Annotated in this window: 57 protein-coding genes and 3 tRNA genes (1 of these 60 running past the window's edge); 27 read left to right on the top strand and 33 right to left on the bottom strand. The window is 55.4% G+C overall.

Annotation, left to right across the window (positions count from 1 at the left end; translation table 11 throughout):
- The 3 genes from sufS to ACVLVH_RS14405 form a co-directional block, all read left to right on the top strand.
- A protein-coding gene (gene sufS, locus ACVLVH_RS14415) for a cysteine desulfurase SufS (protein ID WP_498949594.1) crosses the window boundary here: on the top strand, positions 1-405 show its 3' end. Its footprint begins 819 nt before the window's first position; only the last 405 of its 1,224 coding nucleotides appear in the window; its start codon lies off the left edge, out of view; it ends in the stop codon at positions 403-405.
- A gap of 20 nt (positions 406-425) precedes the next feature.
- Positions 426-842: a cysteine desulfuration protein SufE gene (gene sufE / locus ACVLVH_RS14410; RefSeq protein WP_101764556.1), complete on the top strand. Its 417-nt coding sequence runs from the start codon at positions 426-428 to the stop codon at positions 840-842.
- Positions 843-903: 61 nt separating this feature from the next.
- Positions 904-1,890, top strand: coding sequence for a L,D-transpeptidase family protein (locus ACVLVH_RS14405; protein ID WP_101764555.1), 987 nt, complete (start codon positions 904-906; stop codon positions 1,888-1,890).
- Between the two features lie 75 nt (positions 1,891-1,965).
- Here the strand turns inward: ACVLVH_RS14405 and ACVLVH_RS14400 are convergent, their stop codons facing one another.
- From ACVLVH_RS14400 to ACVLVH_RS14375, 6 genes are all read right to left on the bottom strand, one after another.
- Positions 1,966-2,202, bottom strand: coding sequence for a major outer membrane lipoprotein (locus ACVLVH_RS14400; RefSeq protein ID WP_007892735.1), 237 nt, complete (start codon positions 2,200-2,202; stop codon positions 1,966-1,968).
- Between the two features lie 304 nt (positions 2,203-2,506).
- Complete coding sequence (gene pykF, locus ACVLVH_RS14395) at positions 2,507-3,919, bottom strand: pyruvate kinase PykF (protein WP_110866028.1); 1,413 nt, start codon at positions 3,917-3,919, stop codon at positions 2,507-2,509.
- A 342-nt stretch (positions 3,920-4,261) separates the two neighbouring features.
- Positions 4,262-4,338 (bottom strand) — tRNA-Val (locus ACVLVH_RS14390).
- 19 nt (positions 4,339-4,357) lie between these two features.
- Positions 4,358-4,434, bottom strand: a tRNA-Val gene (locus tag ACVLVH_RS14385).
- Between the two features lie 3 nt (positions 4,435-4,437).
- Positions 4,438-4,514: transfer RNA gene (locus ACVLVH_RS14380), tRNA-Val, on the bottom strand.
- A 134-nt stretch (positions 4,515-4,648) separates the two neighbouring features.
- Positions 4,649-6,022 carry an MATE family efflux transporter gene (locus ACVLVH_RS14375; protein ID WP_110866029.1) on the bottom strand — a complete coding sequence of 458 codons (1,374 nt, stop codon included), beginning with the start codon at positions 6,020-6,022 and terminating at the stop codon, positions 4,649-4,651.
- 197 nt (positions 6,023-6,219) lie between these two features.
- Here ACVLVH_RS14375 and ACVLVH_RS14370 point away from each other — a divergent pair, with 197 nt between their 5' ends.
- On the top strand, positions 6,220-6,864 hold the full coding sequence (locus ACVLVH_RS14370) for a riboflavin synthase subunit alpha (RefSeq protein WP_110866030.1): 645 nt from the start codon (positions 6,220-6,222) through the stop codon (positions 6,862-6,864).
- A 51-nt stretch (positions 6,865-6,915) separates the two neighbouring features.
- On the opposite strand, the gene cfa is transcribed toward ACVLVH_RS14370, so the two are convergent.
- Both cfa and punC read right to left on the bottom strand, forming a co-directional pair.
- Entirely contained in the window at positions 6,916-8,064 is a 1,149-nt protein-coding gene (gene cfa / locus ACVLVH_RS14365; protein WP_192411940.1) for a cyclopropane fatty acyl phospholipid synthase, read from the bottom strand.
- A gap of 302 nt (positions 8,065-8,366) precedes the next feature.
- Positions 8,367-9,569 (bottom strand): purine nucleoside transporter PunC, encoded by a 1,203-nt coding sequence (gene punC / locus ACVLVH_RS14360; RefSeq protein WP_192411939.1) that lies wholly within the window; start codon positions 9,567-9,569, stop codon positions 8,367-8,369.
- A 110-nt stretch (positions 9,570-9,679) separates the two neighbouring features.
- Here punC and punR point away from each other — a divergent pair, with 110 nt between their 5' ends.
- A complete protein-coding gene (gene punR / locus ACVLVH_RS14355; protein ID WP_101764625.1) occupies positions 9,680-10,591 on the top strand; it encodes a DNA-binding transcriptional activator PunR in 912 nt (303 codons plus the stop codon).
- Here punR and purR read toward each other — a convergent pair.
- Positions 10,588-11,613 (bottom strand): HTH-type transcriptional repressor PurR, encoded by a 1,026-nt coding sequence (purR, locus tag ACVLVH_RS14350; RefSeq protein ID WP_008110309.1) that lies wholly within the window; start codon positions 11,611-11,613, stop codon positions 10,588-10,590. The two genes, punR and purR, sit on opposite strands and share 4 nt — an antisense overlap.
- 274 nt (positions 11,614-11,887) lie before the next feature.
- Here purR and cydH point away from each other — a divergent pair, with 274 nt between their 5' ends.
- Positions 11,888-11,977: a cytochrome bd-I oxidase subunit CydH gene (cydH, locus tag ACVLVH_RS14345; RefSeq protein WP_007892756.1), complete on the top strand. Its 90-nt coding sequence runs from the start codon at positions 11,888-11,890 to the stop codon at positions 11,975-11,977.
- Positions 11,978-12,033: 56 nt separating this feature from the next.
- On the opposite strand, the gene ACVLVH_RS14340 is transcribed toward cydH, so the two are convergent.
- Positions 12,034-12,825 carry a C40 family peptidase gene (locus ACVLVH_RS14340; protein ID WP_192411937.1) on the bottom strand — a complete coding sequence of 264 codons (792 nt, stop codon included), beginning with the start codon at positions 12,823-12,825 and terminating at the stop codon, positions 12,034-12,036.
- Between the two features lie 364 nt (positions 12,826-13,189).
- Here ACVLVH_RS14340 and ACVLVH_RS14335 point away from each other — a divergent pair, with 364 nt between their 5' ends.
- On the top strand, positions 13,190-13,525 hold the full coding sequence (locus ACVLVH_RS14335; protein ID WP_175501675.1) for a Grx4 family monothiol glutaredoxin: 336 nt from the start codon (positions 13,190-13,192) through the stop codon (positions 13,523-13,525).
- Positions 13,526-13,560: 35 nt separating this feature from the next.
- Here the strand turns inward: ACVLVH_RS14335 and rnt are convergent, their stop codons facing one another.
- From rnt to eptA, 5 genes are all read right to left on the bottom strand, one after another.
- Positions 13,561-14,229, bottom strand: a complete 669-nt coding sequence (rnt, locus tag ACVLVH_RS14330; RefSeq protein WP_101764547.1) for a ribonuclease T — start codon at positions 14,227-14,229, stop codon at positions 13,561-13,563.
- Positions 14,230-14,336: 107 nt separating this feature from the next.
- On the bottom strand, positions 14,337-14,744 hold the full coding sequence (gene gloA, locus ACVLVH_RS14325) for a lactoylglutathione lyase (protein WP_007892766.1): 408 nt from the start codon (positions 14,742-14,744) through the stop codon (positions 14,337-14,339).
- Positions 14,745-14,845: 101 nt separating this feature from the next.
- Positions 14,846-15,943, bottom strand: a complete 1,098-nt coding sequence (locus ACVLVH_RS14320; protein ID WP_137385682.1) for an alkene reductase — start codon at positions 15,941-15,943, stop codon at positions 14,846-14,848.
- 49 nt (positions 15,944-15,992) lie between these two features.
- Complete coding sequence (locus ACVLVH_RS14315; RefSeq protein WP_192411936.1) at positions 15,993-16,589, bottom strand: TetR/AcrR family transcriptional regulator; 597 nt, start codon at positions 16,587-16,589, stop codon at positions 15,993-15,995.
- A gap of 39 nt (positions 16,590-16,628) precedes the next feature.
- Entirely contained in the window at positions 16,629-18,266 is a 1,638-nt protein-coding gene (eptA, locus tag ACVLVH_RS14310; protein WP_280172752.1) for a phosphoethanolamine transferase EptA, read from the bottom strand.
- Positions 18,267-18,494: 228 nt separating this feature from the next.
- Between eptA and ACVLVH_RS14305 the strand changes: the two genes are divergently transcribed.
- From ACVLVH_RS14305 to ACVLVH_RS14290, 4 genes are all read left to right on the top strand, one after another.
- Entirely contained in the window at positions 18,495-18,734 is a 240-nt protein-coding gene (locus ACVLVH_RS14305) for a DUF1289 domain-containing protein (RefSeq protein ID WP_008110296.1), read from the top strand.
- Positions 18,735-18,805: 71 nt separating this feature from the next.
- Positions 18,806-19,702, top strand: coding sequence for an aldo/keto reductase (locus tag ACVLVH_RS14300; protein WP_192411934.1), 897 nt, complete (start codon positions 18,806-18,808; stop codon positions 19,700-19,702).
- A gap of 80 nt (positions 19,703-19,782) precedes the next feature.
- Entirely contained in the window at positions 19,783-20,301 is a 519-nt protein-coding gene (sodC, locus tag ACVLVH_RS14295; protein ID WP_101764542.1) for a superoxide dismutase family protein, read from the top strand.
- A gap of 130 nt (positions 20,302-20,431) precedes the next feature.
- Positions 20,432-20,899 (top strand): hypothetical protein, encoded by a 468-nt coding sequence (locus ACVLVH_RS14290; RefSeq protein WP_101764541.1) that lies wholly within the window; start codon positions 20,432-20,434, stop codon positions 20,897-20,899.
- Here the strand turns inward: ACVLVH_RS14290 and ACVLVH_RS14285 are convergent, their stop codons facing one another.
- The 3 genes from ACVLVH_RS14285 to ACVLVH_RS14275 are packed head-to-tail and all read right to left on the bottom strand — an operon-like array spanning position 20,900 to position 24,008.
- The gene (locus ACVLVH_RS14285) at positions 20,900-22,900 is read right to left on the bottom strand and encodes an FUSC family protein (RefSeq protein ID WP_192411932.1); all 2,001 of its coding nucleotides are present in this window, start codon (positions 22,898-22,900) and stop codon (positions 20,900-20,902) included.
- 7 nt (positions 22,901-22,907) lie between these two features.
- Entirely contained in the window at positions 22,908-23,765 is an 858-nt protein-coding gene (locus ACVLVH_RS14280; protein ID WP_192411931.1) for an efflux RND transporter periplasmic adaptor subunit, read from the bottom strand.
- Positions 23,766-23,771: 6 nt separating this feature from the next.
- Positions 23,772-24,008, bottom strand: a complete 237-nt coding sequence (locus ACVLVH_RS14275) for a DUF1656 domain-containing protein (RefSeq protein WP_008110284.1) — start codon at positions 24,006-24,008, stop codon at positions 23,772-23,774.
- A 151-nt stretch (positions 24,009-24,159) separates the two neighbouring features.
- Here ACVLVH_RS14275 and slyA point away from each other — a divergent pair, with 151 nt between their 5' ends.
- Positions 24,160-24,597 (top strand): transcriptional regulator SlyA, encoded by a 438-nt coding sequence (gene slyA, locus ACVLVH_RS14270; protein ID WP_007892783.1) that lies wholly within the window; start codon positions 24,160-24,162, stop codon positions 24,595-24,597.
- A 40-nt stretch (positions 24,598-24,637) separates the two neighbouring features.
- Here slyA and slyB read toward each other — a convergent pair whose 3' ends face one another.
- Positions 24,638-25,105 (bottom strand): outer membrane lipoprotein SlyB, encoded by a 468-nt coding sequence (gene slyB, locus ACVLVH_RS14265; protein ID WP_008110282.1) that lies wholly within the window; start codon positions 25,103-25,105, stop codon positions 24,638-24,640.
- 275 nt (positions 25,106-25,380) lie between these two features.
- Here slyB and anmK point away from each other — a divergent pair, with 275 nt between their 5' ends.
- The 5 genes from anmK (at position 25,381) to pdxY (ending at position 29,849) form a co-directional block, all read left to right on the top strand.
- Complete coding sequence (anmK, locus tag ACVLVH_RS14260) at positions 25,381-26,502, top strand: anhydro-N-acetylmuramic acid kinase (protein ID WP_192233669.1); 1,122 nt, start codon at positions 25,381-25,383, stop codon at positions 26,500-26,502.
- A gap of 9 nt (positions 26,503-26,511) precedes the next feature.
- Entirely contained in the window at positions 26,512-26,841 is a 330-nt protein-coding gene (locus ACVLVH_RS14255) for an MliC family protein (RefSeq protein WP_192411930.1), read from the top strand.
- Positions 26,842-26,861: 20 nt separating this feature from the next.
- Entirely contained in the window at positions 26,862-27,518 is a 657-nt protein-coding gene (gene pdxH, locus ACVLVH_RS14250; RefSeq protein ID WP_101764536.1) for a pyridoxamine 5'-phosphate oxidase, read from the top strand.
- Between the two features lie 139 nt (positions 27,519-27,657).
- On the top strand, positions 27,658-28,932 hold the full coding sequence (gene tyrS / locus ACVLVH_RS14245; protein ID WP_008110275.1) for a tyrosine--tRNA ligase: 1,275 nt from the start codon (positions 27,658-27,660) through the stop codon (positions 28,930-28,932).
- A 56-nt stretch (positions 28,933-28,988) separates the two neighbouring features.
- Complete coding sequence (gene pdxY, locus ACVLVH_RS14240) at positions 28,989-29,849, top strand: pyridoxal kinase PdxY (RefSeq protein ID WP_101764534.1); 861 nt, start codon at positions 28,989-28,991, stop codon at positions 29,847-29,849.
- A 113-nt stretch (positions 29,850-29,962) separates the two neighbouring features.
- On the opposite strand, the gene gstA is transcribed toward pdxY, so the two are convergent.
- The 3 genes from gstA to dtpA all read right to left on the bottom strand — a co-directional run bounded on the left by gstA (position 29,963) and on the right by dtpA (position 33,202).
- On the bottom strand, positions 29,963-30,568 hold the full coding sequence (gene gstA / locus ACVLVH_RS14235; RefSeq protein ID WP_192234504.1) for a glutathione transferase GstA: 606 nt from the start codon (positions 30,566-30,568) through the stop codon (positions 29,963-29,965).
- A gap of 99 nt (positions 30,569-30,667) precedes the next feature.
- The gene (locus ACVLVH_RS14230; protein ID WP_192411927.1) at positions 30,668-31,549 is read right to left on the bottom strand and encodes a LysR family transcriptional regulator; all 882 of its coding nucleotides are present in this window, start codon (positions 31,547-31,549) and stop codon (positions 30,668-30,670) included.
- 147 nt (positions 31,550-31,696) lie between these two features.
- The gene (dtpA, locus tag ACVLVH_RS14225) at positions 31,697-33,202 is read right to left on the bottom strand and encodes a dipeptide/tripeptide permease DtpA (protein ID WP_498949588.1); all 1,506 of its coding nucleotides are present in this window, start codon (positions 33,200-33,202) and stop codon (positions 31,697-31,699) included.
- A gap of 653 nt (positions 33,203-33,855) precedes the next feature.
- On the opposite strand from dtpA, the gene ACVLVH_RS14220 reads away from it, so the two are divergent.
- Complete coding sequence (locus ACVLVH_RS14220; RefSeq protein WP_192411926.1) at positions 33,856-34,545, top strand: CTP synthase C-terminal region-related (seleno)protein; 690 nt, start codon at positions 33,856-33,858, stop codon at positions 34,543-34,545.
- A 142-nt stretch (positions 34,546-34,687) separates the two neighbouring features.
- Here the strand turns inward: ACVLVH_RS14220 and nth are convergent, their stop codons facing one another.
- The 9 genes from nth to ydgT all read right to left on the bottom strand — a co-directional run bounded on the left by nth (position 34,688) and on the right by ydgT (position 41,954).
- A complete protein-coding gene (gene nth / locus ACVLVH_RS14215; protein ID WP_101764529.1) occupies positions 34,688-35,323 on the bottom strand; it encodes an endonuclease III in 636 nt (211 codons plus the stop codon).
- On the bottom strand, positions 35,320-36,021 hold the full coding sequence (locus ACVLVH_RS14210; RefSeq protein WP_110866050.1) for an electron transport complex subunit E: 702 nt from the start codon (positions 36,019-36,021) through the stop codon (positions 35,320-35,322). Before ACVLVH_RS14210 ends, nth begins: the two co-directional genes overlap by 4 nt.
- Complete coding sequence (gene rsxG / locus ACVLVH_RS14205) at positions 36,014-36,649, bottom strand: electron transport complex subunit RsxG (protein ID WP_101764528.1); 636 nt, start codon at positions 36,647-36,649, stop codon at positions 36,014-36,016. Before rsxG ends, ACVLVH_RS14210 begins: the two co-directional genes overlap by 8 nt.
- A 2-nt stretch (positions 36,650-36,651) precedes the next feature.
- On the bottom strand, positions 36,652-37,710 hold the full coding sequence (gene rsxD / locus ACVLVH_RS14200; protein ID WP_192411925.1) for an electron transport complex subunit RsxD: 1,059 nt from the start codon (positions 37,708-37,710) through the stop codon (positions 36,652-36,654).
- The gene (gene rsxC, locus ACVLVH_RS14195) at positions 37,711-39,909 is read right to left on the bottom strand and encodes an electron transport complex subunit RsxC (RefSeq protein ID WP_498949585.1); all 2,199 of its coding nucleotides are present in this window, start codon (positions 39,907-39,909) and stop codon (positions 37,711-37,713) included.
- Positions 39,902-40,480 carry an electron transport complex subunit RsxB gene (gene rsxB / locus ACVLVH_RS14190; protein WP_110866053.1) on the bottom strand — a complete coding sequence of 193 codons (579 nt, stop codon included), beginning with the start codon at positions 40,478-40,480 and terminating at the stop codon, positions 39,902-39,904. The genes rsxC and rsxB overlap by 8 nt, the downstream gene beginning before the upstream one ends.
- Positions 40,480-41,061: an electron transport complex subunit RsxA gene (gene rsxA / locus ACVLVH_RS14185; RefSeq protein ID WP_101764524.1), complete on the bottom strand. Its 582-nt coding sequence runs from the start codon at positions 41,059-41,061 to the stop codon at positions 40,480-40,482. Before rsxA ends, rsxB begins: the two co-directional genes overlap by 1 nt.
- 123 nt (positions 41,062-41,184) lie before the next feature.
- Positions 41,185-41,628, bottom strand: a complete 444-nt coding sequence (locus ACVLVH_RS14180) for a DUF2569 domain-containing protein (RefSeq protein ID WP_101764523.1) — start codon at positions 41,626-41,628, stop codon at positions 41,185-41,187.
- Positions 41,629-41,738: 110 nt separating this feature from the next.
- Positions 41,739-41,954, bottom strand: coding sequence for a transcription modulator YdgT (ydgT, locus tag ACVLVH_RS14175; protein ID WP_167391211.1), 216 nt, complete (start codon positions 41,952-41,954; stop codon positions 41,739-41,741).
- 674 nt (positions 41,955-42,628) lie between these two features.
- Here ydgT and ytfQ point away from each other — a divergent pair.
- Genes ytfQ through yjfF form a run of 4 tightly spaced genes read left to right on the top strand, consistent with a single transcriptional unit; the run spans position 42,629 to position 47,154 of the window.
- The gene (gene ytfQ / locus ACVLVH_RS14170; RefSeq protein ID WP_192411923.1) at positions 42,629-43,585 is read left to right on the top strand and encodes a galactofuranose ABC transporter, galactofuranose-binding protein YtfQ; all 957 of its coding nucleotides are present in this window, start codon (positions 42,629-42,631) and stop codon (positions 43,583-43,585) included.
- 56 nt (positions 43,586-43,641) lie between these two features.
- Positions 43,642-45,162 carry a sugar ABC transporter ATP-binding protein gene (locus tag ACVLVH_RS14165; RefSeq protein WP_192411922.1) on the top strand — a complete coding sequence of 507 codons (1,521 nt, stop codon included), beginning with the start codon at positions 43,642-43,644 and terminating at the stop codon, positions 45,160-45,162.
- Positions 45,155-46,171 (top strand): galactofuranose ABC transporter, ATP-binding protein YtfT, encoded by a 1,017-nt coding sequence (gene ytfT, locus ACVLVH_RS14160; RefSeq protein WP_192411921.1) that lies wholly within the window; start codon positions 45,155-45,157, stop codon positions 46,169-46,171. Before ACVLVH_RS14165 ends, ytfT begins: the two co-directional genes overlap by 8 nt.
- Positions 46,168-47,154: a galactofuranose ABC transporter, permease protein YjfF gene (yjfF, locus tag ACVLVH_RS14155; protein WP_101764518.1), complete on the top strand. Its 987-nt coding sequence runs from the start codon at positions 46,168-46,170 to the stop codon at positions 47,152-47,154. The genes ytfT and yjfF overlap by 4 nt, the downstream gene beginning before the upstream one ends.
- Before the next feature lie 194 nt (positions 47,155-47,348).
- Here the strand turns inward: yjfF and araA are convergent, their stop codons facing one another.
- On the bottom strand, positions 47,349-48,851 hold the full coding sequence (gene araA / locus ACVLVH_RS14150; protein WP_498949582.1) for an L-arabinose isomerase: 1,503 nt from the start codon (positions 48,849-48,851) through the stop codon (positions 47,349-47,351).
- 12 nt (positions 48,852-48,863) lie between these two features.
- Entirely contained in the window at positions 48,864-50,549 is a 1,686-nt protein-coding gene (locus ACVLVH_RS14145; protein WP_101764516.1) for a ribulokinase, read from the bottom strand.
- 365 nt (positions 50,550-50,914) lie between these two features.
- On the opposite strand from ACVLVH_RS14145, the gene ACVLVH_RS14140 reads away from it, so the two are divergent.
- The 5 genes from ACVLVH_RS14140 (at position 50,915) to ACVLVH_RS14120 (ending at position 56,701) form a co-directional block, all read left to right on the top strand.
- Positions 50,915-51,898: an arabinose ABC transporter substrate-binding protein gene (locus tag ACVLVH_RS14140; RefSeq protein WP_101764515.1), complete on the top strand. Its 984-nt coding sequence runs from the start codon at positions 50,915-50,917 to the stop codon at positions 51,896-51,898.
- A gap of 174 nt (positions 51,899-52,072) precedes the next feature.
- Positions 52,073-53,593: an L-arabinose ABC transporter ATP-binding protein AraG gene (gene araG / locus ACVLVH_RS14135; protein ID WP_192411919.1), complete on the top strand. Its 1,521-nt coding sequence runs from the start codon at positions 52,073-52,075 to the stop codon at positions 53,591-53,593.
- An 18-nt stretch (positions 53,594-53,611) separates the two neighbouring features.
- The gene (gene araH / locus ACVLVH_RS14130; protein ID WP_008110235.1) at positions 53,612-54,598 is read left to right on the top strand and encodes an L-arabinose ABC transporter permease AraH; all 987 of its coding nucleotides are present in this window, start codon (positions 53,612-53,614) and stop codon (positions 54,596-54,598) included.
- Positions 54,599-54,665: 67 nt separating this feature from the next.
- Positions 54,666-55,583, top strand: coding sequence for an arabinose operon transcriptional regulator AraC (gene araC, locus ACVLVH_RS14125; RefSeq protein ID WP_498949579.1), 918 nt, complete (start codon positions 54,666-54,668; stop codon positions 55,581-55,583).
- Positions 55,584-55,660: 77 nt separating this feature from the next.
- On the top strand, positions 55,661-56,701 hold the full coding sequence (locus ACVLVH_RS14120) for an oxidoreductase (protein WP_498949578.1): 1,041 nt from the start codon (positions 55,661-55,663) through the stop codon (positions 56,699-56,701).
- Positions 56,702-56,723 lie beyond the last annotated feature (22 nt).

Genomic DNA, 56,723 nt, shown 5'->3' with positions numbered 1-56,723 from the left:
TTCGAAGCGGGCACGCCAAATACCGGCGGCATCATTGGTTTGGGTGCGGCGTTAACGTGGATCAGCGAACTGGGCCTGGACGTGATTCATCAGCGCGAATCGATGCTGATGCGTTATGCGCTGGACAAACTGGCTTCGGTGCCGGATCTGGTGATTTACGGCCCGGAAAGCCGCAGCGGCGTAGTGGCCTTCAACCTCGGTAACCATCACGCCTTTGATGTCGGTAGTTTCCTTGATCAATACGGTATTGCGATCCGCACCGGCCATCACTGTGCGATGCCGCTGATGCGTCATTATGCGGTGCCGGCCATGTGTCGTGCCTCCTTCGCGCTGTATAACACCGAAGAAGAAGCCGATCGTCTGGCCGCAGGTTTGACCCGTATTCATCGTCTGCTGGGCGGTTGAGCAGACTTCAGGAGTGATTCATGGCGAATTTGCCAGATAAAGAGAGATTAGTGCGTAACTTTAATCGTTGCGCTAACTGGGAAGAGAAGTACCTCTACATCATTGAACTCGGTGGGAAATTACCAGAATCCTCCGAAAGCTTACAGCAGCCGGAACACGTGATTTCAGGTTGTCAGAGCCAGGTGTGGATACGCATGACCCCGCAGGCCGATGGCACCATTGCCCTCGAAGGCGACAGCGATGCCGCCATCGTTAAAGGGTTGATTGCAGTGGTATTTAGCCTGTATCAAGGGCTTAAGGCGTCAGAGATTCTCGATCTCGATGTGCGCCACTGGTTCGGCGAATTGGCGCTGACCTCACATCTCACTCCCTCGCGTTCGCAGGGGCTGGAAGCGATGATCCGCGCGATCCGGCATAACGCTCAGACCCTCAGCTAAGTTACACTCTCCAGACCCCGGCTTGACCGGGGTCTGTTCTATCCGACAAAGAGAAAATTGCATGAAACCAGCCTTACGTTTAGCCGGTGCATTGCTGTTGTCCTGTTGCGGACTCTCTGCACCTGCATTTGCTACGGAATATCCCCTACCGGCCGATAACAGCCGTTTGATTGGCGAAAACACCCTGACCACCGTGCCGGATGACAAGCGGCCGCTGGAGAGCATTGCCGCACGTTATAAGATAGGCATGCTCGGCATGCTTGAAGCTAATCCAGGCGTTGATCCCTGGCTCCCCAAGGCTGGCACACAATTAACCGTGCCACTGCAGATGCTGCTACCCGATGCACCGCGGGAAGGTATCGTGATTAACCTCGCGGAACTGCGACTTTACTATTATCCGAAAGGTGAAGATCGTGTGGTCGTCTATCCGATCGGGATCGGTCAGTTAGGCGCTATGACGCCAACCATGGTCACCAGCATCAGCCAGAAAATCCCGAATCCTACCTGGACGCCAACCACCAATATCCGCAAGCGCTACGCCAAAGAGGGCATTACTTTGCCGGGCGTGGTGCCAGCCGGGCCTGATAACCCAATGGGGCTGTTTGCGATGCGTCTGGCGCGTGGGACCGGTCAGTATTTGATTCACGGCACCAATGCTGACTTTGGTATTGGCATGCGCGTGAGTTCCGGCTGCATTCGCCTGCGACCGGATGATATTGAAGCGCTGTTCAATAGCGTGCCGAAAGGGACGCGGGTGCAGGTGATCAATCAGCCCATCAAATATGCGATTGAACCCGACGGTAAGCGCTACGTTGAAGTGCATCAGCCGTTATCACGTAATGATAAGGACGATCCGCAAACCATGCCGATTGCGCAGTCAGCGCAGCTGAAAGCCTTCTCGAAGAGCGAGAAGAGTGATACGGCGTTGATCAAGGAAGCGATAGCCCGACGTTCCGGGATGCCGGTATTAGTGAGCAGCGGTGAGCCGGTGACAGATGAAAGCGCAGTACCAATGGAGCAGCGTGGTGAGGCCGTGGCGCAGCCCTGAATTCGGACCAGAGAATCGCAGAATCAGGACAAAAAAAATGGTGCCACATGGGCACCATTTTTCAAACCAGAACTCTTACTTACGGTAAGAGTGAGCCTGGTTGTCCAGACGCTGGTTAGCACGAGCTGCGTCATCTTTAGCAGCCTGAACGTCAGAACGGATTGCGTTCACGTCGTTGCTCAGCTGATCAACTTTAGCGTTCAGAGTCTGAACGTCTGAAGACAGTTGGTCGATTTTAGCGTTGCTTGAGCAACCAGCCAGCATAGTTGAAGCCAGGATTACAGCGCCCAGTACCAGTTTAGTGCGATTCATTCTTTATACCCTCTAGATTGAGTTAATCTCCATGTAGCGTTACAAGTATTACACAAAGCTTTTTGAGTTGAGAATAAATTTTTGATGAGAACATGCTTAAATTTGATCGTTCGCTCAAAGAAACAGCATTTAACAGAAGATGATGAAAATAATTAGCTAAAACAGAGAGATTTAATCGGACTAACCTTAATCATACGAGATTTTGAATAGTTAATTTCGATTGGAAATTTCTGGCTTTTGTATTACCTCTGCAATAAAAAAAGCGCCTTTAAAAGGCGCTTTTAAATAAAAATTCAGTTGCTAATCAGATTACATGTACAGACGCGGTGTTTGTCGTTCCGCTTGGTACTAATGCACCTGAAACCATTACCACCACATCGCCTTTCTGCGCATATCCGCTTTCCAGCGCCATTTCTTTACCAATGCGGTAGAAATCATCAGTTGAGGCAATTTCTCTCACCAGATGAGTTTCGATACCTTTGCTCAGAATCAGCTGACGAGCGGTGGTTTCGTTGGTGGTGAGCGCCAGAATGGTGGCATCCGGGAAATACTTACGGATAGCTTTAGCAGATTTACCACCTTCGGTGGCTACAACAATCAGTGGTGCTTCCAGCTTCTCTGCAGTCTCAACGGCACCGCGGCATACCGCTTCGGTGATGCGCAGCTTGCGTGAGTCCTGCAGCGAGTCAATGCGCGATTTCATCACGCGATCGGTACGCTCACAGATGGTCGCCATGATGGTGACCGACTCCAGTGGATAACGACCTTTAGCACTCTCACCAGACAGCATGACCGCATCGGTACCGTCGAGGATGGCGTTCGCCACGTCGCCGGCTTCCGCGCGGGTAGGGCGTGGGTTCTTGATCATGGAATCCAGCATCTGCGTCGCGGTGATGACCACTTTGCGTGCTTTATTACATTTCTTAATCATCATCTTCTGCGCGAAGATCACTTCCTCAACCGGGATCTCAACGCCGAGGTCGCCACGAGCAACCATGATGCCGTCTGAGGCTTCGAGGATCTCATCAAAGTTGTTCAGGCCTTCCTGGTTCTCGATTTTCGAGATGATCTGGATATGCTCGCCGCCATGCGCTTTCAGGTGCTCACGGATTTCCAGCACGTCAGAACGCTTACGGATAAACGAAGCGGCGACGAAATCAACGTTCTGCTCGCAACCAAAGATCAGGTCGCGCTTATCTTTTTCCGCCAATGCAGGCAGCTGAATGGAGACACCTGGCAGGTTAACGCCCTTGTTCTCACCCAGATCGCCATTGTTCAGGACATTACAGATTACTGAATTCTCAGTCACTTCTGTGACCTGCATACCGATCAAACCATCGTCGACCAGAACGGTGTTACCAATTTTCAGGTCTTCAGTGAAGCCGGCGTAGGTCACGGCAACACGTTCGCTGTTACCAATGACTGACTGATCGGTGGTGAAGGTGAAGGTCTGGCCGGCTTTCAACGACACATCGTTGCCGCCTTCCAGTTTCATGGTACGAATTTCCGGACCTTTGGTGTCCAGCAGAATAGCGGCCTGACGACCGGTTTTTTCCATAACGGCACGCATGTTGGTGATGCGTTGGCCATGTTCAGCGTAATCCCCGTGCGAGAAGTTAAGGCGCATCACGTTCATGCCCGCTTCCAGCAGTTGGGTCAGCATTTCTTCGGATTCGGTTTTTGGACCGATAGTACAAACGATTTTGGTCTTTTTCATGTCAGGTTTTCTATAAGTTGTGATGGATGATAAAGGTCGGGATTCGATGCGCACGGCACCGAAGTGAGAATATTTATGGTGTTGGATCGGATTTCACAGAAATAAGAATAGGAGACGAAAGCAAAGCGTGCAGAGAAGTTATGCAGTACGCGAGGGAACTGAGTGATCAGTGTTGCGCAAATCATTGGAGTTGTTTGCATAGGCACGTTAGCGCTGAAACCTTTCAGGTGGAACAACGCGGCATAGTATAGTCGCTAAGTATGCGAAAACCAATATAAAAGCGGCGCGATATAGACGATGCAGATCAAGAAAAAGGTGTTGCGCAAGGAGATAAAACCAGAGTGGTGCGCTCTAATGGACTCGAACCATCGACCCCCACCATGTCAAGGTGGTGCTCTAACCAACTGAGCTAAGAGCGCATTGAGGAAATTCACAAATTGGTGCGTCCGAGTGGACTCGAACCACCGACCCCCACCATGTCAAGGTGGTGCTCTAACCAACTGAGCTACGGACGCACTTGGTGCGCTCTAATGGACTCGAACCATCGACCCCCACCATGTCAAGGTGGTGCTCTAACCAACTGAGCTAAGAGCGCAACACGCTGTCAGGGCGACAGCGGGGACGAATATTAACGGCAGGCCGTGATGCTGGCAAGGGGAAAAAGTGTTTTTCCCCTACGACTGACCAGCAACTGTGCTATGCGTCGTTTTTTTCGCCGTTACCAGCCACTTAGCGCGCGGCGCGCGCCAGGATGACCTGCGCAGGCAGGCGCTGCAAACGACGGATGCGCCAAATCATCATCACTGCTGCGGAGGTCAGGCCGATAATAAAGCCACACCAGAAGCCGGCGGGACCCAACTTCGGCAAGACCCAATCCGTCATCGCCAGTACATAACCCACCGGCAAACCCAGCACCCAGTAGGCGATAAAGGTGATGAAGAAGATCGAGCGCGTGTCTTTATAACCGCGCAAGATACCGCTGCCGATCACCTGAATCGAATCTGAGAACTGATAAATCGCCGCCAGCAACATCAGCTGTGCCGCAAGGGTAATGACTTCTGGATTTGCCGTGTACAGGCCGGCGATATCGTGACGGAAAATCACGGTAAACAGTGCGGTGATGGCCGCCATGCTGATGCCGACGCCTTGCCCGGTCCACGCAGCAACGCGCGCCTGTTCGGCCGAACCTTGTCCCAGCCGATAGCCAACGCGAATGGTAGTGGCGACGCCGAGCGACAGCGGCAACACGAACATCAGCGAACTGAAGTTGAGTGCAATCTGGTGTCCGGCCACTTTCACGATACCGAGCGGTGATACCAACAGCGCCACCACGGCAAACAGCGTCACCTCAAAGAACAGCGCCAATGCCACCGGCAAACCCAGCGTGAACAGGCGTGACAAAATCGCACGTGACGGTGCAGACCAGCGCATTTTCATACGGATGTCGCGCATGCTTGCCATGCGTTTCACCCAGAAGCGCATCACCAGGAACATCACCCAATAGACCGATGCCGTCGCCACGCCGCAGCCGACGCCGCCTAAGGCCGGCATACCAAAATGGCCGTAAATGAACACATAGTTGAGCGGAATGTTCACCATTAGGCCGAGGAAGCCGAGCAGCATCGCCGGTTTGGTTTTCGACAAACCTTCGCATTGGTTGCGCATCACCTGGAACAGCAGGTAACCCGGTGCGCCCCACAGCAACGCATGCAGGTATCCTTCGGCTTTGGCGGCCAATTCAGGATCGATATCATGCATGGTGTTAATCAGATAACCGGCGTTCCACAGCACCACCATAATCAGGAGTGCAACACCGATTGCCATCCAGTATCCCTGGCGTACTTGTTCCGCGATACGTTCGCGTCGTCCTGAACCGTTGAGTTGCGCAACGGTAGGCGTCAAAGCCAGTAGAAGACCATGACCAAACAGAATGGCGGGAAGCCAGATAGAGGTGCCGACAGCGACGGCGGCCATATCCGTGGCGCTTACCGCACCGGCCATAACAGTATCTACAAATCCCATCGCAGTCTGGGCCACCTGAGCAAGGATGACCGGGATCGCGAGGGCCAGCAATTGACGCGCTTCGGTAAAATACTTCTGCACGTTACACCTGCTTAATTAATGAAGAGAGCGGGGCGAAATCCCCAAAGAATGCGCGCACAGTGTAGCGGCAGCGCTGGCTTCCGCCAAACGTTGATCGCATTTTGTTTAGCAATTTGTGTAAAGTTTGAACTCCGCCAAATTAAGCTGCCGCCGACAAGCTGTGATAAACTGACGCAAACTTTGCAGAGGCTAAGATTATGTTTACTGGAATTGTGCAAGGCACGGCAGAAATTGTCGGCATTGAAGAGAAAGATCTGTTTCGTACCCATATTGTGCGCTTACCGGATGAGCTGTTACCGGGACTGGCGCTGGGCGCATCGGTAGCCCACAACGGCTGCTGCCTGACTGTGACTGAGATTAATGGCGATCGGGTTAGCTTCGATCTGATTAAAGAAACATTGCGCATTACCAACCTGGGTGAATTACAGGTCGGGGATGTGGTGAATATTGAGCGTGCAGCGAAGTTCAGTGATGAAATTGGCGGCCATTTGATGTCTGGCCATATTATGACCACGGCGGAAATTTGCAAAATCATCCAGTCAGAAAACAACCGCGAAATCTGGTTTAAATTACAGGATGCCACGCAGATCAAATATATTCTGCATAAAGGTTTTGTGGGTATCGACGGAATTAGTTTGACCGTTGGCGACGTTACCAAAAGCAAGTTCTGTGTGCATCTGATTCCGGAAACCCTCGAGCGCACCACGTTAGGCGCGAAGAAGTTTGGTCAAAAGGTCAATATTGAGATTGATCCTCATACGCAGGCTATTGTGGAAACCGTTGAGCGCGTATTAGCACAGCGTGAAGCCGCTGCACTGGCGCAGATTGCCAGCGCAGAATAATGGCGTTAAAAAAGGCGCCCTGCGGCGCCTTGATTTATTTCTGCAAGCTCATTAACGCGCTACGCGTAATCCGCCATCCTTGCCACGACTGAATACCACCTGCCACAGCTGAATATCACGGGCACGAAACGCACCGGCGCAGGCGTTGAGATAATAGTCGAACATTCGTTTAAAACGTTCGCCATATTTCTCAGCCAGCTGCGGCCACGCCGCCTGAAAACGTTCATACCATGCCATTAACGTCGTATCGTAATCTGCGCCAAAGTTATGCCAATCTTCCATGACGAAATGTGGCTCACTGGCATCAGCGATTTGACGGACCGACGGCAGACAACCGTTCGGGAAGATATATTTATCAATCCACGGATCGACATTCATATCCGTTGTGAGGGCACCAATGGTGTGCAGTAAAAATATGCCGTCTGGTTTGAGATTGCGGTCAGCAACATCAAAATAAGTGGCATAGTTTTTCGGCCCGACATGTTCAAACATTCCGACAGAAACAATGCGATCATATTGATTATTCAGGTCGCGATAGTCCTGCAGTAAAATAGTGACATCCAGTCCTTCACAGCGTTGTTGTGCCAGTTTTTGTTGCTCTGCAGAAATAGTGACGCCATGCACCGTGACGCCATAATGGCGTGCGGCATATTCCGCCAGTCCGCCCCAGCCACAACCGATATCCAACAGCGTCAAGCCCGGTTCAAGTTGTAACTTGCGGCAAATCATATCCAGTTTGGCCTGCTGCGCGTTTTCCAACGTATCAGCATCTTTCCAGTAGCCGCAGGAATATTGCATATAGGGGTCAAGCATCAGTGAGAATAGATCATTACCCAGGTCGTAATGCTCTTTACCCACAATCCAGGCGCGTTTTTTCGATTGCAAATTAGTAAGACGCGCGGCGGCGATGCGCAACGTATCTTTAAAATGCCGCGGTAATTGTTTATCCAGATGGTGTTTTAAAACGCGATGGAAGAACATATCAAGCTGTTCGCACTCCCACCAACCATCCATGTAACTTTCACCTAATCCGAGCGATCCTTCCTCGAGCACGCGTTTAAAAAAATCTGGATGCTTTACCTGAATATCCCAGGGACGAGTGCCATTAACTGCAATATCAGCACGCTCTAGCAGTTCATTGACGATCCGAAACCAGTGGTTTTCTTCAAGGCTCAATTCTTCTATAACAGATGAACTCATAGCTTCTCCATCACCTTCCGATCTGAACCTGAGAAAAAGAATAGCCAATTTCCCAAGACCTGTGAGAGAACTCACGGAAAATCCGTGCGCCAGAAATCCGACGTTTTACAGAGGCATGAATTTGAATAGAAAAGTTGGACGCCGCACTGGAGTATCGTGCAGACGCCATCCCGCGACAGAGTCGCTAAAGGTATTACATTTATATTATTGATTTAATACAGAATTACTGACCCACTGAGTATATGCTCACGTGGGTCAATATTCAACGGGTTATCGTTAGTTTGCTAACGAAAAGCGTTGGCTTAGAGATTATCTTCGCAGGGACGGGAATTGTGGGCAATATCACTTTGTGCGTTTGCCGATCGCTGGCAGACAAAGCCCACCCACGCCAGTACCACGGTGGCCACCATCACTAATGTGGTGTTGAACAGCGCCTGCTCAAGGCCGGCGGAGACCAGCAGGCTGGCGACAAAGCACAATCCTAACTGGAATAAATTCTGTAATCCTGCCGCTTTACCGGTGGCGTGCGGGAAGGGCGCTAATGCGCTGGCCACCACAATCGGATAGATCGCGCCATTGGCCAGCGCCATGCCGCAGAAGGGCATCAGCAGCACAAACAGCGGCGCTGAAGGCATCAGGGCGATGACAAACAGACTTAGGATGCTCAGACTGTACAGCACCAGCAACCACGGCAGCAGTTGCGCGCCCTGATAACGATTTAACAGCGTGCGGCAGCCAAAGCCGCCAATCAGAAACGCAATGGTCTGCGGAATATAGCTCAGGCCAATATCACCCGGCGTCAGGCCAGCTGCGGCGAGAATGAAAGGTGAGCCCGTCAGCCACGCGAAAAAGCTCGCCGAACATGCCGAATAGATTAAGACGTTACCGCTGTAGACGCGGGTACCCAGCAAAGTCAACCAGCCGGGTTGTTTGCCTGAGGCAACTTTCTCGCGCTTAGGCGAGGTTAATTGCAGCGTACCGATCAGCAACACTACGGCAACCAGCGTCAGCGTGATAAAGATGCTGCGCCAGTGGAAGTGGCCGATCAGCCAGGCGCCGAGCAGCGGTGCCAGCGCCGGCGACAGCGCAACCAGCGGCATAATCGTTGCAAACACTTTATTGGCTTTCGCTTTTGGATAGTGATCCACCACCAGCGCCTGCCAGCTTACGGCAGCCGCACACACGCCAATCGCCTGCATAAAACGCAGCGCCAGCATCAGGCGGACATCGGTCACCCACAGCATTCCCAGACAACCGAGGGCGAAGATGGCAAGGCCCGCCAGCAAAATCGGCTTACGTCCATAACGATCTGATAGCGGTCCCCAAAATACCTGGGCACAGGCAAAACCGCCGAGAAACAGACTCAGGCTGGCGCTGATGGTGCCGGGTGCGCTAGCAAAATCACGCTGCATATCGCCAAAGGCGGGCAAATACATATCCGTGGCAAGAAAGCCGAGCATGCTGAGCACGGCGAGATAAGGCATAAATGCTTTAGATGACAACATGTTGATTCTCTTTTGGGCAGGGTGAACGCCGGGGAGTGTAAAAGGATGCGGCGCGCTTTGTGAAACGCTAATATTTGCATGGTGCTGTTAAAATTTTTGAAGGCAAATTTATGTGGTCAGAATATGCGCTTGAAGTGGTGGATGCAGTAGCGCGCACCGGCAGTTTTAGCGCGGCAGCGCAGGAACTGCATCGCGTGCCCTCTGCCGTCAGTTATACTGTGCGCCAGCTGGAAACCTGGCTGGCGGTGCCGCTGTTTGAGCGCCAGCATCGGGAAGTGGTGATGACAGCGGCGGGCGAGCATTTTGTGCGGGAAGGCCGATCTGTTATCAAAAAAATGCTGGCCACTCGCCGACAGTGTCAGCAACTGGCAAATGGCTGGCGCGGCGAGTTGAGCATCGCGGTTGACTGCATTGTAAAACCGCAGCGCACGCGACAGTTAGTGAAGGACTTCTATCGCCATTTTCCCGATATGGAGCTGATTATCAGCTACGAAGTGTTCAACGGCGTGTGGGATGCGTTGGCTGATGGTCGGGTGGATGTGGCGATTGGCGCAACCCAGGCCATTCCGGTGGGCGGACGTTTTGCCTTTCAGGATATGGGCGCGCTGAACTGGCGTTGTGTGGTGAGCCCTGATCATCCGCTGGTTAACAGCAAGGAGCTGGATGATGAAACCTTGCGGGCGTGGCCATCGCTGGTGCTGGAAGATACCTCGCGTGCGTTACCGCGCCGTATGACATGGACGCTGGATAATCAGCGGCGGTTGGTGGTGCCAGAGTGGGAAACCGGGATGGATTGTTTGCTGGCAGGATTGTGCGTCGGCATGGTGCCTGGCCATTTGGCGCGTCCACTGCTGGACAGCCAAAAACTGGTCGAGCTGGCGCTACCGCAGGCGTTTCCGGACAGTCCGTGCTGCGTTAGCTGGTCAGAACAGCGCGCGTCACCGGCGCTGGCGTGGTTACTGGCTTATCTCGGGGATGCGGAAACGCTGAACCACGAATGGCTCAGCGAAGTGTCGGCTTAGCGGCGGTAGTCGCGGAACGGACCGTACGCCACCGAACGACGTTCAATCAGCGTTGGCTGGACTTCGATAGTTTGCGGATCTTCGCGCTTGCTGGTGATGCGATCCAGCAGCATTTCCAGCGCTTTTTCGCCCAGTTCAGCTTTCGGCTGGTGCACGGTGGTGAGCGCTGGTGTGAAATAGCGCGCGTTGCGCACGTTATCGTAGCCAATCACCGAGATATCCTGCGGTACGCGCAAACCCATCTCATCAGCAGCGCAAATCGCGCCCATCGCCATGATATCGCCACCGCAGAACACCGCGGTTGGACGCTGTTTCTGATTTAAGATCTGTTGCATCGCCTGATAGCCCGATTCAGGCTCAAAGTCGCCCTGAACCACCCACTCCGGACGCACTGTAATGCCCGCTTCGTTCATTGCCTGCAGGAAGCCAGCATGACGTCCACCGCCGGTGTTGCGCTCCATTTGGCCAGGAATGGCACCGATATCGCGATGGCCACGTTCAATCAGATAACGCCCGGCAAGATAGCCGCCCTGAAATGCATTGTCCTGCACGGTATCGGTGAAATCACCGCGTGACGCGCCCCAATCCATCACCACCATGGGGATATTGCGGTTCTCTTCCAGCATCTGCAGCAAATCGTCTGGATATTCCGAACACATCACCAGCAAGCCGTCGACGCGCTTTTGCGCCATCATCGACAGGTAAGCGCGCTGCTTTTGCAGATCGTTGTGAGCATTGCCGAGAATCAGCGTATAGCCGCGTTCGAAGCAGCGGTTCTCCACCGCTTCGATAATTTCAGCGAAGTAGGGCGCTTCGCTGGAGGTCGCCAGCAGACCCAAGGTTTTGGTGTGATTGACTTTAAGACTACGCGCCACGGCACTTGGCGAGTAATGTAATTCTTTGATCGCTTCCCATACGGCGTTACGCGTCTCTTCCGCAACGAAACGCGTTTTGTTGATGACATGCGAAACCGTGGTGGTTGAGACACCCGCGCGTTTTGCGACATCTTTAATTGTTGCCATGAAAATGGTGCTCCTGGGCTTATCGCAACTTACTGATAAGTATATTGTTAAACGTTTGCGTCTGCTAATGCTTTTACAGCCCAAAAAAGCGGGCAAAACGGTATGTTCTAGCAGGCGAAATCACTTCATCACGCTGTAAATACAGCCTGCGCAAAATCTGTTGCGCAACGAAAGGCGGCGATTCTAGCAAGCTGGCGCGGATAACACGAGATTTTTGCCTATTGCTATGCGAAAATCGTCTTAACCCTAATAATTGTGTGACTAAGGAGTTGTGATGAATACCGACCTGAAGCTGGCGCTAATGACCACTGTTGGCGCACTGTTGATGATTATCGCCTTCAGCTTTACCGCGATCATGCATTAACAAAAAAGCCGGAGCTGACAACAGCATCCGGCTTTTTTATGTCTGTTGCGCAACAGCTAGCGAATGGTTTTTGGCGTCATCATACGACGCGCGCCCACATAGTGTTTCTGCCAGTAATCCTCACCCAATGCGCTAATCTGAATATCTTTGCCGGTACGCGGCGACTGAATGAATTTGCCATTGCCAAGATAAACGCCCACATGGTCGGCGGTACCGCGATTGTTGATGCGGAAGAACACCAGATCGCCTTTCTCCAGCATTTCACGCTTAATCGGTGCCGCATCACGCAGGTGATACATCTCATTGGCGGTGCGTGGCAGTTTGAATTTCACCAGATCTTTATAGGCGTACCACACCAGGCCGCTGCAATCGAAACCGGTGTGTGGCGAAGCGCCGCCCCACTGATAAGGTTTGCCGAGTTGACCCATTAATTTGGTCATCGCCGTTTCACGCGCTTTTTGATAACGCTGACGGTGCGCTTTACTCATTTTGATGCCGGTCAGCGCTAAGGCTTCATCATTGACGGCGATCTCTGGCGTTTTCTTCGCTAAACGTTGATGACCGTATTTCTTAGCAGAAAGTTTTAACGGGGATTTTTTGCTGGTGGTTTTGTGCAGCGCGGTTTCTGTTTTGCTCTGTTTTTTGAGTTTGAATTTTTGAACAGCAGTCAGGCGCGATTTTTTGGTGGTGGTCTTCACCGGACGTCGTTTGCGGCGCTCGTCTTCACGTGCGCTCTTTTTCTCTGCTTTAAGCGAACTGGCGTTAACGGGCGCATGCGGAGATGCAGCGGCCACATTAAAGAACAGTTGGGCTAAAGCCAGTATGAAAAGCGTAATTAGTAGACGCATAATCCGGTTACAGGTTAAGCAGGCTGAATCAAAGCAGACTGCGGAAAAGTGAGAGAAATCTGATCAAGTGACCAGCGCCGAGGCAATTCTAATCCACTTTTTTTACAAAAGGTAAGGCCTTTTTCTATTAATATGTTACCAGATTGATTCTGTAGCAAAAATGAGCGATTTCAGCTGGTTAACACAGCGAAATTATTGCTAATTATTAATTTATTAATGCCAATTAATGATATGAAAATGTTATTTGTCATGCGTTAACTTAACAAACATGGCGATTAGCCAGTGCAAACGCAAAATCCCGTTTTCAGTCCGGGAGCGAAATCGCTACAATAAACAAACACGAAGTAGAAGATTAAGGAAGGCAATAATGAGTACTGTTGAAAAAATTCAGCGTCAGATCGCAGAAAACCCGATTCTGCTGTACATGAAAGGTTCGCCAAAGCTGCCAAGCTGTGGTTTTTCGGCGCAAGCCGTGCAGGCGCTTTCTGCGTGTGGCGAGCGTTTCGCTTACGTGGATATTCTGCAGAACCCGGATATTCGCGCTGAAATGCCGAAATACGCTAACTGGCCAACCTTCCCGCAGCTGTGGGTCGACGGTGAACTGGTCGGCGGCTGCGACATCATCGTTGAGATGTTCCAGCGCGGTGAACTTCAGCCACTGCTGAAAGAGACCGCTGAGAAGTATAAAGAAGCGGAATAATGCAGAAGGCCGACACATGTCGGCCTTTTCTTTAGTTACTCGGCAGACGCCTCGTCTGCGGATTCTTCACTGAAAGCCAGCGGCCAGCCGCCCAGGCGTTTCCAGCGGTTTACCAACTCACAGAACAGCGTCGCGGTTTGCTCGGTGTCATACAGCGCCGAATGCGCCTGCGTGCTATCAAACTCCATTCCCGCCGCTTTACAGGCTTTCGCCAACACGGTTTGCCCCAGCACTAAACCGCTCAGTGCCGCGGTATCAAAAGTGGCAAACGGGTGGAACGGATTGCGCTTCAGGCTGGCGCGCTCGGCGGCCGCCATCACGAAGTTGAGATCGAAAGTGGCATTGTGCGCCACGATAATGGCGCGATTGCAGCCGCTATCTTTGGTGCCTTTGCGCACCATTTTAAAAATCGCGTGCAGGGCTTCATATTCACTTACCGCACCGCGCAGCGGATTGGTGGGGTCGATGCCGGTAAACGCCAGCGCCGCAGGATTCAGAATGGCGCCTTCAAACGGTTCCACATGGAAGTGCAGCGTTTCATCGCGGTGCAACCAGCCGTCTTCATCCATTTTCAGCGTGGTGGCTGCAATTTCCAGCAGTGCATCGGTTTGTGCATTGAAACCCGCGGTTTCAACGTCGATCACAACAGGATAAAAACCGCGGAAGCGTTGGTGGAGAGCGTTTAAAGCGTTCGATTCAGACATCAGGATCTCATGGCAATAAATAGGGCAGCGCGCATTATGGCAAAAATCGCAGGAGGGTGCAGCAGGAGAGGGAAGTCAGCCTGCAAATAGCAGGCTGACGGGCAACCTTAGTTGCCTAAGCCGTGACCGGCATGTTTGTTTTCAATCAGCTCGATTTTGTAGCCGTCTGGATCTTCAACAAACGCAATGATAGTCGAACCGCCTTTTACCGGGCCCGCTTCACGCGTTACGTTGCCGCCCGCGCTGCGAATGCGTTCGCAGGTGTCAGCGACATTGTCCACGCCCAGCGCGATATGGCCGTAAGCGTTGCCGAGATCGTATTTATCCACGCCCCAGTTGTAAGTCAGCTCAATCACCGCGCCCTCGCTCTCTTCGGTGTAGCCAACGAATGCCAGGGTGTACTTATACTCGGTGTTTTCGCTTTGACGCAGTACGCGCATGCCGAGCACGCGGGTGTAGAAATCGATTGAACGTTGTAAATCGCCAACGCGTAACATGGTGTGAAGTAAACGCATAACATCCTCTTTTTTTAAAACGTCATCAGTGCATGACAAGCAACTTAGTATACACACTGATGAAATAACGCTGCCGCCTATCCGCCGCGGCAGCCATTTTCTTACAGGGTTGGATAATCGGTATAACCTTCCGCGCCGCCACCGTAAAAACTCTCAGGACGCTGCGGATTGAGTGGCGCATCCTGCTGCAGACGGGCAACCAGATCCGGATTGGCGATAAAGTCGCGACCAAAGGCCACGGCGTCAATCAGGCCACGCGCAATCAGATCGTCGGCTTTCTCAACGGTGTAAGCACCGGCACCGATGATTACGCCAGGGAACAGGGCGCGTACTTTTTCACGGAATGCATCGCTGTAAGGCTGTCCGCCCGCCCAGTCTGGCTCAGAAAGGTGCAGATAGGCGATGCTGCGTTTGCCCAGCTCGGCGATATACCACAGCGCCGCTTTTTCTTCTTCCGGGCCATTGTCCAGATTCTGGAAAGCACCGATTGGCGAAACGCGGATACCAATACGATCGGCAGACCAGTTGGCGATCGCTGCATCCACCACTTCCAGCGCGAAACGGCCACGCTTTTCAATCGAACCGCCGTACTCATCGGTACGCTGGTTTGAACCTGGTGCGAGGAACTGGTGCATCAGATAGCCGTGCGCGGAGTGCAGCTCCAGCAGGTCGAAATCGGCTTCGCGCGCATTGGCGGCGGCCTGACCAAAATCTTTTACGATTTGCTGAATTTCAGCCACTGACAACTCGCGTGGCACTGAGGTGTCTTCACGATAAACAGAACCATCCGCGGCGCGCAGGGACGTGCGCGTACCTGCCGCTAGGGGGGATGGGGCGACCGGCGCTTTGCCTTCGGGCTGCACGCTGTTATGAGATATGCGGCCGGTGTGCCACAGTTGTACAGCGCTGTGACCGTTGGCGGCATGAATGCCTTCGTTAATCACTTTCCACGCGGCAATTTGCTGCTGTGTGTGCAGACCCGGCGCACCGGCATAGCCTTTCGCCTGGAAAGAGATCTGGGTGGCTTCGGTGATGATCAAACCGGCACTGGCGCGCTGTTGATAATATTCTGCCATCAGCGGCGTAGGGATATCGCCCGGCTCAATGCTGCGCAGACGCGTCAACGGGGCCATGAAAATGCGGTTCGGTACGGTAATCGCGCCCACTTTAAGTGGGGAGAACAGCTGCTTACTCGCCATATTGATTGCTCCAGGAAGACCGGTCGTCTAGTAAATGGGGTTTTAAAAATCAGTGACTTATCAGCCACTGTTCGATGGTGTCGAGTGCCAGGCTAATCGGGCCCGGCTCTCGGGAAATCTTGCTCTGCAAACTGGCTCCGAGCCACAGCAAGTAGCAGCGCTGCGCCAGCTGCTGCGGCGTTTGCCCAAACGGCAGCGGCTGCTCAGCCGCCACCTCATTCAAACAGCGCGTGTAGGCAGCGATAATGGCGTTGGCACCCTGTTGCAGTGCATCGCGCATCGGCTCAGAGAGATCGCACACTTCGGCTGACAACTTTACGCCAAGACAGCCAACAATATGACCTTGCTCGATAAACAGCCGTTCGCCATAGCGGAAATGCGCTAACAGGCGCTGGGTCGGCGTTAAATCGGGCAGACTCAACTGCTGATCAATCTGCTGCTGGAAATGGCTGAAGTAGCGCTCAATCAGCTCCACACCAAAGGCCTCTTTTGAACCGAAATAGTGGTAGAACGAGCCTTTCGTGACTTCTGCCAGCGCCAGCATCTCGATCAAACCCATGCCGGTAAAGCCGCGCTGTAAACAAACCTGCTCGCCAATAGCGAGCAGATGTTCACGGGTATCGTTGCGTTGCAGAGTCTTATTCATGGGGCGCAGGTTATTAGACCAGTCAGTCTAACGCAACCCTCAGGCGGCAGTTTGGCACGATCTGATCATGTCCAGCTGCGGCTGATACTGCTGCGTCTGGATATTGAACATGCCTAAAACCGTATGGAAAAGATTATCTTGCGAAACCTTGGCGTCGGCGGCTTGCTGGCGTAAACAGGCATCATTGATGTGGTTCGCCGCCGCATATCCCGGTGACATCCACATTAGCAGAGGAATGTGTGTTTGCTGCGCAGGCGCAAACAGGTAAGGCGCGCCGTGCAGATACATCCCGCGCTCGCCAAGCGATTCGCCGTGATCGGAGAGATAAACCAGCGCCACATTGAAGCGATCGCTTAGGCCTTTAAGCTTATCGATGGTGCGGCTCAGCATGTCGTCGCTATACAGCAGCGAGTTATCGTAAGTATTCACCAGCGCCTGATGATCGCAATCCTGAATCAGCTTGCTGTCGCAGGTGGGCGTGAAACGGCGGAACTCAGCCGGATAACGCTGATAATAGGCTGGGCCGTGGCTGCCCATCTGATGCAGCACGATAATGCCGTCGTTGTGCAGGCTGGCAATATAGTTATCAAGACGATGCAGCAACACCTCATCCTGGCAAAAACCATCGTGACAATATTGCGGCAGTTTCCACTGCGTCATATCGGTGTGCGGCACGCGTTCACAGGCGCCTTTACAGCCACCATCATTTTCGCGCCACAGTACGCTTACGCCCGCATGGGCGAGGACGTCGAGTACGCCTTCCTGGTGGTGCGCCAGATTGGCGTTGTAATGCATGCGAGGCATATTCGAGAACATACAGGGCACCGAAATGGCGGTTTCTGTGCCACAGGAACTGGCGTTGGGATAGTAAATTACCTGCTGTTTTTTCAATTCTGGATTGGTCTCTCGCGCGTAACCACCCAACGAAAAGTTCTCGGCGCGCGCCGTTTCACCCACCACTAACACCACCAGCGTTTTTTTAGTCGCTGTGGAGATTAACGGACCTTTGTGTGCATCTTCACCGATTTTCACCAGCGCCTGGCTACCTTGCAGATAGCGTTGATCGACATAGTGGCCGGTGCCGCTGACGATATTGGCCGGGGTAATCATCTTGATCAGGTTTTTATTATTGCGAATCAGCGAGGCGTAATCTTTGTAAAACAGCGCCGCCATCAGCAGTATCACCAATATTGCGCCCAGTGCGCCCGTCAGGCGTTGCAGCAGATTCCACCACCAGCGCGGTCCACGACGAATACGCACGCCGCAAATCAGCGCCACCGGCACCATCCCCATCAATAACATCCAGAGTAGATAGCGGCTGCTGAACAACGCTGAGGCTTCCTGCGGGTCGGATTCAAAGACATTTTGCATCATATTGGTGTCGATCACCGTGCCAAAACTGTGCATGAAGTAATTGGCGGCGGCGCTGACGAACACCAGCACAATCAGCAACGGCTTGCGCAGATAAGGCCAGGCAGCAAGCGAGAAAAGAAAATAGAAAGCCGAGGCGAGCACCAGCGGAATACTGGCGGCGAACAGATAATCGTGGAACTGATCGTAAGGGATCATTTCCCATGCACGCAGCAAGAACAGGGCATTTAAAACTAGTGCGAAGAACAGCGCAGCAATAAGGTTAAATCCGCTGGTGCCGCACTGCAGGGTGGTCGGGAATCTCATGAAAACTCAACGGTAAGAAGTCGTGTGACAATCGTATGAAGACAAGCTGAGGAAAACCTTAACCAAGAGTAAACATAAACCATCCAAATCCGATAAATGCTGGCTATTTGGTAAACAGGCGTAACCAGACGCCGTAATGGCTTGATTATGCGCAATGGGCGTCTACGCTTTGCACAATGTCATTAAGCTGTTATCAATATGATATGAGATGTTAATTGCGGAGTGGATGTGGCCGAGCAACTTGAGTTCTTCCCCGTTCCCAGCCCGTGTCGTGGTATTTGCCAGAGTGACGCGCGTGGCTATTGTCGTGGCTGTTTACGCAGCCGGGAAGAGCGCTTTAACTGGATGAAATTCAGCGATGCGCAAAAGCGCGATGTGCTTCGCTTGTGCCGGCAACGCTTTTTGCGCCTGCAACGGCAGCAAAAAGTGGATGAAGATCATGATCCACAACAACCGGAACTGTTTTAAGAAAACGATGATTTGCCTTTCCGTTATACTCCCGCTTTCGTCATCTGGAACCGTGTTTAGGGAGTTTAACCATGTTACAAGCGCAGGCTATTGCACCGCAGGGACCCTCATTTTCACCGCTGATCGCCGGTTACTGGCGTTTAATGGAGTGGGGCATGACGCCGCAGCAAGTGGTGCAGTTTATTGAGCACCATTTAGCGCTGGGCATCACCACCGTCGATCACGCCGACATCTACGGCGATTACCAATGTGAAGCCGCCTTTGGTGCCGCGCTGCGCCTCGCGCCAGGGTTACGTGAGAAGCTGCAAATCGTCACCAAATGCGGCATTGCGACGCGCGCAAAGCCTGAGCACCGCATTGGACACTACATCACCGAAGCCAGCCACATTCTGCACAGCGCCGAAAATTCGCTGCGCCATTTCCATACCGATTACCTCGATTTGCTGTTGATTCATCGCCCGGATCCGTTGATGGACGCGGATGAAATCGCAGAAGCCTTTACGGCGCTGCATCAGAGCGGCAAAGTACGCCATTTTGGCGCCTCCAACTTCACCACCTCGCAGTTCACGCTGCTGCAATCGCGTTTGCCGTTCAGTCTGGTCACCAATCAACTGGAGATCTCTCCGCTGGAGCAAACGTCGCTGCTGGATGGCTCACTCGATCAGTGCCAGCAAAATCGCATTCGCCCAATGGCGTGGTCATGCCTCGGCGGCGGTCGCCTGTTTAACGATCCGCATTATCAGCCGCTACGCGATGAGCTGGAGCTGGTGAAGCAGGAGATCGGCGCCAGCAATATCGAGCAGGTGGTGTATGCATGGGTGATGAAACTGCCAAGCCGTCCGCTGCCGATTATTGGATCAGGTAAAATCGAACGTGTAAAAGAGGCGGTTGGCGCGTGCCAATTGACGCTGGATCGTCAGCAATGGTTCCGCATCCGTAAAGCCGCCATCGGCTACGATGTGCCCTAAAGCGTAAAGCTGCGTCAAATTACGGCAGCCTGGATGAAAGCAGTCCAGGCTTAGAGGGAATCTAACCGTAAGGAGACGTTATGAAGAAAACCCTCATTGTTATGCTGGCTCTGGCCTGCGCCGCGGGTGCGCAGGCGGCGTCAGAAGAAGTCACGCTGCATGAAACCACGGCGCAAGGCATCGGGGCAGCGATTGGCACCGTCACGCTTAGCGAAACGCCATACGGTGTGCAATTTACCCCAGCGTTAAGCGGCCTGAAACCCGGCATTCATGGTTTCCACGTCCATGCTAAAGGCAGCTGTGAACCGGGCGAGTCGGACGGTAAAACGGTGGCGGCCGGTGCGGCGGGCGGACATCTCGATCCGCAAAAAACCGGCAAGCATCTTGGCCCGTATGCCGATGGTCACCTTGGCGACTTACCCGCGCTGTTTGTAACAGAAGATGGCAAGGCGACGTATCCGGTCGTTGCGCCACGCATCAAATCCCTGAGTGAAATCAAAGGTAAAGCCTTGATGGTGCATGTGGGCGGCGATAATCATGCCGACCATCCGCAACCGCTTGGCGGCGGCGGGGCGCGTTTTGCCTGCGGCGTAATTTAATGCTTTGGGCGGCAGCAGCTTGTCGCCCCCCTTTCCTCACGCTGAAAAAAGTTGACCCATTTTCTTGCTACTCTCCGCGGTTTTTCCATCCTATGATATTGATTCAGGAATAAAACCTTCAGGGGCAGAAATGAAAGCGCGTGGGATGATGTTGTTATGTTTATTGCTGGTGGGATGCGATCAACCCAACGACACACAGCTGCGTTTAGATGCCAGTCGACAACTGCAACGCACCATTGATACCAATCCGCTGCGCGTCGGCTGTGAGAAAATTGCGCGTGGCCGTGAATGGCTGACCCAGCACACCCTTCATCGGCTCGAAGCCAATGGCTGCGAAAATGTCTTGCGCAGCGCCACCGAAACCAACTTCACCCACAGCGAAACTTATCGTCATGCGATGACAGTGGTGTGCGGCGGTATTCAGGGCAAAAGTTTCACCGGCACCACTTTGTATCGCCGCTTTATCTACTCTTCAGAAGAGAAGGCGCTGGTGATTGAACCGATGTCCGATCAGGATAAAACCCGCTTTGAAGGACAGAAATCGCTGCAGCAGTTGCAGGATGATTTTAATCGTCAAACCACGCAATATTGCCAGTAATCAATCCGGTACCGCCTGCGCTAACTGGGCCAGTGAGCAGCGCAGTCGCCACAAAATGCCCGCCAGCGTATTGGCTTCGCTCTCCTGTTGCTGCTGCAGTTGCTCAATCAGGGTTTCCAGCTCATCCAGCGTGGCCTGCAGCGCGGTGTGATGCACCCCGCGCAGACTTATAATTCGTTGCAGATCCTGCAGGCTGCTATCACGCATTTGCCTGAGCGTAGCCGACGTCGGCTGCCATTGGCGCAGCTGCCAGACAATGTGGGAACAGTTCAGTAACACCACGCCCCAGCGCAGCAGCCAGACGCGCGCTTGCTCGTCACGACTATTACTGAGCTGGCTAATATGATGATAAATCTGTGATTCGAAATGGCTTTCGCTCAGGCGCGGATGGCGGCGAAGCTGATCGAGAAAAGCATGGCGCAGGGCACGAATATGCCGACGACTGCGACGCGCATCGGAACTGGGACGCAGCACCTGAAACGCCAGCCACGCCAGCATTACGCCGCACACCTTGGCGATATTGTCATTGAGGAAGCTTTGATAATCCCAGTCCGGCGGATTGGTGACGGCGATAAAGGATCCCATAAAAACAATGAATTGCCCCCACATCCCGGCGCGTTTCTTCTGCTGCAGTTTGAACAACTGCAAGGTGAGCAGCAGCGGGAATAGCACCAGTAAAAACTGCCACAGCGCGCTGATTTGCACCATCAAACCGAACTGCAGCACAAAGCTAAACAGCGACAGCCACAGCAAGGTTTTCAGCAACAGCGAGACGCTGCCACTGGGCGAGGGCGCGGAGGAGTAAAGCACGCAGGCGATGGCGGTAAGCGTCAGGGCGGCGGCACCGGAATCCCATTGCGTGGTGATCCAAAAGGCGCAGCCCAGCATGATGACGCTGAAGGTGCGCAGCGCGCTCCAGCCGGCTTCAGCACTGTCGCTTTCGCGCGCCAGCGAGGGCGCATACGGCGGCTGAAAACGGGTATCGGCATCGGCGCGTTCAATCAGGCGAATCCAGCGATTCACATTGAGATACACCCAGCAGAAATAACGCAGTCGCTGGACGAAGGCGCGTTGACGGTAATCACCGGTTGCTGATGGCGTGATGCCACGCAGAATCAGCGCCAAACGGTATTTGTCGCACTGCGGCTGCGCCAGTTCCTGCAACAGTTTGGCCATGGCGTCGTAAAGTTCGGGTGGCGCATCGGGCCAGTTCAGCAACATGCGGCGCAGGCTTGAGAGTACGCTGGTGAGACGCAACTGCTGGTGCAGCACATAGTTCAGCACGTTGTTCTGGCGGCGGAAGCGATAGTGGCTCCAGAACGCCTGAATGCGCAGCAGGTTCATGGTGAGAATCTGGCTAATGACATTCTCATGGGCGGTGCGCACGTTATCGGTGCTGCTTTGCTGCAGTAATAACACCGCATGATCCAGCAAACGCGCGTGCATCTGACGCAGTGAACTCATCAGCGCGTTGCCATCTGAGGTGCTAGGCAGAATCATCATCATCAATCCGGCACACAGGATGCCGGAGATCACTTCGCACACGCGCGCCTGGGCGATATCCCACAGCTGAGTGACATCGGTGATGTTGACGCTGCTAAAAGCGATGATGGCGGCGGTATAACCCGCCAGCGAAAACGCGTAGGCCACGTTATTTTGATAGTGATTGGCGATCCAGGTACAGAACGCCAGCCACCCGGCCATGAAAAAGGCAAACAGCCAGGGTTCGTTCAGCGTGTGTCCGGCGATCAGCAGCGCGGCGCTGGCACCGAGCAAACTGCCAACGATGCGCCCCAGACTTTTACTGATGGCGCCGCCGACGGTGGGAAAACTCACCACCGCCGCCGAGGTCATGGCCCAGTAAGGTTGATCGAGTTGCAGCGCATAGGCGATGGTCAAGGCGAGACACATCGCGATGCCATTACGCAGCGCGTAGCGCCACTCGCCCCAACTTGCTTTTATCCATGGCAGATTTTGCCAGGCCAGCCACTGAAAATTCATCACAACCTCAGTGGGCGATGGAGATGGTGCAGGTGGTGCCCGCCACCAGCGGCACGCCTTCCGGCAACGCGTCTAAGCGAATACGCACCGGCACGCGCTGCGCCAGGCGCACCCACGGCACGTTAGGCTTGATATCCGGCACCAGCCCGCCATCGCTGGCGACGCTTTGGTCATAAATGGCGCGTCCGATACTTTCCACTGTACCCTGCAAGCGTGCGCCGTTGCTGTACAACACAATTTGCGCGGCTGCGCCGGGCTGAATATGGCGCAGCTTAGTCTCTTCGAAATAGCCCATCACGTAGTAAGAGTGGCTGTCGACCAGCGCAAACAGTGGCGTACCGGCGCTGGCATAGTTGCCGGTGCGCAGCGTCAGGTTGCTGATCCAGCCATCGGTGGGCGCGGTAATGGTGGTTTGCTCAAGATTCCAGCGTGCCTGATCGAGGCTAGCCTGCGCCGCTTTTGCCGTCGCTGCGGCAGCATTGGCGGTTAAGCGGGCGGCATCCATATCTTCCGCTGAAATAACGTTGCGCGGCAGGCTGGCGCGGCGATTGGCTTCATGCTGCGCTTTGGCCAGATCGGCCTGCGCTTTAGCCAGTTGGGCTTCGGCGTTGGCCTGCGCAATTTGCCACGGCACCGGATCGAGCTTCAGCAGCACATCGCCTTTATGCACGAACTGATTGTCGCGCACTTCCAGAGCGATGATGCGACCGGACACTTCCGGCGTGATATCCACCAGCTCGGCGCGCACTTTGCCGTCACGCGTCCATGGCGATTGCATGTAGTAATTCCACATCCACCATCCGGCAAGCAGGGCCAGCGCAAAAATCACCAGGGTTGAAAAATACTTAAAAGGGTTGAATTTCATAGTGATTTATCCGAGGCTCAGTAACCACAATGCGCCAGCGACGCACAGTACAAACAGGGAAAGGTCCATCAAGGTGGGATGCCAGACATCGCCAGAGTAGATCCAGCCGCGTATCAGCGGGTGAATCAACAACCAGAAAAAGAAACCGAGTAACACCGCTTTAAACAGCGGCGGAAAAAACAGCGACGCACCGAACACCAGGTCGGTAAGCGGCGCGCTGGGGGAAAAGGCGGTTAGGGACACGTGTCATCATCCTTTTTGACCGGGAATCATCTAAATAGCGCGTAGACGGCAAGCGTATATGCAGGCCTGGTATTTGTAATTTGCCAGGTAAACTCGCAGAATAGTGTAAAATCTGGCTTAATAGCTAGCAAGCTAATTATAAGGAGATGCAATGGATACGCCCTTGGGAACCGATCTGTCTCGTCTGGTGCGCATTTGGCGCGCGTTAATCGATCAGCGTTTAAAACCGCTTGAGTTGACACAAACACACTGGGTGACGCTACACAATATTCATCAACTCCCGCCAGAGCAGTCTCAAATTCAGCTGGCCAAAGCGATCGGCATTGAGCAGCCTTCACTGGTGCGCACGCTGGATCAGCTGGAAGAGAAAGGATTGATCACCCGCGCGACCTGCGCCAACGATCGTCGCGCCAAGCGCATCAAGTTGACCAAGCAGGCTGAGCCAATTATCGAGCAGGTTGAGAATGTAATTGATGCCACGCGCGATGACATTCTTTCCGGCATCAGCCTGGAGGAGATCAATCAGATGGTGACGCTGATTGCGCGGCTGGAAAAAAACATTCTTGAGTTTCATAACCGCGAGAAATAAAAAAACCGACGCCAGGCGTCGGTTTTTTTTATCTGTTCGCTTAACGTGGCGAAACGGTAACCTGGCTGCCGTTTGACGCCATCACGACGCGCTGGCCAACCGAGTAACGGGTGGCAGCTTGCTTCTGCACCACCATGATGGTGTTGCCATCATCCTTGCGGATTTCCAGCTCGACACCGTCAGATTTGTTGACCGCACCCTGAACGCCCTGACCGGCTACGCCACCGAGTACCGCACCGCCAGCGGTTGCCAGACTGCGACCGCTGCCGCCGCCAATGGTGTTACCGAGGAAACCGCCCAGTACTGCACCACCAATTGCGCCAATCACGTTGTTTTCATCGCCGCCCTGGATTTTCACCGGACGAACAGAAACCAGCGTGCCATAGGAAACACTTTGTACTTGTTTAGCTTCGCTGGCGCTGTAAACGTCACCGGAAAGGGTGCTGTCGTTGGCACAACCTGCCAGAGTTAAGCCGGTCAACGCCACGGCTACAAAACGCTTAATCATCAGAACGCTCCTTAATGCAAAAAAACGCCATGTTTCTCATCCTGTACTGCACAGAGTATAAGACAGAAAACTGGCAAATGACGCTAAGTCCGTATAAAACGCGGCTGGGGCGAAGCATAGACCATCGTCCCTCAACAAAAATTCAATTACCCAACGAAAATATTTCTGAGCTGGAATGCACTGTGCAGTGACGCTGAAAAGCGGAATTTTATCATAGAATTAGACCCGGTAATTTGCCAGGCTTAAGCCAGACGATGTTAAGGGAGTGAACCGCTATGAAATCAGGACGCTATATTGGCGTGATGTCCGGCACCAGCCTTGATGGCGTGGACGTGGTACTGGCGGCCATTGATGGTCAAATGGTGGCGCAGCAGGCCAGCTATTGTCATCCCATCCCGCAGGAATTGCGCCAGCAGGTGCTGGCCATTTGTCAGGGGCAAACCTTGACGCTGTCGCAGCTCGGGCAGCTGGATACGCGGCTGGGCAAGCTGTTCGCCGAGGCGGTTTTAACCTTGATGCACCAGCAGTCGCTGGAGGCCAGCGACATCATGGCGATTGGCTGCCACGGACAAACGGTGTGGCATGAGCCGCAAAGTGATGCGCCAAATACGCTGCAAATTGGCGATAACAACCAGATCGCGGCGGCAACCGGCGTCACGGTGATTGGGGATTTTCGTCGCCGCGACATGGCGCTCGGCGGGCAGGGCGCGCCGCTGGTGCCGGCTTTCCATCAGGCGTTATTAATGGACAGCGCTGAGCGCCGCATGGTGCTGAACATCGGCGGCATCGCTAATCTGTCACTGCTGATCCCCGGCCAGCCGGTACGCGGTTTTGATACCGGGCCGGGCAATATGCTGATCGATGCGTGGATTTGGCGCAATAAAGGTTTGCCGTACGACAAAGATGCCGCCTGGGCGCGCAGCGGACAGGTGGTTCCAGCGCTGCTGGAGTTGATGCTCAGCGATCCGTGGTTTGCCCTGCCGCCGCCAAAAAGCACCGGGCGCGAATATTTCAATCTCAGCTGGATCGAGCAGCAGTTGCAGCGTTTCCCGGCGCTGGCGCCACAGGATGTACAGGCTACGCTGACCGAGCTGACGGCGTTAACCATTGCGCAGCAGGTGCAGCTCAACGACGGTTGCGATCGTCTGTTGGTCTGCGGTGGTGGCAGCCGAAATCCACTGCTGATGGCGCGGCTGGCCACGCATCTGTCGGGAACGGAAGTCGGTACCACCGACGAAGCGGGCATCAGCGGTGATGATATGGAAGCGCTGGCCTTTGCGTGGCTGGCGTTTCGCACATTAAATGGGTTACCGGGCAACCTGCCAGCGGTAACGGGCGCGCGGGACATGAGCGTATTGGGCGCAATTTACCCCGCCAATCCCCGACTTGGTCGTTAAGAGGTAAAAATGAAAAAAATAATGATGATACTGAGCAGCGTGGCGCTATTAAGTGGCTGCGGCATGATGCATAAGCAGGAAGAGGCGCCGCAACAGCTGCGCTATCAGTGCGGGACTTTGCCGCTGACGGTCACTCAGGATAACGCGAAGCAGCAGGTGAGCTTTATTCTGGATGGTAAGCCTCTGACGCTGGCACAAACGGTGTCGGCCTCTGGCGCGCGCTACAGCGACGGCACTTACGTCTTCTGGTCAAAAGGCAATGGCGCTTTTGTTGAACGTAATAACAAAATCGTGATTAATGATTGTGAATTGCAGAACGCGGATACCTCCGTTCAGTAAACGTGAGAAAGAGAAACAGCATGAGCGACAGTGACAGCTTGCAACATATTGCCCATCTGCGTCGTGAATACACCCGCGGCGGGCTGCGACGTAAAGATCTGCCCGATAACCCTTTGGCGCTGTTTGAGCAGTGGCTGCAGCAGGCCTGCACCGCGCAGTTGCCGGATCCGACGGCAATGACGGTCGCCACCGTTGACAGCAGCGGCCAACCTTATCAGCGCATTGTGCTGCTGAAGCATTACGATGAGCAAGGCATGGTGTTCTATACCAATCTCGGCAGCCGCAAGGCGCTGCAGCTGGCAGAGAATCCGCGTATTTCGCTGCACTTTCCATGGCACTTCCTTGAGCGTCAGGTGATGGTGCTGGGCGAAGTGGAAAAACTGTCGCCGCTGGAGGTACTGAAGTACTTCAGCAGCCGCCCGCGTGATAGCCAGATTGGCGCATGGGTGTCGAAGCAATCAAGCCGCATCTCGGCGCGCGGCGTGCTGGAAGGCAAGTTCCTCGAACTCAAACAGAAATTCCAGCAGGGCGACGTGCCGCTGCCGAGTTTCTGGGGCGGCTATCGTGTTAGATTCCACACCGTGGAGTTCTGGCAGGGCGGCGAACATCGCCTGCACGATCGCTTCCTCTACCAGCGTAATGACAATGGCTGGTCGATTGACCGTTTAGCCCCGTAAAACTGCGTTTTATCCCCTTTCAACGCTGGCGCAGTTGGCGTCAGCGCTTTATGCTATAGCCCTCTTTTTTTTCGTCTCCGCACGTCAGCGGAAAGCTGTGTACCAGCCTAGGTGCAGTCTGATCAATTTGGAGTCAGTGATGACCAGCAGTAACCTGATACAACAATTGCAAGAAAGGGGCTTAGTCGCCCAGGTAACGGATGAAGAAGCGTTAGCAGAGCGACTGGCGCAAGGGCCAATTGCACTCTATTGCGGCTTCGATCCTACCGCTGATAGCTTGCATTTGGGCCATCTGGTGCCGCTGCTCTGCCTGAAACGTTTTCAGGATGCCGGACACAAGCCGGTCGCGCTGGTGGGTGGTGCCACCGGTCTGATTGGCGATCCCAGCTTTAAAGCAGCAGAACGTAAACTTAACACCGCTGAAACCGTTGGCGAGTGGGTGGATAAGATCCGCAACCAGGTCGCGCCTTTCCTCAGCTTCGATTGCGGCGACAACAGCGCGATTGCCGCGAACAACTACGACTGGTTTGGCGGCATGAACGTGCTGACCTTCCTGCGCGACATCGGTAAGCACTTCTCAGTGAATCAGATGATCAACCGCGAAGCGGTGAAACAGCGTCTGAACCGCGAAGATCAGGGCATCTCTTACACCGAGTTCTCCTACAACCTGCTGCAGGGTTATGACTTTGCGGAGCTGAACAAGCGTCACGATGTGGTGCTACAGATTGGCGGTTCCGATCAGTGGGGCAACATCACCTCCGGTATCGATCTGACGCGTCGTCTGCATCAGCAGCAGGCGTGGGGCTTGACCGTACCGCTGATCACCAAGTCTGACGGTACCAAGTTCGGTAAAACCGAAGGTGGCGCAGTGTGGCTGGATGCGAAGAAAACCAGTCCATACAAGTTCTACCAGTTCTGGATCAACACTGCGGATGCCGACGTATATCGTTTCCTGAAGTTTTTCACCTTCATGAGCATTGAAGAGATCAATGCGCTGGAAGAAGAAGACAAAAACAGCGGCACAGCGCCACGCGCGCAATACGTGCTGGCTGAGCAGGTGACGCGTCTGGTGCACGGCGAAAGCGGCTTAACTGCGGCAAAACGCATCACCGAGAGCCTGTTCTCCGGCAGCCTGAGCGCGATGACCGAAGCGGACTTCGAGCAGCTGGCGCAGGACGGCATGCCAACCATCACGCTGACGGCAGAAGACGATCTGCAGCAGGCGCTGGTGGCGGCTGAGCTGGTGCCATCACGCGGCCAGGCGCGCACCATGATCGGTTCTAACGCGGTATCGCTGAATGGCGAAAAACAGTCAGATGCGGAGTACCGTTTCAGCGACAGCGATAAACTGTTTGGACGTTTCACGTTGTTGCGTCGCGGTAAAAAACATTACTGCCTGATTAACTGGCAGTAAGCGTTCAGGGCCGGCTTCCGGCCCTTTTTTATGGCAAGACAGCAGTACAGGGCAAAATGAAAAATATTCTCGCAATTCAATCTCACGTTGTTTACGGACACGCCGGTAACAGCGCTGCCGAATTCCCGATGCGCCGCATGGGCGCAAACGTTTGGCCGCTGAATACCGTGCAATTTTCTAATCACACTCAATATGGACACTGGACCGGCACCGTGATGCCCGCCACGCATTTGACCGACATCGTCAAAGGCATTGCGGCGGTTGATCGCCTGAAAACCTGTGATGCGGTGCTGAGCGGCTATTTGGGATCGGCGGAGCAGGGCGAACAGATTCTGGAGATCGTGCGTCTGGTGAAAGAAGCCAATCCGCATGCGTGGTTCTTCTGCGATCCGGTGATGGGCCATCCGGAGAAAGGCTGCATCGTGGCGCCGGGCGTGGCGGAGTTTCACTGCAAAATGGCGTTGCCTGCCAGTGACATCATCGCCCCGAACCTGCTGGAGCTGGAGATGCTCAGCGGCCATGAAGTGGCCAACGTTGAGCAAGCGGTGGTTGCGGCACGAGAACTGATTAGCAAAGGCCCGAAAGTGGTGCTGGTGAAACATCTGGCGCGTGCCGGACGTCGTAGCGATCGTTTTGAGATGCTGCTGGTGACCGCCGATGAATGCTGGCACATCAGCCGTCCGCTGGTGGACTTTGGCGTGCGTCAGCCGGTTGGCGTGGGCGATCTCACCAGCGGTCTGCTGCTGGTCGATCTGCTGCACGGCAAGTCGCTGCAGGATGCGCTCGAGCACATCACCGCGGCGGTTTATGAAGTGATGCTGAAAACCCACGAAATGGGCGAGTACGAATTGCAGTTGGTGGCCGCGCAGGATGCGATTGCCAAGCCGACACAGCATTTCGCCGCTGAAAAGCTGTAAACTCCCCGTGAGGTGCGCAGTCCTGCGCACCTGCCATTCAGCTCACCATGAATGACGATCCAACGATCTGGGGCGTACGCACTGATAGCGACCCGACGAAGAATAGCGCCGGATCAAACCAAACCTTCCGCCTTCAATGCCGCCTGCACCGCTGGGCGCTCCGCAACCCGATTAAACCAGGCTTCCAGCGCATCCAGCCCCGCTAAATCCAGCTTGATGGCTTTAGCCCAGCGCGTCACCACGAACAGATACACATCGGCAACGGTAAAGCGTAATCCCAGCAGCCACTGTTTATCCTGCAACGCCTCATTCACCTGCTGATACTTTTTCTCCAGCTGCGCACGGGCAATGGTTTTGTACTCTTCCGGCGTATCCGGACGGAACAGCGGGCTAAAACTTTTGTGCAGTTCGCTGCTGACAAAACTCAACCACTCCAGCGTGTGATAGCGCGTCAGGCTGCCGGTCGGTGCCAGCAGATGGCGATCCGGCTTGAGATCCGCCAGATATTGCACAATCGCCACGCCTTCGGTCAGGATGCTGCCATCGTCAAACTGCAGCGCCGGCACTTGTCCTTTCGGGTTAATCTGCCAGTAATCTTCTCCCTGCTCGGTCACTTTCTTCTGCAGGTCCACGTTCACCTGGGTGAAGTCGAGTCCGCATTCCAGCGCGACAATATGCGGTGATAGCGAACAGGCACCGGGCTTACAATAGAGTTTCATCATGGCTTCTCCTTAAGTGTTGTGGTGATCAAAGCAGCATAAGTCTGCCAGGGATATTTACCCGTGACTGCGATCAGGAATTGCGGTCACCGTTCAGGTTTATTCAGCAAAGCATGGTAGTAACGGCAGCTTTTCGAGCGCAAAAGCCCAAAATTGCCGCACTTTAGGCGTCATATTCTTCACACGCTGGGTCACTAACTGCACCGGAAGCGGCGCGGGTTCCCATTCTGGCAGCAAGCGCAGCAGTTTCCCGCTGTGGATATCGTCAAGAACCTGATACGACAGCAGCCGTCCGATGCCGTGTGCGCTGCGCAGCGCTTCCAGCTGGCTCTCCACGTCATTAACCCGCAGACGCGGCGTGATGCGCACGCGCAGGTCGTGAGCGAAGCGCCACTCGCGCGTATGGCGCAAGCTCGTCACTAACGCATGTTGAGTCAGTTCAGTGGGATGAACAGGCGTGCCAGCCTGTTGCAGATAGTCGGGGCTGGCAACCAGCGTTGAACGCACAGTGCCAACCTGACGCGCCACCATCGAAGAGTCCTGCAGTGCACCAATGCGCAGCGCGATATCGAGGCCGTTTTCGATCAGGTCCTGATAGCTGTCGCTGAGCACCACTTCAATCTGCATCTCCGCATGCTGTTGCAGGAAGGCATTCACCAGGGGCATGACGTGGCGACGACCAAACTGCACCGGCGCGGTTAAACGCAGCAAGCCATGCAGGCCGCTGTGGTGAGCGCTGTCGATGGCGCGCTGATAATCGCTCAGCACGCGCTGTGCCTGCTCAAACAGCTGCCAGCCAGCTTCGGTGGGTGCCAGCTGGCGCGTGGTGCGTTCAATCAAAGTGGTGGCGAGGCGGGCTTCAAGAGTGTTGAGGGTGCGCGTGATCACCGGTGGCGATCGCTGTAACAAACGTGCGGCACCGGCCAAACTGCCTTGCTGGATAACCGCGACAAATACCTCAAGCTCATCAAACCTGTCCATGCTTATTCCACTCAGATTAACAGTGAGCCGACATCATGAAGTTAAGCGAGCAAAAAGCGAAGTGTGGGTAGCAGAAATCGTTAAAGGAAATGTGAATGGCGGCGAAATAGTCGGTAGAAAAAAGCCGGGACACGCCCGGCTTTCTGCTTACTGATTGGCGCTGGCGCGTTTCAGTTCAGTTTGACTATCATCCTGCGTCATGCGGTTCAGCAGTGGCGCGGTGATTAACATCAGCAGGGCGATCACGCCGGTGGCGATACCAATCTGCTGGAACACATGGCTGTAGACCGCCAGTGACGTGTGTGGATCGGTCACATCATTCGGCACCGCCATCAGGTTCGCGACTTTACCGGCAATCATTGCCGCACCCGCGGTGGTCAGGAACCACGAACCCATGATGAAGCCCATTAAACGCTGTGGTACCAGCTGTGCCACCATTGCCAGGCCCAGACCGGAAATCATCAGCTCACCAATGCTCTGCAGCGCATAGCTAAGGATCAGCCAATTCACTGAGACGATACCGGCTTCGTTGGCAAATTTGGCACCAAACGGCAGCACCAGGAAGGCCGCTGAACACAGCACCATACCGAAGGCGAATTTGTGTGGCATCGGCATTTTATCGCCAAGCTTGTTGTACACCGCGGCCAGAATCGGGCTTGCCAGCATAATCCAGAACGGGTTCAGCGCCTGGAACTGCTCCGGCTCAAAGGTGATGCCGAGAATCGCGTGCTCAACGTTGCGGATAGCGAAGAAGTTAAGTGAGGTCGGCATCTGCATGTAGAGCACGAAGAACACAATCGCTTCAACCATCAGCAGGAAGGCCACGATCATCTTACGACGTGCGGCCCCCTTCAGCGCGAAGGCTTCTTTGGCGAAGATCACCACGATACCTGCGGCGATGACGCCCAGCGTCATACGTGCGATGCTCTGGTGATGCAGCAGCCAGGCCGCCAGCGCAATCAGTGCTACCACGCCAATCAGCGTCATCAGCAATTTACCCATCTGCAGCGGGGCAAAATCCGGCTTGGATCCGTAGTTTTTCACGACACGCTGGAAGAACAGGAAGTTCAGCAGCGTGATCACCAGACCGACAACCGACAGCGAGAACGCGGCGCCCCAGCCATATTTCGCGGCCAGCCACGGCGTCAGCATCATCGAGAACAGCGAACCGATGTTGATCGACATGTAGAACATGGTGAAGGCACCGTCGAGGCGCGCGTCATCTTTCTCGTAGCAGGTCGACAGCAGGGAAGACGGGTTAGCTTTAAACAAACCGCTACCTACCGCGATAGTCGCCATGCCGATATACACCATTGAGGTGTCATGTCCGGAGAAGGCAATCAGCGCATAACCCAGCGCCAGCACCATTACGCCGAGCACGATGACGCGTTTGGTACCCAGCACTTTATCGCCGAGCCAGCCGCCGATGGCGACTAAACCATACACCAGCGCGCTAAACGAGGTGAACAGCGTAATGGAGTCCGCTTCGGACATGCCCAGCTGTTTAACCAGGTAAACCGCCATGATGGCTTGCAGGCCGTAGTAACCAAAACGCTCCCACAGCTCGATGGAGAAGATCAGATAAAACGCTTTCGGTTGCTTAAAAGCGTTGAGGCTTGGCGCCCCTTCAGTGTGTTTGTTTGCAGTTGACACGTATACCTCAGTTTTAACATAGCCTGTTTTGCGACAGGAATTAAGTCTGCGTCGGGCTGGGTAATCCCGCGCAACATTGTTATTAGAAAGGAAAAACGGCGACTAATTTGGCTGAATCAGTCCAACAGGGCAAGCATTTTCTGCACGCTGAAATACTTGCAATAGGTAGGGTTAATGCCGTTATATAAAGTTGTAAATCAGTGTTAAATCTCGCTTGAGGGCATTATATCAGGATAAACAGGTGAAATGCAGATCGTGAAGATCATTTTCCTGATATAAACTGCTCAGAGCGGATTTATCAGAACATAACGCTAAAGACCATAATTTATACAGAGATTATTATTGCCGTTGTGCACAATATAAGCACAACAGCTTGATTGGTGAGCGTAATAAGCAGTCAAAAGATTCCAGAACGCTAATTAGTTGATCCTGCGCACAAAACCACGAATTAATTATCAGGGTAAAAGAAGAAAACGTTTGCGTAGCTGACATCTGGCGAAGATTAGCGCGGTCTGACACCTTATTTGGCAGATAAAAAGGCGTCCATAAGCGCAATGCGTGGAAACGAAAGCCGCATAAATCGACCTTTAAAGGCGTTTAGACAGCGGGTTAACTTTGCTGTAACCTCCTTTTTTCCCTGAAAGGACGTAGTCATGATGAAGTCGATTCGTGTCGCCCTGATTGGCGATTACCGTGCTAATGCCGTTGCGCATCAGGCCATTCCTCCCGCTGTACAACTCGCTGCAAAAACCCTTTCACTCAACGTCAGCGCCGACTGGATCGCCACGCCGGAACTCAATCAGCACAACCTCAATGATTACCAGGCGATTTGGCTGGTTCCGGGCAGTCCTTATCTCAATGATACGGGCGTGTTTGCCACCCTTCGCTGGGCGCGGGAAAGCGGTAAGCCATTTTTGGGTTCGTGCGGCGGATGTCAGTACGCCATCGTTGAGTACGCGCGCAATGTGCTGGGCTGGGAAGATGCTGCGCATGCGGAAACCGATCCCAGCGGTCGCTGGGTGATTGCGCCACTGGCCTGTTCGCTGGTGGAACAGCGTGGCAGCGTGACCTTCCAGCCGGGTTCACGTATTGCTCGGGCTTACGGTGCGTTACAGAGCGATGAGGGTTATCACTGCAACTTTGGCGTCAACGCCGAGTTCAGCGCAGCGCTGGCGACGCAGAATCTGCAGATCACGTCGTGGGATATGGAAGGCGACGTGCGCGGCATTGAATTGACCGATCACCCGTTCTTTGTCGCCACCTTGTTCCAGTCCGAGCGGGCAGCGTTACAAAACCGGCTGTCGCCGCTGGTGGTCGCCTGGTTGCAGGCCGCCGCAGGTTAAATACGCAGCTTGTCTATGGCGTAATGCGTGTCACTTAAGCCAGCAGCGAGTGCGCTGGCCGGGGCCCGCTATGAAGCTTTAGTGCGCGCAGTTGAAAAGGGCACATTTGCCGTGACGCAGCAAATGTGTCAGAGCCCGCGATTCAGAGTTCGGTTTTGGCGTCGAATTCACACAGATCTTCGATCAGACAGGATCCGCAACGCGGTTTGCGCGCCACGCAGGTATAGCGACCGTGCAGAATCAGCCAGTGATGGCAATCGACTTTAAACGCCGCCGGCACCACTTTCAGCAGCTTATCTTCCACTTCTTCCACATTCTTGCCCGGCGCAAAGCGGGTGCGATTGCTGACGCGGAAAATATGGGTATCAACGGCGATGGTCGGCCAGCCGAAAGCGGTATTCAATACCACGTTGGCGGTTTTACGCCCGACGCCCGGCAGCGCTTCCAGCGCCGCACGATCTTCCGGCACTTCGCCACCGTGCTGTTCCAGCAGGATGCGGCAGGTCTTGATGACGTTCTCCGCCTTGCTGTTAAACAGGCCGATGGTTTTGATGTACTCCTTCACGCCATCCACGCCCAGCGCCAGCATCGTTGCCGGGGTATTCGCCACCGGATAGAGCTTCGCGGTAGCTTTGTTGACGCTGACGTCGGTGGCTTGCGCGGAGAGTAACACCGCAATCAACAACTCAAACGGCGTGCTGAAGTTCAGTTCTGTGGTCGGATGCGGATTCTCATCACGCAGGCGCGTCAGGATCTGCGCGCGTTTCTCTTTATTCACACCGCTTTCCCGGTTGCGCCTTGCGGCTCCGTTTCAGGCGCTGCCGCACGGGTGGCCGCACGCTGTTTCATCTTCTGATCGATCAGGTATTTTGCCGCCAGCAGCATGCCAAGGCCGATAAAGGCTCCCGGTGGCAGCATCGCCAGCAGCATCGGCGAATCAAAGTGCACCACTTCAATACGCAGCGCTTTGGCCCACGGCCCCAGCAGCTGATCCGCCCCGTTGAACAGCGTGCCGCTGCCAATCAGTTCACGAATCGATCCCAGCGTTACCATCGCGCAGGTTGCGCCCATGCCGATGGCAAAACCGTCCAGCGCCGAGAGCGGAATGCTGCTCTTTGAGGCGACCGCTTCGGCGCGACCCACCACAATGCAGTTAGTGACGATCAGCGGGATAAAGATGCCGAGCGACTGATACAAACCGTACGCATAGGCGTTGATCAGCATCTGCACGCAGCTCACCACTGAAGCGATGATCATCACGTAAATCGGAATACGGATTTCGGCCGGCACCCAACGACGCGAGGCGGAAATTGCGCTGTTGGTGATGGTCAGCACCAGCGTGGTCGCCAGGCCTAAACCGAGAGCGTTGGTCGCGGTTGAGGTCACCGCCAGCAGCGGACAGAGACCGAGCAGCTGCACCAGCGCGGAGTTATTTTTCCACAGGCCGCCGACCAGTAAATTTTTGGCTTCACTCATTTGCATCTCCACATTCAGGCAGCGAAGCAAGCTTCGCTGGCAGTGTTTCAATCAGCAGCGCGGTGCGCTTGGTGGCGTTGACCACCGCGCGTGGCGTAATGGTTGCGCCGGTAAATTGGTCGAATTCACCGCCGTCTTTTTTCACCGCAAAATTTTTGTCATCCGCGCCGTGGATCACTTTGCCATTGAAGCTGTTAATCCAGTCTGAAATACGCAGTTCGATTTTATCGCCGAGGCCCGGCGTTTCATGGTGCTCAACCACGCGCACGCCCAGCACTTTGCCGTGGAAATCGGCACCGACCAGCATCTGAATCGCCCCAGAATAGCCGTCTGGCGCGGTGGTCTCAAGCGCGGCGGCCACCGGCTGATCGCCTTTACGCGCTAAATAGAGATGGTGCGGGCGATCATTGCCCAGCGCCAGCGCATCGGTCACCAGATAACACTCTTGCTGGATGTGATTGTCGTACAGATCGGTCGGCACCACCTGATCTAACAGATTTTTCTGTTGCAGCGCGGTCTGATGCTCCACCGTCGGCTTGGTGACATAGTTAACCACCGCCGTCACGCCGGTGGTGATCACCGCAAAGGCCGCCAGCGTCACCGCATTTTTACGAATAGCTTCGATCATCTTCAATCCTTGCGATGGCCGTAAACGCGCGGCTGAGTGTAGTAATCAATCAGCGGCACACAAATATTGGCCAGCAATACCGCGAAGGCGACGCCGTCCGGATAGCCACCAAAGCTGCGAATCAGCCACACCAGCAAACCAATCAGCGCGCCGTAAACCAGGCGGCCGCGATTGGTGGTGGAGGCGGTCACCGGATCGGTAGCAATAAAGAACGCGCCGAGCATGGTGGCACCGGAGAACAGGTGAATCAGCGGTGAGTTAAGCGACTCCGGCGAGAACACCCAGCCCAGCGTGGCGCAGAACGCCAGCGAGACGAGGAAACTGACCGGAATGTGCCAGCGGATAGCATTCTTTGCCAGCAGCAGCGCGCCGCCCAGCAGATAACCGAGGTTAACCCACTGCCAGCCAACACCGGCTAACACGCCGCTGTAGATCGGCTCCGCCAGCAGCTGTTCAGCGCTGTGCCCAGCACGCAGGCCGGTTTTAAAGGTATCGAGCGGTGTCGCCTGGCTGACGCCATCAACGCCGAGCTGCAGCTGCTGCATGGTTTCACCGGCCAGCGTGTGATGGGTGAAGATCATACTGAGCGAATCCAGCAGGCCGGGTTTGATCGCCTGCAGGCTATCGGGCGGCAACCAGCTGGTCATCTGCACCGGGAAGGAGATCAGCAGCACCACGTAACCGACCATTGCCGGGTTAAACGGGTTTTGCCCCAAACCGCCGTACAGCTGTTTGGCAATGACGATGGCGAAAATGGTACCTAACACCACCAACCACCACGGCGCGAGCGGCGGCAGGCTGATGCCCAGCAGCAACGCGGTGAGCAGAGCAGAGTTATCGGATAAGGTCGGCAACACCGGCGTTTTACGCAGGCGCAGAATCGCCCCTTCGGTGACCCACGCGGTGGCGGTGGCCAGCAAAACCTGAATTAAGAAACCGACGCCAAAGAAATACCATTGTGCGGCCATGCCCGGCAGCGCGGCAAACACCACCAGCAGCATGATATTGCCGGTGCTGCGGCGGTTGTGGGTATAAGGAGAACTTGCAATACGAAAAGCCATTTAATCCTCAGTCGTCGAAGGCTGCTGCTGCGCTTTACGCGCTTTGGCACGGGCGACCGCAGCGGCAATCGCCGCTTTGCGTGGGTCGGCGGAGTCAGGAGAGGCAGCAGCCTCCACTTCAGGAGATGTGGCTTCAGCCTGCTGCGCGGCAGCCGCGGCTTTCTTCGCTTTGGCGCGCGCAATCGCCGCTTCAACGGCGGCTTTGCGCGGGTCAACTTCAGCAGCAGGTGCATCAGCTGACGGCTCGGCGGGTGCCGGTGCAGCGGGTTGTGCGGAAGCGGCGGCTTTTTTGGCTTTGGCGCGCGCAATCGCCGCTTCAACGGCGGCCTTGCGCGGATCGACTTCAGCAGCAGGCGCGACGGCTGGCGGCTCAGCGGGTGCGGGTTCTGCCGCTGCGGCAGCTTTCTTCGCCTTCGCACGCGCAATCGCCGCTTCCACCGCCGCTTTACGCGGATCGACTTCTGCCGCAGGCGCATCAGCTGGCGGCTCGGCAAGCGCGACGTCAGCCGCTGGTGCGCCCGCTTTCTTCGCTTTCGCACGGGCAATCGCCGCTTCCACCGCCGCTTTACGCGGATCGCCGGACTGACGACTCAGCGCCTGCGTTTCAGCTTGCTTCTCGGCCTGCTGCGCTAAGGCTTGTGCATGACGCGCTTCGCGTTCCGCAGCATCCTGCTCCGGCGTTTTTTCCTGACGCGCTTTCACGCGTGCCACGGCGGCGTCGAGTTCACCCTGATCGCTTCGCGCCACGCGCTGTTTAGCCTGTTCATGACGCGCTTCACGCGCCTGTTTTTCGCGTTCCAGGCGTGCCAGACGCGCTTCGAAACGCGCTTTCGCTTCGGCGGTACGTTTCGCTTCAAGATCGATGGCGCGCAGTTCGGCTTTTTCCTGGCGGTAATATTGCACCAGCGGAATGTTACTCGGGCAGACGTAAGCGCAGGCGCCGCACTCAATGCAGTCATCAATATTGTGCGCGCGTGCTTTTTCGTGATCGCCGCCCTGGCTGTACCAGAACAGCTGCTGCGGCAGCAGTTTCGCTGGGCAGGCATCCGCGCAGGCGCTGCAGCGGATACAGGATTGCTCTTGCTGATCGTTGCCCATTTCGCTGGCCGACGGCGCCAGAATACAGTTGGAGATTTTCACCAGCGGCACGTTCAGCGACGGCAGGGTAAAGCCCATTAGCGGGCCGCCCATGATCACCATCTGGCGCGATCCCGGCGTAAAACCGGCATGCTGCAGCAGGTGGCTGATCGGCGTACCGAGACGTCCCCAGACGTTGCGCGGGCGCGCCAGCGCTGCGCCGGTCAGCGTCACCACGCGTTCGGTGATCGGTTCGCCGTCTACGATGGCGCGTTTTACCGCCCACGCGGTGCCGACGTTTTGCATCAGCACACCGATATCGGTGGAACGTCCGCCGTGTGGCACTTCGAGGCCGGTGAGAATCTGCGTCAGCTGTTTCGCGCCGCCAGACGGATACTTGGTCGGAATCACACGAATCTGCAATTCACGATCGCCGCCCAATGCCTGTTTCAGCGCGGCAATGGCTTCCGGTTTGTTATCTTCTATGCCGATCAGCACGCGTTCCGCCTGCAACACCCACGCCAGAATGCGGCAGCCTTCCAACACTTCGGCGGCACAATCCTGCATTAAACGGTCATCGGCAGTGATGTACGGCTCGCACTCGGCGGCGTTGATGATCAGGGTTTTTACGCCGCGCAGGCCGCCGCGCAGTTTGGTGGCGGTCGGGAAGCCCGCGCCGCCTAATCCGGCGATGCCCGCATTGTGAATGCGTTTTACCGCTTCTTCACGCGACAGGGCGCGGTAATCGGGCTGCGGATCGAGCGTGGTCCAGCGATCTTCGCCGTCGGCACGCAGGAAAATGCATAGCTCGGAGAGGCCAGAAGGGTGCGCCGTCATGTGTGGCGCAATCTCTTCGATGGTGCCGGACGTTGGCGCGTGCACCGGCAGCATGCGTCCGCCGCCAAAGGTCAGCGGCTGGCCGCGCAGCACTTTGTCGCCGGGCGCCACGCAAATCTCGCCTTCATGGCCGATATGCTGTTTTAACGGAATGATAAAGCGCTCAGGCAGGGGTAACTGGCTCAGCAGCGTACCGTTGGACTGTGTTTTCATCTCAGGCGGATGGATGCCGCCCTGAAAATCCCACAACTTCTCTTTGCGGAACAGGTTTAACAAATTAAGCATGGGTTTCTACCGGGATCACCCGTACAGGAATGGTGTCGAGATTCCACTTCCAGTTGGCCGTGGTGGTGGCAACCGGGCGCATCTCAATGCAATCGGTCGGGCAAGGCGCAACGCAGAGATCGCAGCCGGTGCAGACATCGCTCAGCACGGTGTGCATGGCGCGCGTGGCACCCACGATGGCGTCCACCGGGCAAGCCTGAATACATTTGGTGCAGCCGATGCAGTTCTCTTCATCGATCCAGGCCACGGTACGTATCGGCTCCAGCACGTCTGCGCCGCCGTCGAGCGGTTGCGGTTCAACGTTGAGCAGCGCGGCCAGCTTGAGCATGGTCTGCTCGCCGCCGGGCGCGCACTTATTGATCGCTTCACCGTTGTTACCCACCGCATCGGCATACGGGCGGCAGCCGGGATAGCCGCACTGACCACACTGGCTCTGCGGCAAAATCTCATCGATCTGCTCAACAATCGGATCTTCTTCCACCTCGAAGCGACGTGAGGCGTAACCCAGCAGGGCACCAAACACCAGGCCCAATGCAGCCAGCGCGATAATCGCAATCCAAATCGCGGTCATTAGAATTTCACCAGCCCGGTAAAGCCCATAAAGGCCAGCGCCATCAGACCTGCGGTGATCAGCGCAATCGAGTTACCTTTAAACGGCGCGGGAACATTCGCCAGCACCAGACGCTCGCGCATGCCGGCGAACAGCACCATCACCAGCGAGAAGCCGAGTGACGCACTGAAGCCATACAGCGCCGCCTGCAGGAAGGTGTGATTGAGGTTAACGCTCAATAATGGCACGCCCAGCACCGCACAGTTGGTGGTGATCAGCGGCAGGAAGATACCCAGCAGGCGATAGAGCGACGGACTGGTTTTACGCACCACCATTTCGGTGAACTGCACCACAACAGCAATCACCAGGATATAGGCGAGGGTGCGCAGATAGACCAGATCAAGCGGCACCAGAATCAGGTGATTCACCAGCCAGGCGCAGATCGCCGCCAGCGTGATCACGAAAGTGGTGGCAAGTCCCATGCCAATGGCCGTTTCCAGTTTTTTTGACACGCCCATAAATGGGCAAAGGCCGAGGAATTTGACCAACACAAAGTTGTTCACCAGCACCGTGCCAACAAAGAGAAGTAAGTAATCGGTCATTTTTTAACCTGGGAAGCCGAAAGGCGTCTATTATCCGGAATTGAGAGGTGCATCTCAACCTTCAACGGGTTTGTGTGAGCATTGAGAGCACTCAGAATTAAATTGCTGACGAAACTCACGTCATTATGGCTGGATAAACGTCTGTTTTACGCGCTGAGAGCGTTTGAAATAGGGCACAAACACCGCAGCCGCCAGCAGCGACAGCAGTAAAGTCTGAATCGCTTTGCCATCGGCCACCGGCGTGAAGGCAAAGGTTTTTAACGCCAGCAAGATGGTCATCAGCAGCCACAGAATGTAATGGCGCGGTAAGCGACGCGAACGTTTACAGAAAATCCAGCACACCCAAATGCTATACGCCCATACCACCGCAGCAGTCAGCAGCGAGATCGACCATTGCGTCAGCAAAGTGCCGCCGTGTGAGAACAGCGTCGTGCGTAATTCGGGTTTGAACAGCGGACTCAGATACATCGCCACCACCAGCGCACTGGTCAGCATGGTCATGATCAGCCACGCCAGCGGCAGCAGTAGCCAGCCAGCAATACGTGGCGGGTTCACCAGTTGGGTCATCGACAAGATCCTGTTTGCAGAGAAGAGGGCGATGCAGAGCGTATCATGTCCAAACGGGGCACGCCCGACCTGGACAACGCAAGAGCGCAGATAGAGAGGGGATAAATCAATTAGATCACGTAACGCCAGACGGTTTTCGGCACGCGGCCCATATCGAACAGACGTCCGCCAGAGACCAGTTCAGCACGTCGATGGTCGGCGGCGCGATACATATTGATGATCTCTTTATCATCAGTCAGCGAATAATTCAGATGGTCGTAGAGTTTTTCCAGACTATCGAGATTATTCACTTTGCGGAATTTCAGCAGGTAATCTAATGCAGTCATGATTGCCATTTAAATATAAAGTACTTGGAAGTGCCCAAGTATAGGGAGCACGCGGCGAGAGTCCATACGCGACTCATAAAAAAATACAAAATTCAGACAACATGCGCTAATTCGCTCATGAAACGACACTTTTTTGGCTTTTACGCGTTTTAAACGCGCATATAAAGTACGATTTAAGGCAAATTCAGGCCGGTATTTAGCGGGCTTGTGAGAAAATCTCACGCTATTAGCGCATTATTGGAAAACCGTTATTTCTCCGTCTCTATAATAGGTATTTCCGATCGTGCTGCGAATGAATCCGCTGTTTATTCCGCTCTGGTCAGCAAATTTATGCACACGCCGTGAAACCGGCACTCACATTCTGTGCGAGCAGTCACAAAACCAATAATTGATTGTCGCTGCAGACCATAACCATTCTTTACGCGCCCGCTGTAATCGTTTCCAGAAGTGAGAAGCATAACCGATTCTGTTTATTACATTTATTTAACCCCCTCCGCAATAATTAGCAGGCATTTTGTCCATAATGCCACGATCTATAAACCATTGCCTGTTCACGTAACTCCTTTAATCCACTCTGATTTGTGAAGTATGTCGCGCTTGTTTACGCGCTTTTCAGCCAGGCTTAATTCGCGTTTTGTACCCCTACAACACACTCCCTTCAGAGGAATGAAATTATGTGGAAACGTTTACTCTTGACCGCCATGGTGAGCTCGGCACTGAGTACGTCGGTGTTGGCTGCTGATATGACGGTGGGCTTCTCACAGGTTGGGTCGGAATCTGGCTGGCGTTCAGCAGAAACCAATGTGGCAAAAAGTGAAGCGCAAAAGCGCGGTATCACGCTGAAAATCGCCGATGGCCAGCAGAAACAAGAGAACCAAATCAAAGCGGTGCGCTCGTTCATCGCGCAGGGCGTTGATGCCATTTTCATTGCGCCGGTGGTGCAAACGGGATGGGAACCGGTGCTGGAAGAAGCCAAAGACGCCAAAATCCCGGTGTTCTTACTCGATCGCGCCATCGTGGTGAAAGACAAATCGCTGTACATGGCGGTGGTCACTGCGGACAACGTGCTGGAAGGCAAGTTGATTGGCGACTGGCTGGTGAAAACGGTCGCGGACAAAAAATGTAACGTCGTCGAGCTGCAAGGCACCGTCGGCGCCAGCGTGGCGATTGACCGTAAGAAAGGCTTCGCCGAAGCCATCGCCAGCCACGACAATATCAAAGTGATTCGCTCGCAGTCCGGTGACTTTACCCGCAGTAAAGGTAAAGAGGTGATGGAGAGCTTTATCAAGGCGGAAAACAACGGCAAGAACATCTGCATGGTTTACGCGCATAACGATGATATGGCGATCGGTGCGATTCAGGCGATTAAAGAAGCTGGCCTCAAGCCAGGCAAAGATATCCTGACCGGTTCGATTGATGGCGTGCCCGATATCTATAAAGCGATGCTGGCCGGTGAAGCCAATGCCAACGTGGAGCTGACCCCTAATATGGCCGGTCCGGCATTCGACGCGCTGGAGAAATTCAAGAAAGACGGCACGATGCCGCCGAAAATCATCAAAACAGAATCGAAACTGTATCTGCCGGACTCCGCACAGGCGCAGCTCGATACCAAAAAAGGCATGGGTTACTGATCCCCGCAACCGCCCTTCGGGGCGGTTTTTGATGACGTAAGGCGAGGTAGAACCTGATGAGCACCTCCGATGAAACCGCACTGCTGACCATTAGCGGCGTCAGCAAAGGATTTCCCGGCGTGAAGGCGCTGGATAATGTCTCGTTCAGCATCCGCAAGGGCGAGATCATGGCGTTGCTGGGCGAAAACGGCGCGGGCAAATCCACGCTGATTAAAGTTCTGACCGGCGTGTATACCCGCGATGCCGGCACGGTAACCCTGAACGGCAAGGCGATTACGCCGCACAACACCGCTGATGCACAGGAGATGGGCATTGGCACGGTTTATCAGGAAGTGAATCTGCTGCCGAATATGTCGGTGGCGGATAATTTGTACATTGGCCGCGAGCCGCGTAGCTTCGGCATGATTGATCGCAAGCGCATGGTGCGCGACGCCGATGCGCTGATGCGCAACTACGGCTTTGTACTCGACGTAACGCGTCCGCTGGGGCATTACTCGGTGGCGATGCAGCAGATCATTGCGATTTGCCGCGCGGTCGATCTCTCCGCGCAGGTGCTGATCCTTGATGAACCGACCGCCAGCCTCGATGCCAATGAAGTCGAAATGCTGTTTACCCTGATGGCGCAGCTAAAAGCCAAAGGGATGAGCCTGATTTTTGTTACCCATTTTCTCGACCAGGTTTACCGCATTACCGATCGCATCACCGTGCTGCGTAACGGCCAGTTTATTGCCACGCGCGATACCGCCACGCTGCCGCAGATTGAACTGATCAAGTTGATGCTGGGACGCGAGCTGCTGGAAACCGCTTTGCAGCGTCAGGGCAGCACGCTGCGCAGCAATCAGCCGGTGGTGTCATTTGAAGATTATGGCAAGAAGGGCACCATTGAACCGTTCAACCTGCAGGTGCGTCCGGGTGAAGTGGTGGGACTGGCCGGACTGCTCGGTTCAGGCCGTACCGAAACCGCCGAAGTGCTGTTCGGCATTCGCCGGGCGGATCGTGGCACCGCGACCATCAAGGGCAAAGTGCAGAACATCCGCACGCCCGCCAAGGCTTCGCGCCTCGGTATGGGTTTCTGTCCGGAAGATCGTAAAACCGACGGCATCATTGGTGGCGCGTCGGTGCGCGAAAATATCATTCTGGCGCTGCAGGCGCAGCGCGGCTGGCTGCGACCGATCAAGCGTCGTGAGCAGCAGGAGATCGCCGAGCGCTTTATCAAGAGCCTCGGCATTCGCACGCCGCATGCCGATCAGCCGGTTGAGCTGTTGTCCGGCGGCAATCAGCAGAAGGTGCTGCTTTCGCGCTGGCTGGTGACCAAACCGCAATTTCTGATCCTCGACGAGCCAACGCGCGGCATCGATGTCGGCGCGCATGCCGAAATCATTCGCTTAATTGAAACCCTGTGCGCCGACGGATTGGCGCTGCTGGTTATCTCCTCTGAACTCGAAGAACTGGTGGGCTATGCCGATCGCGTGTTGATCATGCGCGATTTGAAGCAGGTGGCCGAAATCCCGCTGGAGCAGCTGTCGGTGGCCGCGATCGTCAACGCCATCGCCGATGGAGGAGCACAACATGCTTGAATCCCCTATGACACATGACAAACCCGAACGGCGTAAGCCGAAGCTGCCGCCTGGCATGCCGCAGATTGTGGCGCTGATTCTGGTACTGCTGGTGGATAGCCTGGTGGCGAATAACTTTTTTGCCATTCACATTCAGGATGGCCGTTTGTTCGGCAGCCCGATTGATATCCTCAATCGCGCCGCGCCGGTGGCGCTGCTGGCGATTGGCATGACGCTGGTGATTGCCACCGGCGGCATCGATCTGTCGGTGGGCGCGGTGATGGCGATTGCCGGCGCAACGGCGGCGACCTTGACGGTGGCGGGGCATAGTTTGGCGTTCATCATTCTGGCGACGCTCGGTACCGGCCTGGCCTGCGGTTTATGGAATGGCATTTTGGTGGCGCTACTAAAAATTCAGCCGTTTGTCGCCACTTTGATTTTAATGGTGGCGGGACGCGGCGTGGCGCAGCTGATTACACAGGGCCAAATCGTTACCTTCAACAGCGATAGCCTGGCGTGGTTTGGTAGCGGTTCGCTGTGGCTGCTGCCGGTGCCGGTATGGATTACGCTGCTGGTGGCGCTCGTGGTGTGGCTGCTGACGCGCAAAACCGCGCTCGGACTGTTTATCGAAGCGGTCGGTATCAACCTGCGCGCGGCGCGCAATGCCGGTGTGAATGGCTGGCTGGTGGTGATGTCGACCTATGTGATTAGCGGCATGTGCGCGGCGGTGGCAGGCATGATCGTCGCCGCGGATATTCGCGGTGCCGATGCCAATAACGCCGGTTTGTGGCTGGAGCTGGATGCCATTTTAGCGGTGGTGATTGGCGGTGCTTCGCTGATGGGCGGGCGCTTCAATCTGGTGCTCTCACTGATTGGCGCGTTGATTATTCAGTCGATGAATACCGGTATTTTGCTGTCCGGCTTCCAGCCTGAACTCAATCAGGTGGTGAAAGCGGTGGTGGTGATGTGCGTATTGCTGCTGCAGTCGCCACGCTTTATTGCCATGTTGAAACGGAGACGCCCGAAATGATGAAACGTCATCTGCCCTTGATGATCACGCTGCTGGTGTTTGTGGCGGGTTATCTGTTTTGCCTGAGCCAATTTCCCGGCTTCGCTTCAACGCGCGTGATCTGCAATATCCTCACCGATAACGCTTTCCTCGGCATTATCGCCGTGGGGATGACGTTCGTGATTTTGTCCGGCGGCATTGATCTGTCGGTGGGCGCGGTGATTGCCTTTAGCGGCGTGTTCCTGGCACGGGTGATTGGTGATTATCATCTCGATCCGCTTCTGGCGTTTGCGCTGGTGCTGGCGATGGGCGCGCTGTTTGGCGCGATGATGGGCTGGCTGATCGATGCGCTGAAAATCCCGGCATTTATCATTACGCTGGCGGGGATGTTTTTCCTGCGCGGCTGCAGCTATCTGGTGTCGGAGAATTCGATTCCTATCGATCATCCGCTCTATACCACGCTGTCGAGTCTGGCGTGGAAGATCCCTGGCGGCGGACGCCTGAGTTTGCTGGCGCTGATTATGCTGGTGGTGGTACTCGGCGGGATTATTCTGGCGCACCGTACGCGCTTTGGTAATCAGGTGTATGCGATTGGCGGTAGCCTGACTTCGGCGCAGTTGATGGGCGTGTCTACGCGCGCGACCACCATCAGGATTTATATGTTGTCGACCACGCTGGCGACATTAGCGGGCATTGTGTTCTCCATTTATACCTCGGCAGGCTATGCGCTAGCGGGATTGGGTGTGGAACTGGACGCGATTGCCTCGGTGGTGATTGGCGGCACCTTGTTGTCTGGCGGCGTGGGCACAGTGTTGGGCACGCTGTTCGGCGTGTTGATTCAGGGATTGATTCAGACCTGGATTAACTTCGACGGCACCTTGAGTTCATGGTGGACCAAGATCGCCATCGGCATTCTGCTGTTTGCGTTTATCGCGCTGCAACGCCTGCTCACCGTGATGTGGGATCGCCAGCAGAACGCACCTGTTAAGCGTTTGACCTCCTAACTTCTTCACCCGCCTTTCCCTCACCCCAACCCTCTCCCGCGCGCGGGAGAGGGAGCCGCCGGTGCAGCGATAAGCAGCACTCTTTCCTGAAGCAAAAGCATACGTTGAGTTCGGAGTGACAGCGTTTATAAAACGGTTCCTTCTCCCGCTTGCGGGAGAAGGTTAGGATGAGGGGAATATCGCAGAGGACGAAATCAACGTGCCAGGCGGTAATACGCCTCATTCCAGCGCAGCGCATCTTTAAATGCCGGTAAGCGCGTCTCCTCATCAATCACCAGCACTTCAATGCCATTCAGCTCGCCGTACAGATACATATCATCCAGATCCAGCGCCTGGCTGAACACCGTGTGGTGCGCGCCGCCGGCCAGAATCCAGGCTTCTGATGCGGTGGCCAGCGACGGCTGGGCACGCCACAGCGCACGGGCCACCGGCAATTTTGGCAGCGGTTTGGGCTGTTCGATCGCATCCACCACATTCACCAGCAAACGGAAACGATCGCCCAGATCGATGACGCTGGCATTCACCGCGCGTCCGGCCGGCGTGGAGAAGATCATGCGCGCCGGATCGGCTTTGTCGCCAATGCCGAGGAACTGCACATCAATCAGCGGCTTCTCCTCTTTGGCGATGGACGGGCACACTTCCAGCATGTGCGAGCCCAGCACCAAATCATTGCCCGGTGAGAAGTGATAGGTGTAATCCTCCATAAAGGAAGTACCGCCCGCGCGTGTGCCTGCCTGGATCTTGAGAATGTGCAGCAGCGCGGCGGTTTTCCAGTCGCCTTCACCGGCAAATCCATAGCCCTGGCCCATCAAGCGCTGCACCGCCAAACCGGGCAGTTGCGTCATGCCGTGCAAAGTCTGGAAGTTGGTGGTAAAGGCTTTGCAGCCCTCGGCTTCGAGGAAACGTTTCAGACCCAGCTCAATGCGTGCCGCATCCAGTACGTTTTGACGTTTGTCGCCATTGACGGCGGCGGCATTGGTGAAGCGATATTGGCTTTCGTATTCATCGATCAGCGCGTTGACGTCGCCATCGCTGACGCTATTCACCACCTCGACCAAATCGCCCACGCCCCAGCCATTCACGGAGTAACCAAACTGAATCTGCGCCGCGACTTTATCGCCTTCGGTCACCGCCACTTCGCGCATGTTGTCGCCGAAGCGCGCCACTTTCAGCTGCTGGCTGGCCTGTTTTGCCAGCGCGGCATTGATCCAGCGTCCGATGCGCTGCTGGCTGGCTTTATCCTGCCAGTGACCGGTAACCACGCTGTGTTGCAAACCCATGCGCGCGCCGATAAAGCCGAACTCGCGGCCGCCGTGCGCGGTTTGGTTAAGGTTCATAAAGTCCATATCCATGCTGTCCCACGGAATCTCCGCGTTGAACTGGGTATGGAATTGCAGCAGCGGCTTATTCAGAATGCTCAGGCCACCAATCCACATCTTGGCCGGCGAGAAGGTGTGCAGCCAGGTAATGATGCCGACACACTGATTATCGTGGTTAGCGTCGCGGCACAATGCCAGCGCTTCGTCTGGTGATTTAACCAGCGGCTTCAGTACCAGCGACACCGGCAAGGTGCCGGCCTGATTCAATCCGTCCATCACCTGGCGGGCGTGCTGTTCCACCTGACGCAAGGTTTCCGCGCCGTAAAGGTGCTGCGTACCAATAACAAACCACACCTGTTGTGCGTTGTGCTGTCCCATTAAATCTCTCCTTTACTGAGCGGATGCGGTGCGCGCGGCGTACTGCGGTTCAGCAGCCTGGCACCAGTTTTGATAACGTTGATAAAGTTGCTGATAAACCACCACGCGCGCGGCGTTGGGTTGCAGCGTCACATCAATCGGACTGGCCATTACCTGCTGGGCGGCAGGCACATTGGCATACACGCCCGCGGCCACGGCGGCAAAAATGGCCGCACCGAGCGCACAGCATTCGTCAGAGGCGACGATATCCAGCGGACGGTTCATGACGTCGCAGCACGCCTGCATGATGGCAGGGGATTTACGGGCGATGCCCCCGAGCGTCAGGATGCTCTGCACCGGAATCTGCTGCTGTTCGAAACACTCCATGATGGCGCGTGCGCCAAACGCGGTGGCGGCGATCAAGCCACCAAACAGCGCGGGCGCATCGGTGCCGAGATTGAGATCGGTGATCACACCTTTCAAGCGCTGATTGGCGTCTGGCGTACGGCGGCCGTTGAACCAGTCGAGCACCACCGGCAGATGATCGAGTTGCGGATTGGCCGCCCAGGCTTCGGTGAGGTTGCGGATCAGATCTTTTTGCAGCGCGGCTAACTGCGGTTGCAGCTCCGGATGGTGCTGCGCCGCCTGCTGCAGTGGCCAGCCAAGCAGGCGGCTGAACCAGGCATAAATATCGCCAAACGCTGACTGACCGGCTTCGCAGCCAATCGCGCCCGGCACCACGCTGCCATCCACCTGGCCGCAGATGCCTTTGATGGCGCGGTCGCCAACGGTGTCGCTGTCGGCAATCAGAATGTCGCAGGTTGAGGTGCCAATCACTTTTACCAGCGTGTAAGGCTGCGCACCGGCACCAACCGCGCCCATGTGGCAGTCAAACGCGCCACCCGAAAGAATCACCTGTTGCGATAAGCCGAGGCGCTGCGCCCATTCGCTGCTGAGCGTGCCCACCGGCACATCGGCGGTCCAGGTGTCTGCGAACAAGGGGGAATCAAGCTGCTCGACCAACAGAGGATCGAGCGCGCGGAAGAAGTCAGCCGGCGGCAAACCTTGCCACTCCGGATGCCACAGTGATTTGTGCCCGGCGGCACAGCGTCCACGACGCAGCTGCGCGGGTGCGGTAGTGCCGCTGAGGAGCGCGGGCACCCAATCGCACAGTTCCACCCAAGACACTGCCGCTTCACGTACCGCAGCATCGGCGCGTGACACGTGCAGTATCTTGGCCCAGAACCACTCCGACGAATAGACGCCGCCAATATAGCGGGTGTAGTCGTTGAAACGACCGCTACGACACAGCTGATTGATCTCTTCGGCTTCTTCAATCGCGGTGTGATCTTTCCACAGCACGAACATCGCGTTGGGGTTGGTGGCGAATTCCGGGCGCAGCGCCAGCACGTTGCCATCACGATCGATGGGCGCAGGCGTCGAGCCGGTGGAATCCACGCCAATCCCCACTACGGCGGCGCGCTGTTCAGGCGTTAAGGCGTTAACCACGGTGACAATCGCCTGTTCTAACGCATCGATATAGTCCTGCGGATGGTGACGAAAGCGGTTGGCGTGCGCATCGCAAAATTCGCCGTTGGCCCAGCGTGCATAGTTGACCACCGCTTTTTCCAGCTCTTTACCACTGTGACAGTCCACGGCCAGCGCACGCACCGAGTCACTGCCAAAATCCAGCCCAATTGTTATGGCGCCAGCACCCATTGGGATTCTCCTGTGTGAGTTATCTGGCTCTATCCTGGAATGGGGCAGCAGAAGCGGTTAGTCATCAGTCGCTGAGAATATGCACTTTTCTGCCATCGGCGGGGATGTGTGATCCACTGCAAAAGTTAACGACCGGTTAAATTTGCTGAATATATGGAGGATTTTGTCATCGTTTTGGGATGTGATACCGCTCTACATTTTTCCTGTCCATTCCCGCTACAACTAGCCCAGCGTTTGCGCAGCCTTTGTACAACCTTTGCGCTAACGCGCTGATTTTTAGCTGTACCCCACAGAATGGTTTAATTGGTAGCGTTTACACCGATTGGTTAATAACAGCCTAAAACAACATTATGCCGGAGAGCATCATGCATAAATTCACTAAAACGCTGGCGGCGCTAGGTCTCGCTGCGGTTATGTCACAATCCGCTATCGCCGAGACCATGAAACTCGGTTTCCTCGTTAAACAACCGGAGGAACCCTGGTTCCAGACCGAATGGAAATTCGCGGATAAAGCCGGCAAGGATCTCGGCTTTGAAGTGATCAAAATTGCCGTGCCCGACGGTGAGAAAACCCTCAACGCCATCGACAGCCTGGCCGCCAGCGGCGCGAAAGGCTTCGTCATCTGTACGCCAGATCCGAAACTCGGCTCCGCGATTGTCGCCAAAGCGCGCGGTTACGGTCTGAAAGTGATTGCCGTCGATGATCAGTTCGTGACCGCCAAAGGCAAGCCGATGGATACCGTGCCATTGGTGATGATGGCGGCAACCAAGATCGGCGAGCGTCAGGGGCAGGAACTGTATAAAGAGATGCAGAAACGCGGCTGGGATGTGAAAGAGACCGGCGTGATGGCCATCACCGCCAACGAACTCGACACCGCACGCCGTCGCACCAGCGGTTCGATGGATGCGCTGAAAGCCGCCGGTTTCCCGGAGAAGCAGATCTATCAGGTGCCAACCAAATCCAATGATATCCCAGGCGCCTTTGACGCCGGTAACTCGCTGCTGGTGCAGCATCCGGAAGTGAAACACTGGCTGATTCTCGGCATGAACGATAACACCGTGCTGGGCGGCGTTCGCGCCACCGAAGGCCAGGGCTTTAAAGCGCCCGATGTGATCGGTATCGGCATTAACGGTGTTGATGCGGTGAGTGAGCTGTCGAAAGGATCCGCCACCGGTTTCTACGGTTCGCTGCTGCCAAGCCCGGACGTGCACGGTTATAAGAGCAGCGAGATGCTCTACAACTGGGTGACCAAAGATCAGGAGCCGCCGAAGTTCACCGAGGTCACCGATGTGGTGCTGATTACCCGCGATAACTTCAAAGCCGAGCTGGATAAGAAAGGGCTGAAGTAATCACGTTGTTCGTTGTTTGAGCAGCACCATCTAAATGTTTAGCCAAAATGATTCGTGCTGTAACAAGGCGGCAAGTGCACTTATCCCCGGGAGCTTACTTTTGTAAGTGACCGGGGTAAGTTCACGCAGCCAACGCAGTTACAGTGCGAAGCATGAAGGCTTAGAGGAGTCACCATGAACATAGATCAAGCCTTTCTGTCGTTTCATGGCATCAGCAAAACCTTTCCCGGCGTGAAAGCGCTGCAGGACATCTCATTCAGCTGCCGTGCCGGCGAAGTGCACGCGCTGATGGGGGAGAACGGTGCCGGTAAATCAACGCTGTTGAAGATCCTCAGCGGTAGCTACCAGCCCAGCGGCGGCGAGATCCGCATTAAAGGCCAGCCGAAGAGTTTCAACACCACCGTGGATGCGCTGGATGCCGGCGTGGCGATCATTTACCAGGAACTGCATCTGGTGCCGGAAATGAGCGTGGCGGAAAATATCTATCTCGGCCAGCTGCCGCACAAGCGCGGTCTGGTGAATCGCAAACTGCTGCGCTATGAAGCCGGTTTGCAGCTGCAAAATCTTGGCATGGATATCGATCCGGACATGCCGCTGAAATATCTGTCGCTCGGCCAATGGCAGATGGTGGAGATCGCCAAAGCGCTGGCGCGTAACGCACGCATCATCGCTTTTGACGAACCGACCAGCTCGCTGTCGGCGCGCGAAATTGATCACTTGTTCCGCGTCATCCGTCAGCTACGCGAGCAGGGCCGCACCGTGTTGTACGTGTCGCATCGCATGGAGGAGATTTTTGCCCTGAGCGATGCCATCACCGTGTTTAAAGATGGCCGCTACGTGCGCACCTTCACCGACATGAAAAACACCCATCACGATGATCTGGTGCAGGCGATGGTGGGGCGCAATCTGGGGGATATTTATGGTTACGCGCCGCGTGAACTGGGCCCGGTGCGCCTGCAGCTGGACGCGGTGGAGGCAAAGGGCGTGCGCACGCCGATTTCGTTGACGGTGCGTGCCGGTGAAATCGTTGGCCTGTTTGGTTTAGTGGGCGCGGGACGCAGTGAACTGATGAAAGGGCTGTTCGGTGCCACTAAATTGCGCGGCGGCAGCGTGACGCTGGATGGCAAAAAGCTCAACATTCGCCAGCCGATCGACGCCATCCGCGCCGGCATCATGCTGTGCCCGGAAGATCGCAAATCTGAAGGCATCATTCCGGTGCATTCGGTGCGCGATAACATCAACATCAGCGCGCGTCGCCACAATCTCACCGCTGGTTGCCTGATCAAACCGAGCTGGGAAGCGAAAAACGCCGATATCCACATTCGTTCACTCAACATCAAAACGCCAGGCCCGCAGCAGCTGATCATGAATCTTTCCGGAGGCAACCAGCAGAAGGCGATTCTGGGCCGCTGGCTGTCGGAAGAGATGAACGTGATCCTGCTCGATGAGCCGACGCGCGGCATTGACGTCGGTGCCAAACACGAAATCTACAACCTGATTTATCAACTGGCGAAAAAGGGGATTGCGGTGCTGTTTGCCTCCAGCGATCTGCCGGAAGTGATGGGATTAGCCGACCGCATTCTGGTGATGCGTGAAGGTTCCATTGCCGGTGAACTGTCCCACGATACGGCCACAGAGCAGCTGACGCTGAGCCTGGCGATGCCGAAAACCACTCAAGCGGCCGCCGTGGCCTGATGTATAAGGAGAGCAATAATGGCTTCATCTACCACTTCCAACACGCCACCGGTGCAGCGCAACGGGCTACAACTGGGGCGGATTTGGGACAACTTCGGCATGCTGGTGGTGTTCGCACTGCTGTTTATCGTTTGTGCCATTTTCGTGCCGAACTTTGGTTCTATCATCAACATGAAAGGGCTCGGGCTGGCGATGTCGATGTCCGGCATGGTGGCGTGCGGCATGCTGTTCTGCCTGGCTTCCGGCGACTTTGATCTGTCCGTGGCGTCGGTGATTGCCTGCGCCGGTGTGGTCACCGCGGTGGTGATCAACATGACCGAAAGCCTGTGGATTGGCGTGGCAGCGGGTTTGCTGCTCGGCATGGCCACCGGTTTTATCAACGGCTTCGTCATTGCGCGGCTGAAAATCAACGCCCTGATCACTACGCTGGCCACCATGCAGATTGTGCGCGGCCTGGCTTACATCTTCTCCGACGGCAAAGCGGTGGGGATTGAAGACGAGCGCTTCTTTACCCTCGGTTACGCCAACTGGCTCGGCGTGCCGGCACCGATTTGGCTCACCATCGCTACCATGGTGCTGTTCGGTTTCCTGCTGAACAAAACCACCTTTGGTCGCAACACGCTGGCGATTGGCGGCAATGAAGAAGCAGCGCGTCTGGCCGGCGTGCCGGTGGTACGCACGCGCATCATTATCTTCATTCTGTCCGGTTTAGTGTCGGCGGCGGCGGGCATCATTCTGGCGTCGCGCATGACCAGCGGCCAGCCCATGACCTCGCTCGGATACGAGCTGATTGTGATTTCAGCTTGCGTGCTGGGCGGCGTCTCGCTGAAAGGCGGCATCGGCAAAATTTCCTATGTAGTGGCGGGCGTGCTAATTCTGGGCACGGTTGAGAATGCGATGAATTTATTGAATATCTCGCCATTCTCACAGTATGTAGTGCGCGGTTTGATACTGTTAGCGGCGGTGATTTTTGACCGCTACAAACAGAAAAGTAAAGCCGCCTGATAACCCAGGCTAAGCGTGTCGGAAAGTGGGCACGCTCAGCGCCGCGAAACCGAAAAGTGAGGGCATTATGTACCATCGCGAACCCCCAAGTGAGCAGCAGAATCCCTTATTGCCGGGCTATGCGTTCAATGCCTGGCTGGTGGCAGGCTTAACGCCGATTAATGCCAATGACGCACTCGATTTCTTTATCGATCGTCCGCACGGCATGAAAGGCTACATCCTTAATCTGACCATTAAAGGTCAGGGGCGCGTGTTTGATGGCGAATCTGCCTTCGACTGCGAGCCGGGCGATCTGCTGCTGTTTCAACCGAAAACCCCGCACTATTACGGCCGCGCGCCAGACAGCCCGTGCTGGTTCCATCGCTGGGTCTATTTCCGCCCGCGCGCTTACTGGACCGATTGGTTGCAGTGGCAGGATGAGAGCCAGGGCGTGGGGCGCTTGCATTTGTCAGAAGCGCAGCGTGCCGAGTTTGATCGCCTGTTTGCCAGCATCGAGCAAACCCACAACTCCGGACGTCGCTTCGCCGAAGAGCTGGCGATGAATCTGCTGGAGCGCTTGCTGCTGCGCGCGGTGGAAGAGGATCCGCGTAGCCATCAACAGATCCGCGATCCGCGCGTGATTGAAGCTTGCCAGTACGTCACCAATCATCTGGCGGGTGAAGTGAAGATTGAAGAAGTGGCGCGCCATGTTTGCCTGTCGCCGTCACGGCTGGCGCATCTGTTCCGCGAGCAAATGGGCATTAATCTGCTGCGCTGGCGCGAAGATCAGCGGGTGATCCGCGCCAAACTGCTGCTGCAAACCACTCAGGAACCGATCGCTTCCGTCGGGCGTGAAGTGGGCTACGATGACCAACTTTACTTCTCACGCGTGTTCCGCAAACGCGTTGGCGTCAGCCCCAGCGACTTCCGCCGCCGCAGCCAGGATGCGCAGGATGCGTTGGTGGCGCACGAGAGCTGGCACTCCGCACGGAGTGCTATTTCCTGAGTTTTCAGGTGATTCCGCCTTGTTCTTATAGATCGATTCGTCTTAAATCATTCTGGTAACGAACAAGAGGAATGAGAATGAGCGATAAATTACGTGTCGGCCTAATCGGCTACGGTTTTGCCAGCAAAACCTTTCATGCACCCTTGATCGCCGGTACGCCGGAGGTTGAGCTGGCGGCGATCTCAAGCAGCGATGCCAGCAAAGTGCATGCTGACTGGCCGTCAGTGCAGGTGGTTTCCGATCCACAAGCGCTGCTGGACGACCCGACACTGCAACTGATTGTTATTCCGACCCCGAATGACACCCACTTCCCATTAGCCAAAGCGGCACTCAACGCCGGCAAACACGTGGTGGTCGATAAGCCGTTTACCGTGACGTTGTCACAAGCACGTGAGCTGGATGCGCTGGCTAAAGCCAAAGGTCTGCTGCTGTCGGTGTTCCATAACCGCCGTTGGGACAGCGATTTCCTGACGCTGAAATCCCTGCTGAACGACGGTATGCTGGGCGAAGTGCGTTACTTCGAATCCCACTTTGACCGTTTCCGTCCGGAAGTGCGTCAGCGCTGGCGTGAAATGAAAGGCGCGGGCAGCGGCATTTGGTTCGATCTCGGACCGCACGTGCTGGATCAGGCTTTGCAGCTGTTTGGCACGCCGGTCGCGATCAATGTCGATATGGCGGAACTGCGTCCGGGCGCGCAAACCACCGACTACTTCCATGCGGTGTTGACCTATCCTACGCGTCGCGTGGTGCTGCATGCCAGCATGCTGGTGGCGGCGGAATCCGCGCGCTTTGTGGTGCACGGCACGCGCGGCAGCTACGTAAAATACGGGCTGGATCCGCAGGAAGATCGTCTGAAAGCGGGTGAACGTCCGCCGCAGGAAGATTGGGGCTACGACATGCGCAACGGCACGCTGACGCTGGCGGAAGGCGATGTGATGGTGGAGAAAGAGCTGTTGACCTTGCCAGGTAACTATCCGGCGTACTACGCAGGTATCCGTGATGCGATTGCGGGCACAGGTGCGAATCCGGTGCAGGCAGAAGAGGCGATTCAGGTGATGGAGTTGATCGAGCTGGGCTTGCAGTCCGCCGAGAAGCGTCAGACCCTGTCGTTGCGTTAATTCTGTGAAAAGATCGCCAGGA

The sequence above is a fragment of the Kluyvera sp. 1366 genome (genome assembly GCF_054823405.1).
This window is presented reverse-complemented; position numbering and strand designations above follow the sequence as displayed.

Coding starts and splice junctions, on each gene's coding strand:
- sufE (WP_101764556.1), top strand. CDS start 426: ATGGCGAATTTGCCAGATAAAGAGAGATTAGTGCGTAACTTTAATCGT.
- ACVLVH_RS14405 (WP_101764555.1), top strand. CDS start 904: ATGAAACCAGCCTTACGTTTAGCCGGTGCATTGCTGTTGTCCTGTTGC.
- ACVLVH_RS14400 (WP_007892735.1), bottom strand. CDS start 2,202: ATGAATCGCACTAAACTGGTACTGGGCGCTGTAATCCTGGCTTCAACT.
- pykF (WP_110866028.1), bottom strand. CDS start 3,919: ATGAAAAAGACCAAAATCGTTTGTACTATCGGTCCAAAAACCGAATCC.
- ACVLVH_RS14370 (WP_110866030.1), top strand. CDS start 6,220: ATGTTTACTGGAATTGTGCAAGGCACGGCAGAAATTGTCGGCATTGAA.
- cfa (WP_192411940.1), bottom strand. CDS start 8,064: ATGAGTTCATCTGTTATAGAAGAATTGAGCCTTGAAGAAAACCACTGG.
- punC (WP_192411939.1), bottom strand. CDS start 9,569: ATGTTGTCATCTAAAGCATTTATGCCTTATCTCGCCGTGCTCAGCATG.
- punR (WP_101764625.1), top strand. CDS start 9,680: ATGTGGTCAGAATATGCGCTTGAAGTGGTGGATGCAGTAGCGCGCACC.
- purR (WP_008110309.1), bottom strand. CDS start 11,613: ATGGCAACAATTAAAGATGTCGCAAAACGCGCGGGTGTCTCAACCACC.
- cydH (WP_007892756.1), top strand. CDS start 11,888: ATGAATACCGACCTGAAGCTGGCGCTAATGACCACTGTTGGCGCACTG.
- ACVLVH_RS14340 (WP_192411937.1), bottom strand. CDS start 12,825: ATGCGTCTACTAATTACGCTTTTCATACTGGCTTTAGCCCAACTGTTC.
- rnt (WP_101764547.1), bottom strand. CDS start 14,229: ATGTCTGAATCGAACGCTTTAAACGCTCTCCACCAACGCTTCCGCGGT.
- gloA (WP_007892766.1), bottom strand. CDS start 14,744: ATGCGTTTACTTCACACCATGTTACGCGTTGGCGATTTACAACGTTCA.
- ACVLVH_RS14320 (WP_137385682.1), bottom strand. CDS start 15,943: ATGGCGAGTAAGCAGCTGTTCTCCCCACTTAAAGTGGGCGCGATTACC.
- ACVLVH_RS14315 (WP_192411936.1), bottom strand. CDS start 16,589: ATGAATAAGACTCTGCAACGCAACGATACCCGTGAACATCTGCTCGCT.
- eptA (WP_280172752.1), bottom strand. CDS start 18,266: ATGAGATTCCCGACCACCCTGCAGTGCGGCACCAGCGGATTTAACCTT.
- ACVLVH_RS14300 (WP_192411934.1), top strand. CDS start 18,806: ATGTTACAAGCGCAGGCTATTGCACCGCAGGGACCCTCATTTTCACCG.
- sodC (WP_101764542.1), top strand. CDS start 19,783: ATGAAGAAAACCCTCATTGTTATGCTGGCTCTGGCCTGCGCCGCGGGT.
- ACVLVH_RS14290 (WP_101764541.1), top strand. CDS start 20,432: ATGAAAGCGCGTGGGATGATGTTGTTATGTTTATTGCTGGTGGGATGC.
- ACVLVH_RS14285 (WP_192411932.1), bottom strand. CDS start 22,900: ATGAATTTTCAGTGGCTGGCCTGGCAAAATCTGCCATGGATAAAAGCA.
- ACVLVH_RS14280 (WP_192411931.1), bottom strand. CDS start 23,765: ATGAAATTCAACCCTTTTAAGTATTTTTCAACCCTGGTGATTTTTGCG.
- slyA (WP_007892783.1), top strand. CDS start 24,160: ATGGATACGCCCTTGGGAACCGATCTGTCTCGTCTGGTGCGCATTTGG.
- slyB (WP_008110282.1), bottom strand. CDS start 25,105: ATGATTAAGCGTTTTGTAGCCGTGGCGTTGACCGGCTTAACTCTGGCA.
- anmK (WP_192233669.1), top strand. CDS start 25,381: ATGAAATCAGGACGCTATATTGGCGTGATGTCCGGCACCAGCCTTGAT.
- ACVLVH_RS14255 (WP_192411930.1), top strand. CDS start 26,512: ATGAAAAAAATAATGATGATACTGAGCAGCGTGGCGCTATTAAGTGGC.
- pdxH (WP_101764536.1), top strand. CDS start 26,862: ATGAGCGACAGTGACAGCTTGCAACATATTGCCCATCTGCGTCGTGAA.
- tyrS (WP_008110275.1), top strand. CDS start 27,658: ATGACCAGCAGTAACCTGATACAACAATTGCAAGAAAGGGGCTTAGTC.
- pdxY (WP_101764534.1), top strand. CDS start 28,989: ATGAAAAATATTCTCGCAATTCAATCTCACGTTGTTTACGGACACGCC.
- gstA (WP_192234504.1), bottom strand. CDS start 30,568: ATGAAACTCTATTGTAAGCCCGGTGCCTGTTCGCTATCACCGCATATT.
- ACVLVH_RS14230 (WP_192411927.1), bottom strand. CDS start 31,549: ATGGACAGGTTTGATGAGCTTGAGGTATTTGTCGCGGTTATCCAGCAA.
- ACVLVH_RS14220 (WP_192411926.1), top strand. CDS start 33,856: ATGATGAAGTCGATTCGTGTCGCCCTGATTGGCGATTACCGTGCTAAT.
- ACVLVH_RS14210 (WP_110866050.1), bottom strand. CDS start 36,021: ATGAGTGAAGCCAAAAATTTACTGGTCGGCGGCCTGTGGAAAAATAAC.
- rsxG (WP_101764528.1), bottom strand. CDS start 36,649: ATGATCGAAGCTATTCGTAAAAATGCGGTGACGCTGGCGGCCTTTGCG.
- rsxD (WP_192411925.1), bottom strand. CDS start 37,710: ATGGCTTTTCGTATTGCAAGTTCTCCTTATACCCACAACCGCCGCAGC.
- rsxC (WP_498949585.1), bottom strand. CDS start 39,909: ATGCTTAATTTGTTAAACCTGTTCCGCAAAGAGAAGTTGTGGGATTTT.
- rsxB (WP_110866053.1), bottom strand. CDS start 40,480: ATGACCGCGATTTGGATTGCGATTATCGCGCTGGCTGCATTGGGCCTG.
- rsxA (WP_101764524.1), bottom strand. CDS start 41,061: ATGACCGATTACTTACTTCTCTTTGTTGGCACGGTGCTGGTGAACAAC.
- ACVLVH_RS14180 (WP_101764523.1), bottom strand. CDS start 41,628: ATGACCCAACTGGTGAACCCGCCACGTATTGCTGGCTGGCTACTGCTG.
- ydgT (WP_167391211.1), bottom strand. CDS start 41,954: ATGACTGCATTAGATTACCTGCTGAAATTCCGCAAAGTGAATAATCTC.
- ytfQ (WP_192411923.1), top strand. CDS start 42,629: ATGTGGAAACGTTTACTCTTGACCGCCATGGTGAGCTCGGCACTGAGT.
- ACVLVH_RS14165 (WP_192411922.1), top strand. CDS start 43,642: ATGAGCACCTCCGATGAAACCGCACTGCTGACCATTAGCGGCGTCAGC.
- ytfT (WP_192411921.1), top strand. CDS start 45,155: ATGCTTGAATCCCCTATGACACATGACAAACCCGAACGGCGTAAGCCG.
- yjfF (WP_101764518.1), top strand. CDS start 46,168: ATGATGAAACGTCATCTGCCCTTGATGATCACGCTGCTGGTGTTTGTG.
- araA (WP_498949582.1), bottom strand. CDS start 48,851: ATGGGACAGCACAACGCACAACAGGTGTGGTTTGTTATTGGTACGCAG.
- ACVLVH_RS14145 (WP_101764516.1), bottom strand. CDS start 50,549: ATGGGTGCTGGCGCCATAACAATTGGGCTGGATTTTGGCAGTGACTCG.
- ACVLVH_RS14140 (WP_101764515.1), top strand. CDS start 50,915: ATGCATAAATTCACTAAAACGCTGGCGGCGCTAGGTCTCGCTGCGGTT.
- araG (WP_192411919.1), top strand. CDS start 52,073: ATGAACATAGATCAAGCCTTTCTGTCGTTTCATGGCATCAGCAAAACC.
- araH (WP_008110235.1), top strand. CDS start 53,612: ATGGCTTCATCTACCACTTCCAACACGCCACCGGTGCAGCGCAACGGG.
- araC (WP_498949579.1), top strand. CDS start 54,666: ATGTACCATCGCGAACCCCCAAGTGAGCAGCAGAATCCCTTATTGCCG.
- ACVLVH_RS14120 (WP_498949578.1), top strand. CDS start 55,661: ATGAGCGATAAATTACGTGTCGGCCTAATCGGCTACGGTTTTGCCAGC.